52 protein-coding genes, 2 tRNA genes and 1 other RNA gene (1 of these 55 running past the window's edge) are annotated in these 56,513 nt (G+C 72.8%); 21 read left to right on the forward strand and 34 right to left on the reverse strand.

Features of this window, described 5'->3' with window-relative positions; translation table 11 throughout:
- Positions 1–344 precede the first annotated feature (344 nt).
- The 15 genes from tyrS to ACI3EY_RS09195 all read right to left on the reverse strand — a co-directional run bounded on the left by tyrS (position 345) and on the right by ACI3EY_RS09195 (position 18,253).
- Complete coding sequence (gene tyrS, locus ACI3EY_RS09125; protein ID WP_405040204.1) at positions 345–1,607, reverse strand: tyrosine--tRNA ligase; 1,263 nt, start codon at positions 1,605–1,607, stop codon at positions 345–347.
- A complete protein-coding gene (locus tag ACI3EY_RS09130) occupies positions 1,604–2,272 on the reverse strand; it encodes a DNA-3-methyladenine glycosylase (RefSeq protein ID WP_405040205.1) in 669 nt (222 codons plus the stop codon). Before ACI3EY_RS09130 ends, tyrS begins: the two co-directional genes overlap by 4 nt.
- 4 nt (positions 2,273–2,276) lie before the next feature.
- On the reverse strand, positions 2,277–3,698 hold the full coding sequence (gene argH / locus ACI3EY_RS09135; RefSeq protein ID WP_405040206.1) for an argininosuccinate lyase: 1,422 nt from the start codon (positions 3,696–3,698) through the stop codon (positions 2,277–2,279).
- A complete protein-coding gene (locus ACI3EY_RS09140) occupies positions 3,695–4,213 on the reverse strand; it encodes an arginine repressor (RefSeq protein WP_405037681.1) in 519 nt (172 codons plus the stop codon). The genes argH and ACI3EY_RS09140 overlap by 4 nt, the downstream gene beginning before the upstream one ends.
- A gap of 66 nt (positions 4,214–4,279) precedes the next feature.
- On the reverse strand, positions 4,280–5,185 hold the full coding sequence (locus ACI3EY_RS09145; RefSeq protein ID WP_405040207.1) for a phosphotransferase family protein: 906 nt from the start codon (positions 5,183–5,185) through the stop codon (positions 4,280–4,282).
- 17 nt (positions 5,186–5,202) lie between these two features.
- A complete protein-coding gene (locus ACI3EY_RS09150) occupies positions 5,203–5,976 on the reverse strand; it encodes an SDR family oxidoreductase (protein WP_405040208.1) in 774 nt (257 codons plus the stop codon).
- Complete coding sequence (gene pheT / locus ACI3EY_RS09155) at positions 5,973–8,531, reverse strand: phenylalanine--tRNA ligase subunit beta (RefSeq protein ID WP_405040209.1); 2,559 nt, start codon at positions 8,529–8,531, stop codon at positions 5,973–5,975. The genes ACI3EY_RS09150 and pheT overlap by 4 nt, the downstream gene beginning before the upstream one ends.
- On the reverse strand, positions 8,531–9,637 hold the full coding sequence (pheS, locus tag ACI3EY_RS09160; RefSeq protein ID WP_405040210.1) for a phenylalanine--tRNA ligase subunit alpha: 1,107 nt from the start codon (positions 9,635–9,637) through the stop codon (positions 8,531–8,533). The genes pheT and pheS overlap by 1 nt, the downstream gene beginning before the upstream one ends.
- Before the next feature lie 130 nt (positions 9,638–9,767).
- Entirely contained in the window at positions 9,768–10,577 is an 810-nt protein-coding gene (locus ACI3EY_RS09165) for a TrmH family RNA methyltransferase (RefSeq protein ID WP_405040211.1), read from the reverse strand.
- A gap of 25 nt (positions 10,578–10,602) precedes the next feature.
- The gene (rplT, locus tag ACI3EY_RS09170; protein ID WP_405037671.1) at positions 10,603–10,980 is read right to left on the reverse strand and encodes a 50S ribosomal protein L20; all 378 of its coding nucleotides are present in this window, start codon (positions 10,978–10,980) and stop codon (positions 10,603–10,605) included.
- A gap of 59 nt (positions 10,981–11,039) precedes the next feature.
- Positions 11,040–11,234 carry a 50S ribosomal protein L35 gene (rpmI, locus tag ACI3EY_RS09175; protein ID WP_405037670.1) on the reverse strand — a complete coding sequence of 65 codons (195 nt, stop codon included), beginning with the start codon at positions 11,232–11,234 and terminating at the stop codon, positions 11,040–11,042.
- 84 nt (positions 11,235–11,318) lie between these two features.
- On the reverse strand, positions 11,319–11,942 hold the full coding sequence (infC, locus tag ACI3EY_RS09180; protein ID WP_405037680.1) for a translation initiation factor IF-3: 624 nt from the start codon (positions 11,940–11,942) through the stop codon (positions 11,319–11,321).
- Positions 11,943–12,334: 392 nt separating this feature from the next.
- Positions 12,335–16,714, reverse strand: coding sequence for a S8 family serine peptidase (locus ACI3EY_RS09185; RefSeq protein WP_405040212.1), 4,380 nt, complete (start codon positions 16,712–16,714; stop codon positions 12,335–12,337).
- A 190-nt stretch (positions 16,715–16,904) separates the two neighbouring features.
- Positions 16,905–17,450, reverse strand: coding sequence for a winged helix-turn-helix domain-containing protein (locus ACI3EY_RS09190; RefSeq protein WP_405040213.1), 546 nt, complete (start codon positions 17,448–17,450; stop codon positions 16,905–16,907).
- A 230-nt stretch (positions 17,451–17,680) separates the two neighbouring features.
- Entirely contained in the window at positions 17,681–18,253 is a 573-nt protein-coding gene (locus ACI3EY_RS09195) for a winged helix-turn-helix domain-containing protein (protein WP_405040214.1), read from the reverse strand.
- A 104-nt stretch (positions 18,254–18,357) separates the two neighbouring features.
- Between ACI3EY_RS09195 and ACI3EY_RS09200 the strand changes: the two genes are divergently transcribed.
- Together ACI3EY_RS09200 and ACI3EY_RS09205 are read left to right on the forward strand one after the other, a co-directional pair.
- A complete protein-coding gene (locus ACI3EY_RS09200; RefSeq protein WP_405037666.1) occupies positions 18,358–18,825 on the forward strand; it encodes a Fur family transcriptional regulator in 468 nt (155 codons plus the stop codon).
- Complete coding sequence (locus ACI3EY_RS09205; protein WP_405040215.1) at positions 18,822–20,315, forward strand: catalase; 1,494 nt, start codon at positions 18,822–18,824, stop codon at positions 20,313–20,315. Before ACI3EY_RS09200 ends, ACI3EY_RS09205 begins: the two co-directional genes overlap by 4 nt.
- A gap of 79 nt (positions 20,316–20,394) precedes the next feature.
- On the opposite strand, the gene ACI3EY_RS09210 is transcribed toward ACI3EY_RS09205, so the two are convergent.
- From ACI3EY_RS09210 to ACI3EY_RS09235, 6 genes are read right to left on the reverse strand one after another with little or no spacing between them, the layout of a single operon-like run.
- Entirely contained in the window at positions 20,395–21,153 is a 759-nt protein-coding gene (locus ACI3EY_RS09210) for an SseB family protein (RefSeq protein ID WP_405040216.1), read from the reverse strand.
- Positions 21,150–21,866, reverse strand: a complete 717-nt coding sequence (locus ACI3EY_RS09215) for a HisA/HisF-related TIM barrel protein (protein WP_405040217.1) — start codon at positions 21,864–21,866, stop codon at positions 21,150–21,152. The genes ACI3EY_RS09210 and ACI3EY_RS09215 overlap by 4 nt, the downstream gene beginning before the upstream one ends.
- Complete coding sequence (locus ACI3EY_RS09220; RefSeq protein WP_405037662.1) at positions 21,866–22,504, reverse strand: hypothetical protein; 639 nt, start codon at positions 22,502–22,504, stop codon at positions 21,866–21,868. The genes ACI3EY_RS09215 and ACI3EY_RS09220 overlap by 1 nt, the downstream gene beginning before the upstream one ends.
- 9 nt (positions 22,505–22,513) lie before the next feature.
- A complete protein-coding gene (locus ACI3EY_RS09225; RefSeq protein ID WP_405040218.1) occupies positions 22,514–25,804 on the reverse strand; it encodes a bifunctional [glutamine synthetase] adenylyltransferase/[glutamine synthetase]-adenylyl-L-tyrosine phosphorylase in 3,291 nt (1,096 codons plus the stop codon).
- A 15-nt stretch (positions 25,805–25,819) separates the two neighbouring features.
- Positions 25,820–27,148 (reverse strand): glutamine synthetase family protein, encoded by a 1,329-nt coding sequence (locus tag ACI3EY_RS09230; RefSeq protein WP_405040219.1) that lies wholly within the window; start codon positions 27,146–27,148, stop codon positions 25,820–25,822.
- Between the two features lie 4 nt (positions 27,149–27,152).
- Complete coding sequence (locus tag ACI3EY_RS09235) at positions 27,153–27,500, reverse strand: MGMT family protein (protein ID WP_405040220.1); 348 nt, start codon at positions 27,498–27,500, stop codon at positions 27,153–27,155.
- A 64-nt stretch (positions 27,501–27,564) separates the two neighbouring features.
- Here ACI3EY_RS09235 and ACI3EY_RS09240 point away from each other — a divergent pair, with 64 nt between their 5' ends.
- Positions 27,565–28,566 (forward strand): TIGR03557 family F420-dependent LLM class oxidoreductase, encoded by a 1,002-nt coding sequence (locus ACI3EY_RS09240; RefSeq protein WP_405040221.1) that lies wholly within the window; start codon positions 27,565–27,567, stop codon positions 28,564–28,566.
- Between the two features lie 13 nt (positions 28,567–28,579).
- Here the strand turns inward: ACI3EY_RS09240 and ACI3EY_RS09245 are convergent, their stop codons facing one another.
- Complete coding sequence (locus ACI3EY_RS09245; RefSeq protein ID WP_405040222.1) at positions 28,580–28,813, reverse strand: methionine aminopeptidase; 234 nt, start codon at positions 28,811–28,813, stop codon at positions 28,580–28,582.
- A 61-nt stretch (positions 28,814–28,874) separates the two neighbouring features.
- Here ACI3EY_RS09245 and map point away from each other — a divergent pair, with 61 nt between their 5' ends.
- From map to ACI3EY_RS09260, 3 genes are all read left to right on the forward strand, one after another.
- Positions 28,875–29,735: a type I methionyl aminopeptidase gene (gene map / locus ACI3EY_RS09250; protein WP_405040223.1), complete on the forward strand. Its 861-nt coding sequence runs from the start codon at positions 28,875–28,877 to the stop codon at positions 29,733–29,735.
- A gap of 12 nt (positions 29,736–29,747) precedes the next feature.
- Positions 29,748–30,506, forward strand: a complete 759-nt coding sequence (gene ppgK / locus ACI3EY_RS09255) for a polyphosphate--glucose phosphotransferase (protein WP_405040224.1) — start codon at positions 29,748–29,750, stop codon at positions 30,504–30,506.
- Between the two features lie 264 nt (positions 30,507–30,770).
- A complete protein-coding gene (locus tag ACI3EY_RS09260; protein ID WP_405040225.1) occupies positions 30,771–31,730 on the forward strand; it encodes a type IV toxin-antitoxin system AbiEi family antitoxin domain-containing protein in 960 nt (319 codons plus the stop codon).
- A 150-nt stretch (positions 31,731–31,880) separates the two neighbouring features.
- On the opposite strand, the gene ACI3EY_RS09265 is transcribed toward ACI3EY_RS09260, so the two are convergent.
- The gene (locus tag ACI3EY_RS09265; protein ID WP_405040226.1) at positions 31,881–33,338 is read right to left on the reverse strand and encodes a GuaB1 family IMP dehydrogenase-related protein; all 1,458 of its coding nucleotides are present in this window, start codon (positions 33,336–33,338) and stop codon (positions 31,881–31,883) included.
- A gap of 70 nt (positions 33,339–33,408) precedes the next feature.
- Between ACI3EY_RS09265 and ACI3EY_RS09270 the strand changes: the two genes are divergently transcribed.
- A complete protein-coding gene (locus ACI3EY_RS09270) occupies positions 33,409–34,074 on the forward strand; it encodes an MBL fold metallo-hydrolase (RefSeq protein WP_405040227.1) in 666 nt (221 codons plus the stop codon).
- 11 nt (positions 34,075–34,085) lie between these two features.
- Here ACI3EY_RS09270 and ACI3EY_RS09275 read toward each other — a convergent pair whose 3' ends face one another.
- On the reverse strand, positions 34,086–35,186 hold the full coding sequence (locus ACI3EY_RS09275; RefSeq protein WP_405037651.1) for a VIT1/CCC1 transporter family protein: 1,101 nt from the start codon (positions 35,184–35,186) through the stop codon (positions 34,086–34,088).
- Positions 35,187–35,255: 69 nt separating this feature from the next.
- Here ACI3EY_RS09275 and rnpB point away from each other — a divergent pair.
- Positions 35,256–35,640, forward strand: an RNA gene (gene rnpB, locus ACI3EY_RS09280) — RNase P RNA component class A.
- A gap of 43 nt (positions 35,641–35,683) precedes the next feature.
- On the opposite strand, the gene ACI3EY_RS09285 is transcribed toward rnpB, so the two are convergent.
- Positions 35,684–36,508, reverse strand: a complete 825-nt coding sequence (locus ACI3EY_RS09285) for an HAD family hydrolase (protein ID WP_405037650.1) — start codon at positions 36,506–36,508, stop codon at positions 35,684–35,686.
- Positions 36,505–37,971, reverse strand: a complete 1,467-nt coding sequence (locus tag ACI3EY_RS09290) for an RNB domain-containing ribonuclease (RefSeq protein ID WP_405040228.1) — start codon at positions 37,969–37,971, stop codon at positions 36,505–36,507. Before ACI3EY_RS09290 ends, ACI3EY_RS09285 begins: the two co-directional genes overlap by 4 nt.
- Before the next feature lie 48 nt (positions 37,972–38,019).
- On the opposite strand from ACI3EY_RS09290, the gene ACI3EY_RS09295 reads away from it, so the two are divergent.
- Positions 38,020–38,766, forward strand: a complete 747-nt coding sequence (locus tag ACI3EY_RS09295; protein WP_405040229.1) for a YaaA family protein — start codon at positions 38,020–38,022, stop codon at positions 38,764–38,766.
- Between the two features lie 13 nt (positions 38,767–38,779).
- Here the strand turns inward: ACI3EY_RS09295 and ACI3EY_RS09300 are convergent, their stop codons facing one another.
- From ACI3EY_RS09300 to ACI3EY_RS09325, 6 genes are all read right to left on the reverse strand, one after another.
- Positions 38,780–40,048 carry a bifunctional RNase H/acid phosphatase gene (locus ACI3EY_RS09300; RefSeq protein WP_405040230.1) on the reverse strand — a complete coding sequence of 423 codons (1,269 nt, stop codon included), beginning with the start codon at positions 40,046–40,048 and terminating at the stop codon, positions 38,780–38,782.
- On the reverse strand, positions 40,045–40,782 hold the full coding sequence (locus ACI3EY_RS09305; protein ID WP_405037646.1) for a zinc ribbon domain-containing protein: 738 nt from the start codon (positions 40,780–40,782) through the stop codon (positions 40,045–40,047). Before ACI3EY_RS09305 ends, ACI3EY_RS09300 begins: the two co-directional genes overlap by 4 nt.
- Position 40,783: 1 nt before the next feature.
- On the reverse strand, positions 40,784–41,671 hold the full coding sequence (locus ACI3EY_RS09310; RefSeq protein ID WP_405040231.1) for a Nif3-like dinuclear metal center hexameric protein: 888 nt from the start codon (positions 41,669–41,671) through the stop codon (positions 40,784–40,786).
- 1 nt (position 41,672) lies between these two features.
- A tRNA-Val gene (locus ACI3EY_RS09315) sits at positions 41,673–41,745 on the reverse strand.
- A 15-nt stretch (positions 41,746–41,760) separates the two neighbouring features.
- Complete coding sequence (locus ACI3EY_RS09320; RefSeq protein WP_405037638.1) at positions 41,761–42,240, reverse strand: peroxiredoxin; 480 nt, start codon at positions 42,238–42,240, stop codon at positions 41,761–41,763.
- Complete coding sequence (locus ACI3EY_RS09325; protein WP_405037637.1) at positions 42,237–42,680, reverse strand: DUF3052 domain-containing protein; 444 nt, start codon at positions 42,678–42,680, stop codon at positions 42,237–42,239. Before ACI3EY_RS09325 ends, ACI3EY_RS09320 begins: the two co-directional genes overlap by 4 nt.
- A 133-nt stretch (positions 42,681–42,813) precedes the next feature.
- Between ACI3EY_RS09325 and aceE the strand changes: the two genes are divergently transcribed.
- Positions 42,814–45,570 carry a pyruvate dehydrogenase (acetyl-transferring), homodimeric type gene (aceE, locus tag ACI3EY_RS09330; protein WP_405037636.1) on the forward strand — a complete coding sequence of 919 codons (2,757 nt, stop codon included), beginning with the start codon at positions 42,814–42,816 and terminating at the stop codon, positions 45,568–45,570.
- A gap of 3 nt (positions 45,571–45,573) precedes the next feature.
- On the opposite strand, the gene ACI3EY_RS09335 is transcribed toward aceE, so the two are convergent.
- Positions 45,574–46,596, reverse strand: a complete 1,023-nt coding sequence (locus tag ACI3EY_RS09335) for a glycerophosphodiester phosphodiesterase family protein (RefSeq protein WP_405040232.1) — start codon at positions 46,594–46,596, stop codon at positions 45,574–45,576.
- 50 nt (positions 46,597–46,646) lie between these two features.
- Between ACI3EY_RS09335 and ACI3EY_RS09340 the strand changes: the two genes are divergently transcribed.
- From ACI3EY_RS09340 to ACI3EY_RS09365, 6 genes are all read left to right on the forward strand, one after another.
- Positions 46,647–47,825: a PucR family transcriptional regulator gene (locus tag ACI3EY_RS09340; protein ID WP_405040233.1), complete on the forward strand. Its 1,179-nt coding sequence runs from the start codon at positions 46,647–46,649 to the stop codon at positions 47,823–47,825.
- Between the two features lie 92 nt (positions 47,826–47,917).
- Positions 47,918–48,847 (forward strand): ACP S-malonyltransferase, encoded by a 930-nt coding sequence (locus ACI3EY_RS09345; RefSeq protein WP_405040234.1) that lies wholly within the window; start codon positions 47,918–47,920, stop codon positions 48,845–48,847.
- 49 nt (positions 48,848–48,896) lie between these two features.
- Positions 48,897–49,928: a beta-ketoacyl-ACP synthase III gene (locus ACI3EY_RS09350; RefSeq protein ID WP_405040235.1), complete on the forward strand. Its 1,032-nt coding sequence runs from the start codon at positions 48,897–48,899 to the stop codon at positions 49,926–49,928.
- An 83-nt stretch (positions 49,929–50,011) separates the two neighbouring features.
- A complete protein-coding gene (locus ACI3EY_RS09355; RefSeq protein WP_405037631.1) occupies positions 50,012–50,260 on the forward strand; it encodes an acyl carrier protein in 249 nt (82 codons plus the stop codon).
- Positions 50,261–50,357: 97 nt separating this feature from the next.
- Positions 50,358–51,620: a beta-ketoacyl-ACP synthase II gene (gene fabF / locus ACI3EY_RS09360; protein WP_405040236.1), complete on the forward strand. Its 1,263-nt coding sequence runs from the start codon at positions 50,358–50,360 to the stop codon at positions 51,618–51,620.
- Between the two features lie 19 nt (positions 51,621–51,639).
- Positions 51,640–52,749: a glycosyltransferase gene (locus tag ACI3EY_RS09365; RefSeq protein WP_405040237.1), complete on the forward strand. Its 1,110-nt coding sequence runs from the start codon at positions 51,640–51,642 to the stop codon at positions 52,747–52,749.
- Here ACI3EY_RS09365 and ACI3EY_RS09370 read toward each other — a convergent pair.
- Positions 52,746–53,249, reverse strand: a complete 504-nt coding sequence (locus ACI3EY_RS09370; protein WP_405037628.1) for a DUF3145 domain-containing protein — start codon at positions 53,247–53,249, stop codon at positions 52,746–52,748. The genes ACI3EY_RS09365 and ACI3EY_RS09370 overlap by 4 nt on opposite strands.
- A 358-nt stretch (positions 53,250–53,607) precedes the next feature.
- Here ACI3EY_RS09370 and ACI3EY_RS09375 point away from each other — a divergent pair, with 358 nt between their 5' ends.
- From ACI3EY_RS09375 to ACI3EY_RS09395, 5 genes are all read left to right on the forward strand, one after another.
- Positions 53,608–54,519, forward strand: a complete 912-nt coding sequence (locus ACI3EY_RS09375) for a C40 family peptidase (RefSeq protein WP_405040238.1) — start codon at positions 53,608–53,610, stop codon at positions 54,517–54,519.
- A 113-nt stretch (positions 54,520–54,632) separates the two neighbouring features.
- Positions 54,633–55,052: a CBS domain-containing protein gene (locus ACI3EY_RS09380; RefSeq protein WP_405040239.1), complete on the forward strand. Its 420-nt coding sequence runs from the start codon at positions 54,633–54,635 to the stop codon at positions 55,050–55,052.
- A 32-nt stretch (positions 55,053–55,084) separates the two neighbouring features.
- Positions 55,085–55,158 (forward strand) — tRNA-Ile (locus ACI3EY_RS09385).
- A gap of 82 nt (positions 55,159–55,240) precedes the next feature.
- Positions 55,241–56,017 (forward strand): amino acid ABC transporter ATP-binding protein, encoded by a 777-nt coding sequence (locus ACI3EY_RS09390; protein WP_405040240.1) that lies wholly within the window; start codon positions 55,241–55,243, stop codon positions 56,015–56,017.
- A gap of 35 nt (positions 56,018–56,052) precedes the next feature.
- A protein-coding gene (locus tag ACI3EY_RS09395; RefSeq protein ID WP_405040241.1) for a glutamate ABC transporter substrate-binding protein crosses the window boundary here: on the forward strand, positions 56,053–56,513 show its 5' portion. 382 nt of this gene lie beyond the right edge of the window; the window shows 461 of its 843 coding nt (coding positions 1–461); it begins with the start codon at positions 56,053–56,055; its stop codon lies off the right edge, out of view.

The raw sequence follows: 56,513 nt of genomic DNA on the forward strand, positions 1-56,513 counted from the left end.
CCAGAGCCAGATCACTAGCAAAAAAACAACCACAACACCCACCGACAACCGGCAGACGCCATGGCAACAAACAAATGGCATCAAAAAACAAACACGCTGTTGAGTTCTCAAGAATCGGACGCACACCACGATCCCGGGCGCTTGTGGCGCCGTGACCTGTGGGGCTTTTCTTCAGGTTACGCATCCCGACTCTGCGGAGTCAAATCTCCATCCGGGCGAAACCGGTGGTCGAGATGAGTTGTGCCGGACCCGGGACCGGCCACCGTGTCGGTGTCCGTGCCTCCCTGTCGGTGCGGCGAGATGTAACTCTAGGGCACGTTCTCCCTGAGGGACAAATCTGCAGGTCAGCCCGGGTTTCGGGCTGCCGCGAGGCTCTTGCGCCCGCGCCGCAGCAGGGCCACCTGACCGTGCAGGTAGGCCGCCGGTGCCAGCTCCGCCTCGACGTCGACGACCTTGGCGTTGTTCACGCTGATCCCCCCGTCCGCGACGAGACGTCGGGCGGCGCCCTTGCTCTCGGCGAGACCGGTGGCCACCAGCGCCTCGATCACCGAGCTGCCGGGCGGTACGTCCGCCCCGGGCAGCTCCGCGGTCGCGTCCCGCAGGGTCCGTGCCTCCAACGCCGTCGGGTCCCCCTTGCCGAAGAGGACGCTGCTGGCGGTCTCCACCTGTGCGGTCGCCTCCGGCCCGTGCACCAGGGTGGTGACGTCGGCGGCCAGTGCCCGCTGACCCTCCCGGAGGTGCGGCCGCTCCCGCGCACTGGTCTCCAGCTCGGACACCTGCTCCGGTGTCCGGTCGGTGAAGACGCGCAGCAGCTTGGCGACCTCGCCGTCGGCGACGTTGATCCAGTACTGGTAGAAGGCGTAGGGGCTGGTCATCTCCGGCGAGAGCCAGACGGCGTTGCCCTCCGACTTGCCGTACTTCTGACCCGCCTCGTCGGTGATCAGGGGGGTGGTCAGCAGGTGCACGGACGCCCCCTCCGCGCGGTGGACCAGGTCCACGCCGGCCGTGAGGTTGCCCCACTGGTCGGCCCCGCCGGTCTGCAGCGTGCATCCGTGCTCGCGGTACAGGTGCAGGTAGTCCAGCGCCTGCAGCAGCTGGTAGCTGAACTCCGTGTAGGAGATGCCGTCCTGGCTCTCGAGCCGTGCCGCGATCGCGTCCTTGCGGATCATCTGGTTCACCCGGAAGTGGCGCCCCACGTCACGCAGGAAGTCCAGCGCGCTCATCGACGCGGTCCAGTCCAGGTTGTTGACCAGCACCGCCGGGTTGTCCCCGTCGAAGTCCAGGAAGGGACGCACCAGATCCTGGATCCGGCTCACGTTCGAGGCTGCCTCTTCCGGGGTCTTCAGCACCCGCTCGGCGGTCGGCTTGGGATCCCCGATGAGACCGGTCGAGCCGCCCACCAGGGCGATCACCCGGTGGCCCGCCCGCTGCAGGTGGCGGAGCAGGATGAGCTGGACCAGGTTGCCGAAGTGCAGGGACGGGGCGGTCGGGTCGAACCCGCAGTAGGCGGTCACCGGTCCCTCGTCGAAGGCCTGGCGCAGGGCGTCCTCATCGGTGGTCTGCGCCACCAGCCCCCGCCACTGCAGCTCGTCGAGGATGTTGCTCACCGGTCCTGGTCCTTTCGCGCGGGTGGGTGCTGCTCGGCCCGGTCCACCTTACGTGTCCCGGCGCGGTAGGCCGAGACCGTCGGCTCCCCTGCCAGCCAGAACCGCCACGGGTACCTCTCCCCCGACCCGCCCGGCCCACTGACGCCGACCCTGGGGCCGGTACGGACGGCACCGGCCACCTGCTCGGGCGGGCCCTCGACCCAGACCTGTGCGTGCGGGCCGCACAGGTCGGCGCCGTCGTGGGTGGCCCCCAGTCCCACGGCCCGGGCGAGGTTCCCCGGTCCACGCGCCAGCTGCACGGGCGACGGTGGACGGGCACCCGGGCGGAGGCGACGCTGCTCGGCCCGGTCCAGCCCCTGGCATACCTCACCGGCCCGGAGCAGCACCGCCGCACCCTCCCCCGGCGCGCCGGTGACCACGTTCACGCATCGGTGGATGCCGTAGGAGAGGTAGACGTAGAGGTGACCGGGCGGCCCGAACATCGGCCGCGTCCGCGGGGTGGGCCCGCGGTAGGCGTGCGAGCCGGGGTCCTCGGCGCCCCCGTAGGCCTCGACCTCGGTGATCCGCAGCGACACCCCGTCATGGTGCAGGACCGCGCCGAGCAACCTCGGCGCCATCTCGAGCACCGGGCCGGCGAACGCGCTGCGCCCCAGAGCCGTGCCCATACCCTCAGTCCCGGATCGCCGGCATCTCCTGCACCCAGTGGCGCACCCGCGCCACCTTCTTGATCAGGTATGCCCGCTGCTCCGTCACCCGGACCGGCGCCGTGCCGCCCACAGCGTTGCGGGAGGCGAGCGAACCGGGCACGGTGAGGACCGCGCGCACCCCGGGGTGCAGGTGCTCGCTGACCGCCGCGAGGTCGTCGTCGCTCATGTCCTCCAGGCCGATGCCGCGCTCCTCGCAGTAGCGCACGCTGGCCCCGGCCACCTCGTGCGCCACCCGGAACGGCACGCCCTCACGGACCAGCCACTCGGCCACGTCGGTCGCCAGCGAGAAGCCCTGGGGCGCGAGCTCCTCCATCCGCTCCGGGTGGAAGGTGAGCGTCGCGACCATGCCGGACACCGCGGGCAGCAGGACCTCGAGGGTGTCGACGGCGTCGAAGACCGGCTCCTTGTCCTCCTGGAGGTCCCGGTTGTAGGCCAGTGGCAGCCCCTTCAGGGTGGCGAGCAGCCCGGTGAGGTCACCGATCAGCCGACCGGACTTGCCCCGCGCGAGCTCGGCCACGTCCGGGTTCTTCTTCTGCGGCATGATGCTCGAGCCGGTGGAGAAGGCGTCGTCCAGGGTGACGAACCCGAACTCCGCCGTGGCCCACAGGATGACCTCCTCGGCCAGCCGGGAGAGGTCCACCCCGGTCATCGCCATCACGAAGGAGAACTCGGCGGCGAAGTCGCGGGCCGCGGTGCCGTCGATGGAGTTCTCGACCGCATGCGGCATCCCCAGGTCGTGGGCCACCGACTCCGGGTCCAGGCCCAGGGAGGATCCGGCCAGCGCCCCCGAGCCGTAGGGCGAGGCGGCGGCCCGCCGGTCCCAGTCGACGAGCCGGTCGACGTCCCGCAGCAGCGCCCAGGCGTGGGCCTGCAGGTGGTGCGCCAGCAGCACCGGTTGGGCGTGCTGCAGGTGCGTACGGCCGGGCATCGCCACCTCCGGGTGGGCGCCCGCCTGATCGATCAGCGACTGCACCACGTCCAGGATCCGTGCGGAGAGCAGCCGGGCCTGGTCGCGCAGGTACATCCGGAACTGCGCGGCGACCTGGTCGTTGCGGGAGCGTCCCGCGCGCAGCCGGCCCCCCACCTCGGGGCCGGCGCGCTCGATCAGCCCGCGCTCGAGGGCCGTGTGCACGTCCTCGTCACCCTCGCCGGGGACGAACGCCCCGCTCTCGACGTCGGCGCGCAGCCGGCCGAGCCCGGCCAGCATCGCCTCCAGGTCGTCGTCCGAGAGGAGACCGGCGCGGTGCAGCACCCGGGCGTGGGCCCGGGAGCCCGCCAGGTCGTACGGCGCCAGCCGCCAGTCGAAGTGCGTGCTCTTGCTCAACGCGGCCAGGGCGTCGCTGGGGCCGCCGCTGAACCGTCCTCCCCACAGGCTCATGCTCATGAGGACAGTGTCCCTGATCCGTTCCCGTGCTCGAACTCGGCCGCCAGCAGGAGCAGCCGCTGCGCCGTGTCCGGCCCACCCACCGGGTCGGTGGTGATCACCAGGATGGTGTCGTCCCCGGCGATCGTGCCCAGGATGTCCGGGGCGTCGCTCCGGTCGATCGCGGAGGCCAGGAACTGCGCCGCCCCCGGCGGGGTGCGCAGCACCACCTGGTTGCCGACCGAGCGGGCGCTGACCAGCAGTTCCTGGCACAGCCGGGCCAGCCGGGCGCTCACCTCGCCGGCGTCCTGGGCGGGACGGGGGGTGGGGTCCCCGCCCTGGCCGGGCACGGCATACACCAGCTGTCGTCCCTGCCGGACCTTGACCGCCTCGAGGTCGACCAGGTCCCGGGACAACGTCGCCTGGGTGACGCTGATCCCGTCCTCGGCGAGCAGGTCGAGCAGCTGGCCCTGCGAACCGACCGCGTGCCGTTCCAGCAGGTCGCTGATCCGCTGGTGCCGCGCGGCGCGGGTCATCGGGATCGTCGTCACCTGCAGGACTATACCGTCGAGCGTATGAGTATGCGGTCGGACCCGCCGTCCTCAGGCGGGCCAGAGCTCGCGCAGGAGCTGGGTCCCGGCCTGCGCCTGTTCCCGCTGGAAGGCCCGCAGGGTGGGCAGTCCCGGGGACGCCGGACGGGTGCACGACCAGGTGAAGAAGCCTGTCAGCCCGGCCAGGATGCCGAGCACGTCCTCCGGTTCCGCGCCCAGGGCGTGCACCGTCCCGAGGTGGTCGCGGACGTCCAGCGACCCGGCCCAGCGCACGTTGAGCAGCAGCATCGCGGCGTCGCACCAGGGCGCTCCGCGGGTCGCCCACGGCCAGTCCACGAGGCGCACGGTGCCGTCCGCCTCCACCAGCAGGTTGTCGGCGCGGACGTCGGTATGGGTGACCCGCTCACCCGCCATCCGGGGCAGGGTGGAGACCGCCAGCTCCCGCAGCTCGGGGCCGTGGGACAGCAACCAGGGGTCGAGGTCCGGCGGTGGCGTCTGCAGCAGCGTGTCCCAGCACCGCATCTCGGCGTCCAGCTCCTCGTGCAGGGCGGGCCAGGAGGTGGGGGCCGGTCGGGCCGCGACCTCGCCGAGCGTGGCCAGGGCGCCCGCCAGCCGGGCGTGGGTCCACGGCAGCGGGTGCTCCCCCTCGACGTCCTCGATCAGCAGCGCCACCCACTGGCCGTCGTCGTACGAGGCGAGCAGACGAGGCACGCCGCCCACCCCGGCGAGGGAGCCCAGCACCGTCGCCTCGCGTCGGTGCAGGGCCGGGGTGTCCGGGTTCTGGGCCGGGCTCACAGCCTTGACGAAGGCGCGCCGTCCCTGGGCCGTGGTGACGCGGTCGGCCGTGCCCGGGGAGAAGCCCCCGGGCTGGGAGCGCGCGCGCACGACCGGCCCTCCGAGCTCCTGGGCCACCCAGCTGGTGACACGCTCGGGTAGGTCGCCCCACGTCAGCCGCACGCCGTGCACGGGACGGCTCAGCCCGAGAGCGGGTCGTCGTCGCCCCAGGGCCGCAGCCGCAGCATCCGGGCGCCGTCCGGCAATCCCTCGGCGGCGTGCCGGCGCAGGGTGTCCAGGTCGTCGGCCCCGGCCCGCACCATCCGGCCGGAGAAGGCGTCCAGCTCGCCCTCGGCGAGGGCGAGGAACAGCTCGGTGACCTGCTGCGGCGACGTCCACTCGGTGCGGTCCTGGTGCATCCGCATGGAGTGCGTCATGTCCGTCTCCACCACCCCGGGGGCCAGGTCGAAGGCGTGCACCCCGTGCTCCGCCCCGGCCTGCGCCACTCCCCCGGTGATCCTGGCCAGCGCGGACTTCGAGGCGCAGTAGGCCGTCAGGTCGGACCGTTCCCGGGTGCCGGAGCCGGAGTTGATGTTCACGACCCGTCCGCCGCCCGCGGAGATCATCTGCGGCACCACGGCACGGGTGAGCAGGTAGGGACCACGGACGTTGGTCACCATCACCTGCCACCAGGTGTCAACCTCGGACTCCCACAGCGGCACCTCGGGCTCGATCAGCCCGGCGTTGTTCACCAGCAGGTCGACCCGTCCGTGCCGGTCCACGACCTGCTCCACCACCGAGGCCACCGCATCGGCGTCGGTGACGTCGCACGGCATACCCTCGGCGCCCGCGGCGACCTCACCGGAGCGGGACAGACCGACGACCGCCCACCCCCTGCCCAGCAGCGCTCGGACCAGGTGGTCCCCGATGCCGCGGGAGGCACCGGTGACCAGGGCCACCCGCTGCCCGCTCACCGCTGCACCGCCCCGTGGTCGGCGGCGGCACGCGCCACCGCGCCGTCCCGGGCGGCGTTGACCTCGTCCGTGGTCAGCGTCCGGTCCGGGGCCCGGAAGTGCATCCGGAAGGCCAGCGACTGGCGGTCCTGTGCCACCTGGTCCCCGGCGTAGACGTCGAACAGCTCGATCCGCTCCAGCAGCGGACCGGCGCCCTGGCGCAGCGCGGACTCCACCTCGCCGAAGGGGGCGGCACGGGGCACCTCGAGCGCCACGTCGGAGGTGGCCACCGGCTGCGTGGACAGCGGCGCGGCCTGCGTCCGGTGGTCGCTGGCCCGGACCAGCACCTCCAGGTCGAGCTCCGCGGCGCAGGTGCGCGGCGGGAGCCCCAGCCGTTGGGTGGCCTTCGGGTGCAGCTCGCCGGCCCAGCCGACGCCCGTCCCGTCGGCGAGCGTCAGCTGCACGCACCGCCCCGGGTGGAAGGGCGCCCGGGCGGTCTGCGAGCGCCGCAGGGGGACGCCGAGCGTGTCCGCGACCGAGTGCGCCCACCCGACCATGTCGGTGACGTCCACACCGCGACCGGCGCCCCACCAGCCGTCCCGGTCCACCTGGCCGGCCGCGACCAGCGCGACGTGCCACGGCTGGGCGGGGACGGCCTCCCGGATCCGGTCCAGCTCGTCGTCGGCCGGTCGGGCGCCGACCCCGGGCACCGGGGCACCTGGGCCGTCGCCGGGACGGGTGACGGTGTCGATCTCGAAGAGTGCCAGGTCCCGCGACCCGCGGGAGTTGTTGCGCCGCAGGGCGTCCGGGAGCGTCTGCAGCAGCTCGGTGCGCATCAGCGGTGCCTCCTCGGACAGCGGGTTCGCCAGCCGCACCGCCCGCCGCCGCTCGTCCTGCGCGCCGAGGCCGAGCTCGTCGAACCTGGCGGCGCCCACGAACGGGTAGGTGAGCACCTCCTGCAGGCCCTCCCCGGCCAGGGCGGCGGCCACCGCGCGGCGGCTGCGCTGGGCGTGGGTGAGCCCTCGGCCCCCCACGGCGCGGGGCACCACGGAGGGGATCTTGTCGTACCCGTCGATCCTGGCCACCTCCTCGACCAGGGTCGCGGCGTCGGTGAGGTCGGGGCGCCAGCTGGGCGGCAGCACGCTGAGCCGCTCGTCCCCCGAGCCGGCGCCGTCGGTGACGTCGCACCCGATCGTGGTGAGGATCTCCCGGACCCGCCCGGGTCCGTAGTCGACGCCCACGTAGCGGCTGGGCAGGCCGGGGTCCAGGGCGATCGGCGCGCGGCCGGGACGGTGGTCGACGTCGGTGACCGCGGGGTCGGCGGTGCCACCCCCGTGCTCGACCAGCAGGTCGACGGCCAGCTGCGCGGCCGCGGCGGTGACGTCCGGGTCGACGCCACGCTCGAAGCGCTTCGCGGCCTCGCTGGAGAGCCGGTGCCGACGTGCGGTCCGACCGACGGTGCGGGCGTCGAAGTGCGCGGACTCGAGCAGGATGTCCGTGGTCTGGCCAGGGGCCACCTCGCCGTCCTCGCCGCCCATCACGCCGGCCAGCGCGAGGATGCGGGTCCCGGAGTCCGTGATGAGCAGGTCCTCGGGGTGCAGCGCGCGGTCGACGTCGTCCAGCGTCGTCAGCCGTTCACCGGCCGCGGCACGGCGCACGACGACCGGCCCGGTGAGGGTGGCCAGGTCGAAGGCGTGCAGCGGCTGGCCGAGCGCCAGCATCACGTAGTTGGTGACGTCGACGGCCAGGCTGATCGGGCGCATCCCGGCCTCGGTGAGACGCTGCGCCATCCAGCCCGGGGTGCGCCGGGTCAGGTCGATGCCCCGCACCACCCGGGCCAGGTACCGGTCGCAGCCGGGCACCCCGCCGAGCGGGGCGTCGTCGGCCAGCTCCACGGCATACCCGCCGGTGGTGCCGGGGTCGACGTCGAGGTGCGCCGGGTCCCGGTATGCCGCCCCGGTCGCGTGCGAGTACTCCCGCGCGATGCCGCGGATCGAGAAGCAGTAGCCGCGGTCCGGGGTGACGTTGACCTCGACCGTCTCGCGGTCCAGCCCGAGGACCCCGATGAGGTCGTCGCCGGGCTGCAGCCCGAGCTCGTCGACGCGCTCCTGGCCGAGCAGCCGGGGCAGCACCAGGATGCCGTCGTGGTCCTCGCCGATGCCGAGCTCGCGGACCGAGCAGATCATCCCGGCAGAGACGTGGCCGTAGGTCTTGCGGGCGCTGATCGTGAGCGGGCCGCCCGGGGTGGGCAGCGTCCCGCCCGGCAGGATCACCGCGACCAGGTCGCCGACGGCGAAGTTGTGCGCGCCGCAGACGATGCCCTGCGGGGTGCCGTCGGTGAGGCGCTGGCCGTGGTCGCCGACGTCCACCTGGCACCAGTTCACGGTCTTGCCGTTCTTCTGCGGCTCCGGGGTCATCTCCAGCACCCGGCCCACCACCAGGGGCCCACCGACACCGCTGGTGTGCAGGGCCTCCTCCTCCAGCCCCACCGACACCAGGTCGGCCGCGATCCGGGCGCCGGTGACGCCCTCGGGGAGGGCGACGTACTCGCCGAGCCAGTCGACCGGAACCCGCATCAGATCTCCATCCCGAACTGCGCGTTGAAGCGCACGTCACCCTCGATCATCTCCCGCATGTCCGAGATCCCGTGGCGGAACATCGCGGTCCGCTCCACCCCCATGCCGAAGGCGAAACCCTGGTAGCGCTCGGGGTCCACCCCGCAGGCGCGCAGCACGTTGTGGTTCACCATCCCGCAGCCGCCCCACTCGATCCAGCCGGTGCCGCCACAGGTCCGGCACGGGGAGGCGGTCGGCTCACCCCGGCAGACGAAGCAGCGGAAGTCCATCTCCGCGCTGGGCTCGGTGAACGGGAAGTAGTTCGGGCGCAGGCGGCTCACGATGCCCGGGCCGAACATCCCCTCGGCCAACCGGTCCAGGGTCCCCCGCAGGTGCGCCATCGTCAGGCCCTCGTCGATGGCGATGCCCTCCATCTGGTGGAAGACCGGGGTATGCGTGGCGTCAAGCTCGTCGGTGCGGTACGTCTTGCCGGGGCACGCGACGTAGAGCGGCACACCCCGCTCCAGCAGCGCCCGCGCCTGCACCGGAGAGGTGTGCGTGCGCAGCACCAGGCCGGCCTCCGGGGGGTCCACGAAGAAGGTGTCCTGCATCTGCCGGGCCGGGTGGTCCTTGTCGAAGTTGAGCGCGTCGAAGTTGAACCACTCGGCCTCGACCCCGGGGCCGTCCGCGATCTCCCAGCCGAGGCCGACCATCACGTCGGCCATCCGCTCCGCGGTGACGGTGAGCACGTGCCGCCGGCCCAGCGACCGGCGCCCCGGGGCCAGCGTCAGGTCCCTTGCCTCGTCGACCAGGATCCGCTCGTCGCGCTCGGCCTCGAGCTCCGTCTGGCGGGCGGACAGCGCCTGGTTGACCCGTCCGCGGGCCTGACCGACGAGCTTGCCCGCGGCCGCCTTGTCCTGCGGGGCGAGTCCGCCGATCGCACGGTTGGCGAGGGCCAGCGGGGACCGCTCGCCGGCGTGCGCGAGCCGGGCGTCCTTCAGCCCCTCGAGGTCGGCGGCGGACCCGATCGCGGTCAGCGCGTCGGTCACCTGCTGCTCGATCGTCTCCGGGACCGGCGCTCCGGGCTCCGGGGCGTCATGGTCGTCGGTGCGCTGAGGTTCGGACACGAGCGCCAGTGTAGGTGGGCGGGCCCGACCGGATCGACCGGGTTATCGGGGGCATACCGGAGGGAGCACAGCGCTCGCCCGGTCGGTGCACAACGCTCGCCCGGTCGGTGCAGAACGCTCGCCCGGTCGGTCAGGGGCGGGCGGCGGAGGCGTGCAGGCACACGGTGGCGGCCATCGCGAGGTTGAGCGACTCGGCCCGGCTGATCGGGATCGACACGACGTCGTCGCAGCCCTGCAGCACCTCGGGCGGCAGCCCCCAGGCCTCGTTCCCCATCACCCAGGCGTGCGGACCGCCCAGGTCCGCGTCCGGCAACGGCGTGCCGCCGGAGGCGTCGGCCGCCAGCAGCCGGATGCCGCGCGCCCGGCACGCGGCGAGCAGCTCGGCGGCGGGTGTCCCCACGCTCACCGGCAGGTGGAAGAGGGCGCCCACGGTGGAGCGCACCACCTTCGGGTTGTGCACGTCCACGGAGGCCTCGCTCACCAGCACCGCCGCGGCACCGAAGGCGCTGGCCCCGCGCAGCACCGTGCCCGCGTTCCCGGGGTCGCGCACGTGCGTCAGCACGACGGCGAAGCCCGCGGGACCCACCGCGTCCAGGGCGACGTCCAGGGGCACGTCCACCCTGTCCGCCACCGCGACCATGCCCTGGGGCGCACCGGTGTCCCCCATCGCCGCGAGCACCTCGTCGGTGCACCGCCAGGTGGGGACCCCCGCCGCCTCGACCGCCTCGACGATGTCGGGGTGGCGCTGCAGCGCGGCATCGGTGAGGTAGCACGCCCGGGCGGAGCCGGCGGCGTGCGTCAGCAGCTCACGCACCGCCTGCGGGCCCTCCACCAGGAAGGTGCCGGAACGGTCCCGGACAGCACGACGCCCCAACGCGGCCACCTGCCGGACGCGCTCGCTACGGGGGGTGACCAGCAGCGGTGCGTCGGCGGCGCTCATGCGTCGGGGCGTCGCGGAAAAGCGGTCAGGCGGCGGACTCGGCACCGGTCGGCACGTTGGCCCGGGACAGCTCGACGAGCGCGGCGAAGGCCGCCTCGTCGTGCACCGCCAGCTCGGCCAGCATGCGCCGGTCGACCTCGACACCGGCGGCCTTCAGGCCCTGGATGAACCGGTTGTAGGTCATCCCGTTGGCGCGGGCGCCGGCGTTGATGCGCTGGATCCACAGGCGACGGAAGTCACCCTTGCGGGCCTTGCGGTCGTTGTAGCTGTAGACCAGCGAGTGGGTGACCTGCTCCTTGGCCTTGCGGTAGAGCCGGCTCCGCTGTCCGCGGTAGCCGCTCGCGCGCTCCAGGACGACCCGGCGCTTCTTGTGGGCGTTGACCGCCCGCTTCACGCGTGCCACGTGAGTACTCCTTGACTAGTTCGGGGGGTGGGGAAGAACAGAGGGGTGCAGGTGCACGGTCAGAGACCGAGCATCCTCTTCACCCGGCGGACGTCGGCCTCGGCGACCGGCTTGTCGTTCACGAGACGACGGGCGGCGGAGCTCGTGCGCTCCTGGAACTTGTGCACGTGGCGCGCACGCTGGTGCATGAGCTTGCCGCTCCCGGTCACGCGGAAACGCTTCTTCGCCCCGCTGTGGGTCTTCATCTTCGGCATGGGCCGATCTCCTTCATCTCGTCGCGCCCGGGCGTCCGGGCGTGGTCTGGTCTGCGTCGCGACGGGCGCCCTGCGCCCGTCGCCTCACGGCGCGTCGGTGGTGGTGACGGACTCGTCCGTGGCGGCGTCCTGCGTCTCACCGGAGGCGGAGGAGCGCTCCTCCTCCTCCTCGCGGCGCTTGGCCTGCCGCACGGACGCCTTCTTCTTGGCCGGCCCGATGACCATGACCATGTTGCGCCCGTCCTGCTTGGGGGCGCTCTCCACGAAGCCCAGCTCGGCGATGTCCTCGGCCAGGCGCTGCAGCAGGCGGAACCCGAGCTCGGGTCGCGACTGCTCGCGGCCGCGGAACATGATGGTCACCTTGACCTTGTCGCCGCCCTTGAGGAACCGCTCGACGTGGCCCTTCTTGGTGCCGTAGTCGTGGTCGTCGATCTTGGGACGGAGCTTGATCTCCTTGATGACCGTGTTGATCTGGTTCTTCCGGGCTTCACGGGCCTTCATGGCGGCTTCGTACTTGAACTTGCCGTAGTCCATGAGCTTGGCGACCGGCGGACGCGCCATCGGGGCGACCTCGACGAGATCGAGGTCGGCCTCGGCCGCCAGTCGCAACGCGTCCTCGACGCGCACGATGCCGACCTGTTCCCCGTTGGGACCCACCAACCGCACTTCCGGGACCCGGATGCGGTCGTTGATGCGAGGCTCGCTGATGTGCCTGCTCCTTCGTCGTCGTATGTCCAGACGACCCCGGACACCAGAAAGGCCTCCTGGCACCTGGTGCGCAAGAGGCCTGTCCCTCGGTCCGGCCGCACGGTCCCTCGCGGTTCACGCGTGGGCCGGTCGTCCGTCGGCGTCCCGTGGGACACCGGACCGTTGGACCCGGCGGCCGGGGGCCGTCGCGGGTGGGGGCATGGCCCCTCTTGCACGTCCATACCCTGACGCGCTCACCTCGCTCGAGGCGGTCGCGCAGGATCCGGACTGGTCGTACATCCATGGTAGCAGAACGGCGACGGTGGCCCGCCCCGACCACGAGGGTCAGGACGGGCCACCGCCGGTGTCTGCGTCGTCGTCCCGGGTCACCGGGACGTGACGTACGACCTGCCTCAGCAGCCGATCTCGCGGAGGGCGAAGTCCTCCGTCACGATCCGGCCGCGCGGCACCCGGACGTCGTCGACGGTCGGACGGTAGCCGTCCTTCGCCACGATCGTCTGGTACCGACCGGTGAGGATCCAGTACGCGTAGGACCCCTCGGTGTCGGTGATCAGGCTGTAGCCCGGGTGGTCCTGGTTGCCGTTGGTCTTCGTCATGTCGACGACGGCCCCCGGCAGACCGGTCTCGGAGCCGTCGCACGCGACGCCCTCCACCATGCCCTGGATCTTGCCCCAGTTGTTCGGGGGCGTGACGTGCATGGTGACCGGGATCGTGTCGAACGACTGCGGGGTGTTGGCCCGCACGTCGATCCCGGCGGTGTAGTCGCCCGGCTGGGCGACGTTGGCGTCGGTGGTGACGGTGACCCGCACCCGCTCACCCGGCTCGAGGGTGAACTCCATCGGGTCGACCGTCAGCCAGTCCACGTCCGCGGCGCTGGACCCGCAGTCGTCGTAGCCGGGCAGGTGCTCGGCGACGTCGATCGGGGTGAAGCCCCCGGTGGAGCCGCCGACCTTGGCGATGCCGCAGGCCATGCCACCGCGGTAGACCGCGGCGCTGCTGGCGGGCATCTCCACCCAGTCACCGGAGGCGCCGTCGAACGCGAAGCTCGCGTTGGTGACGGCACCACCCTGGACCCCGCCGTTGACGACCAGCTGGCCGTTCGCGGCGGAGGCCTGGGCGGCCCAGTGGTCGGCCGGGGCGTCCGGCAGCTCGCTCCAGCTGTCGGCGTCCGGGTCGTAGGCGTAGGAGTCGGTGATCCCGGCGCTGCCCGGGTTGCCACCCGAGCACACGACCTGGCCGTCGACTCCGCCGCAGACGACGAAGGCCGCCGCGACCGGGTAGTCGGCCAGCTGCTGCCAGCTGTCGCCGGCGGCGTCGTAGGCCATCACGGTGTCGCTCATCGGGGTGCAGTCCGCAGTGGTGCAGCCGCCCACCGAGTACAGCATCCCGTCGAGCACCGCGGTCCCGGCGGCCGAGCGGGCCTCCGGGGCGTCCGCGACCTGCGCCCAGGCGTCGGCCGCCGGGTCGTAGGTGTAGGTGGCGTCCGAGACGCCGCCGTCCACCCAGCCACCGGTGACCACGATCTGACCGTTCACCGCGCCGGCGGTGATGGCCGAGGCAGCCTCCGGCAGCGGAGCCGCCGCGACCCACTCCATACCGGCCGCGTCGTAGCGGTTGACGTCGGCGAAGGCCGCCGAGCCGGTGGTACCGCCCAGCGTGTACCAGTCACCGTCCAGGTTCACCACGCGGTTGTCCATGGTGACCCGGGGGTAGTTGCCCAACGGGGTCCACGGGTCGGCCGCGACGCGGACCGGGTCGGCAGCTCCGGTGCTGCCGAACATGCCGCTCTGGCCGGCGGACAGCGAGGTCTCCACGTCGAGCGTGATGACCTCACCCCCGTCGCCCTCGTAGCTGGCGCCCATCTGCTCGGTGGAGCCGTCGGCCCGCAGGATGGTGAAGTCACCGGCCTGCTCGGACAGCTCTACCTCGGCCGAGCCGGAGCCCGTGTTGTTCACCCAGAACCGGTGGTCCCGGGTGGAGCCGAGGGGCTGGTAGACCTCGATCTCGGTCTCGTCGACGACGACGAAGCCCGAGCCCAGGGTGAAGTCCGCCCGGACCGTGTCCGATGCGGCGACGGTGACGTCCTGCGTGACCGAGGAGAACCCGCGGGCCGAGGCCTCGAACGGGTGCGTGCCCGGGCTCTGCGAGAACAGCCAGTAGAAGCCGTCGTCCAGGTTCTCGTCGGACGGGGTCGCGGTCGTGGTGCCGGACTCCTCCGGGGCGTCGACGTTGGTGACCGTCGCGCCGACGACACCCTCGCCGTCCTCTTCGCCGTAGACGTTGCCGACCACGTAGCCGCCGTCACCGGTGGGGGCACAGGCGCGGTTGCCGACGAAGACGTCGTCCACCTGCCACCACCAGTCGTAGTCACCCTGCAGGTAGTGGAAGGCGACCTTCACGTCGCCCTCCCCGGCAGCCTCCTCGAGGGGGACGGTGACCTCGTTCGGCCCACGCACGGAGGCGTCCTGGGTCAGGACGGTGCTCCAGGTCTCGCCGCCGTCGACGCTGAGCTCGACGTTGGCCTGGTCGTCGCCGAGGTGCCAGTAGTCCTGGCTGAAGCCGACGACCGGGTTGCTCAGCTCCGACATGTCCACGCTGGGCGTGACGAGGCTGGTGTCCTGCGCGCCGGCGGACCCGTAGAAGTCGGAGTCCACGGTGGCGAAGCCGCCCTCACCACCGGTCAGGTTGCCGTTCGCGCCGGGGTCGTCGAAGGCCCAGACCTCACCGGTCTCGGCGTGGTCGACGACCTCCCAGCCCTCGGGCAGCGAGCCGGAGTCGAAGGACTCGGTCACGCCGTCCACGTCGTAGGCATACCCCGGGGCGACGCAGGTGTTGGCGTCGACCGGGACGGCCACGTCACCGGTGCCACCCGCGCTGACCTCGACGGTCGGGGCGGTGTAGCCCGGGTACTGGACCTGGACCTCCAGCTCGAAGGTCTCACCCTCGGGCAGGTCCAGGCTGTACTCCCCGGTCTCCGGGTCGGTGTAGGTGGCCACCGGGGTGCCCTCCGCGGACACCCGGGCGTACAGCGGGAAGCCGTACCCGGAGCCGTCGGTGACGGTGCCGGTCACGGTGCCGCTCTCGACGGTCTCCAGCGCGGCGTTGACCGTGGCGGTCTCACCGGGGCTGATCGTGACGTCCGCCGTCTGGGTGGCGTAGCCGAACCGGCTCATGGTGAGCTCGTAGTCGCCCGCCGAGAGCACCGCGTTGTAGGCGCCCTCGTCGTTGGTGACCGCGGTCCGCTCGATCGGGCCGATGATGTCGACCGTGACGTCGGCCAGCGGGTCACCGGTGGAGGCGTCGGTGACGACACCCTCCAGCTCGCCGCTGTCACCGATCGGGGCTGCGTTCATCAGCTCGAGCGCGTCCAGGCGCCCCTCGCCGAAGACGTTGTTGTTCTCCACGGTGCCGCCGCACTGCAGGTCCTCGGTGTCGATGGCGGTGCCGTTGAGCAGGTTGCGGGTGCCCTCCACGTCACCGGCCAGGGCCGGCGCGCCGGACCAGGCCAGCGCCACGGCGCCCGCGACGTGCGGAGAGGCCATCGAGGTCCCGCTGTAGTTGGCGTACCCGTTGCCCGGGACGGAGGACCGGACGTTGCTGCCCGGCGCCGAGATGTTCGGCTTGATCGTCCCGTCCTGGCCGGCGCCCCGGCTCGAGGTGCCGGAGATCGTGTGGCCGCTGTTGTAGTTGCCGACCGAGTAGCTGATGATCCGGCTACCGGGCGAGCCGGAGGTCTCGCAGCCCGACCCGCTGTTGCCGTTGGCGAACACGCCGAACTGGCCGCTGGCGGCCCAGGCCTCGATGATGTCCTCCATGAAGGGGGCGTTCGAGGGCGCGGTGGTACCCCAGCTGTTGTTGATGACGTGCGGACGCTTGCTCACGTCCGGGTTCTCCCCCTCCAGGTCGCGCGGCTCCAGCATCCACTCGCCGGAGTTGATCAGCGCGGCGTCCGAGGGGCAGCAGCCGTTGGCCGCGATCCAGGTGGCACCGGGGGCCACCCCGATCTGGTTGTCCCCACCGTCGTCGCCGATCATCGTGCCGGTGACGTGGCTGCCGTGCCCGTCGGTGTCCGCGGGCTCGTCGGGGGAGGTCCCGGCGGCGTCGAACCAGTTGTAGTCGTGGTCGAAGGTGCCATCCCCGTTGTTGCCGCGGTACTGGTTGACCAGGGCGGGGTGGTCGAACTGGGCACCGGTGTCGATGGAGGCCACGACGATGCCCTCGCCCCGGATCCCCAGCTCGTCCCAGACCTGCGGGGCGTTGATGTCGTCGATGCCCCACTCCGTCGCGAGAGGAGCCATCTCGGGCTCGGCGGGCTCCAGGTCGGGGACCTCGATCTCCACCGTGGGATAGATCCCTTCCACCCCGCTGCTGGCGGCGAACGAGGTGACCATCTCGGCGTCGGCCGCGTCCACGCGGACGGAGTTGGTCGCCCAGAAGGCCTCGTAGTCCACGCCGTCGGCGTCGAGCTGCTCGCGCAGCCCCGCCTGGCTGGACTCGGCCGATGCCTTCAGGGCGTCCACCACGGCTTGACCGCGCTTGTCCCAGTCGGCGATGGTGTCGAACTGGCTCATGTCCGGCCGGTCGGCGAAGCGGACCCAGACCGCGGCTCGTCCATCACTCTCCAGCTGGCTCGTCACCTCCGCGTCAACGGTCGCTCCGAGCTCGGGGTCGTCCGGGGCTGCGGTGGCCGGCGCCGTGGCGGCCAGCCCCGAGGCCACGAGCGAGCCGGCGGCCATGATGGCCCACCAGCGTCGTCGAGGGTTCGGTTCCATGAAGTTGTCCTCTCCATTCAGGATTGGCGGGCGGCAGGACGCCACCCACGCCCTCGACGCTAGGGAGAGGTGACCTGGGAGGACAACGACAGGACGTGGACAAATCCTCGACGAACGGGGCAGTTGGCCGACAACCACCGGCGTCCGGGCAGCGGGCAACGCCGTCGCGTCCTCGGACCCGACGGCGCGCTCAGATGCTGGCCAGCGCACCCCCCAGTCGCGGCTCGGCCCGGATCGGGCGGGGTGCCAGACGGAAGCCGACGCCCCGCACCGCCGACAGCTGCACCGGTGCGCGCACCAGCTCCAGCTTGCCGCGCAGGCGCTTGACCACGGCGTGCAGCGGGGAGCAGTCGCCCGTGTAGGTGACCCCCCAGACCGACCGGGTCAGCTCGGCGAAGCGCTGCACCCTCCCCGGCTGGCGGAGCAGGGCCTCGAGGACGCCGAACTCCAGGGGCGTCAACGACTCGGCCAGTGGTGCGTTGACGACCCGGCGCTGGTCCACGTCGAGGCGCAGCCGACCCAGGTCCACGACGGTGGTGACGGCGGCTGCACCAGCCGCAGGTCCACCTGCTCCCTGCCGGGGTGTGGTGGTGGGGGACGCGGTCGCGCGCGCAGGTGCCACCTCACCCTGCAGCGCCTCGCGGGCCTCGGCCACCGAGCCGACGATCAGCACCGGGCCGTGCCAGCCCGAGTCGACGAGACCGGTCAGGTGCTCGGCCGTGGCGCTGGAGAGCACGACGACGAGCGGTTCGTGGTGGTCCTGAGGACCCCCTGTCGGATCTGCAGTCGTCTCGCCGGTCGGCACCACGACGCCCCTCACCTCCCCGAGGGCCACTCTGATGACAGTGCTCCGGCCCTCTGCGGTGCCACGCTAGGAGGGTGCCCGGAGCACCACAAGCACCTTGACCAAGCCCTTACGGAGACTTGACCGCGGCTTGAACGTCAGGTGCACGGACCGCGACGACCTCAGCTGGTGGCCGCGACCAGGGGGTCGACCCCGGGGGCCAGGACCAGCCGCAGGCCGACACCACGCACCGTGCGCACCTCACCGGGTGCCCCCATCGTCCGCAGCTTGCCGCGCAGCCGCCGCAGCACCGGCGGCACCGGGGAGGTGTCCCCCAGGTGCTCGGTGCCCCAGACCTCCCGCCCCAGGGTCCGGTAGTCCACCACCGCGTCCGGTCGACGCAGCAGGGCCGCCAGCAGGCCGGCCTCCAGCTCGGTCAGCACGCTCTCCGTGCCGGCGTAGCGGGCACACCTGCTCACCCGGTCCAGCGCCAGCAGGGTACGACCCGGTGGCGCGTCCGGCCCCGGCACCGACGCCGTCCCGACCCTGGTCTCCCGCGACACCACGGCGCGCAGCTCGAGCGCCTCCCGCAGCGACCCGACGACGACCACCGGCCCGGTCCATCCCAGCGCCACGGCCCGGTCCAGCCGGGCCTGCAGGTCCGCACCCGCCACCAGCACCAGGGGGTCCTGCGCCCCCGGACGGCGCAGCGCGACCAGCGCCCGGCGCTCCCCGTCGTCGTCGGAACGGACCATCGACGCTCTCCTCCCACCTGCCGGACGTCCTGACCGCAGCGTAGGGCGCGCCCGGGCGGACGCGCATACTTGAATCATTCAAGAAGACGTGGTCGGATAGGGGTATGTCGCACGCACCTGACCTGAGCGCCGCCCTGGGCGGTGCCGGTCTGCGTGTCACCGGCCCCCGGGTCGCCGTGCTGCGGACGTTGCACGACCATCCGCACGCCGACGCCGCGGACCTGGTGCGGCTCACCCGGCAGCACGACCGGGGGATCTCCGTCCAGGGCGTCTACGACGTCCTGGGACGACTCACCGAGTCCGGCCTGGTGCGCCGGATCCAGCCCGCCCACTCGGTCGCGCGCTACGAGCTCGACCAGGGTGACAACCACCACCACGTCGTGTGCCGTGGCTGCGGGACCCTGGTCGACGTGCCCTGCAGCACCGGGGCCCGACCCTGCCTGGACCCCGGCCCGGACCTGCCCTCGGGCTTCCAGCTCGACGAGGCCGAGGTCATCTACTGGGGCCGCTGCCCCGGGTGCCGGGCCACCACCGCTTCACCGTCCATCCCCACCCCGAAGGAGAAGGCATGACCCACAGCCACCCCGGCTACGTGAACGCCGAGCATTCCGGATCCGGACCGGTCCCCACCGGTTCGACCACCAGCAACGGCGCCCCGAACGACTCCGACCGCAACAGCCTGTCGGTGGGGGCCGACGGCCCGCTGCTGCTGCACGACGTCGCCCTCATCGAGAGCCTGGCCTCCTTCGACCGGGAGAAGGTCCCGGAGCGTCTGCCGCACGCCAAGGGCTCCGGCGCCTTCGGCGTCTTCGAGGCCACCGAGGACGTGTCCGCGTGGACCAAGGCGGCCGCCTTCCAGCAGGGCGCCTCCAGCGAGGTGCTGACCCGCTTCTCGACGGTGGCCGGCGAGCAGGGCTCCCCCGACACCTGGCGTGACGTCCGCGGCTTCGCGGTGCGCCTCTACACCGACGAGGGCAACCTCGACGTCGTCGGCAACAACACACCCGTCTTCTTCGTGCGTGACCCGATGAAGTTCCCGAACTTCATCCGGAGCCAGCGGCGCACGCCGGACAGCGGTCTGCGCGACCCCAACATGCAGTGGGACTTCTGGACCGCCAACCCCGAGTCCTCGCACCAGGTGAGCTACCTGATGGGTGATCGTGGCCTGCCGCTCAACTGGCGCCACATGAACGGATACTCCTCGCACACCTACATGTGGGTGAACGCCGAGGGTGAGCGCTTCTTCGTGAAGTACCACTGGCACAGCGACCAGGGTGTCGAGAACATCGGCAACGACCAGGCCGCCGAGCTGGCCGGTGCCGACGCGGACTACCACCGTCGTGACCTCTTCGAGGCCATCGACCGTGGCGAGCACCCCAGCTGGACGCTGTCCGTGCAGGTCATGCCGTACGAGGAGGCGAAGACCTACCGGTACAACCCGTTCGACCTGACCAAGGTGTGGCCGCACTCCGACTACCCGCTGCACAAGGTGGGCAGGATGACCCTGAACCGCAACCCGGAGAACTGGTTCGCCCAGATCGAGCAGGTCGCCTTCAGCCCGTCCAACCAGGTCCCGGGCACCGGCGTCTCCCCCGACAAGATGCTGCTGGCGCGGGTGTTCTCCTACCCCGACGCGCAGCGCCACCGGATCGGCGCCAACTTCACCCACCTGCCGGTGAACCAGCCCAAGGTGCAGGTGAACGCCTACCAGTTCGACGGGCCGATGGCCTACCTGCACTCGGGCAGCCAGCCGACGTACGTGACCAACTCCTACGGTCGCCCCTGGTCGGACCGGACCGGTCCGGTGGAGAACGGCTGGGAGGCCGACGGCGCCCTGGTGCGACAGGCCTACGACCTGCGCGCGGACGACGACGACTTCGGTCAGGCCGGCAGCCTGGTCCGGGACGTCTTCGACGACGCGGCGCGGGAGCGCCTGGCGCAGACGGTCGCCGGGATGATGGGCCAGTGCGACCCGCAGATCCGCACCCGGGTCTACGAGTACTGGACCAACGTCGACGCGGGCGTCGGCGCGCGCATCGAGGAGATCGCCACCTCCGCCTGAGCGGACGAGCACCAGCAGCGGGCGTCCGGCCGTCGGCCGGACGCCCGCTCTCGTATGCCCGGCGTCCGCCGGCACTCGGTCAGCCGGCCAGTAGCCGGAACGCCAGGCTGTCCATCCGGGACCGGGCGTCGGTGTCCGCGGAGAGCGCCTGGCCGATCCGGGCCACCAACGCCTGAACCTGCGCCTGGGACAGCCCTGGGGCCAGCTGCAGGGCGAGCTCCAGGGCACCGTCGGACCCGCCCAGGCGGTGGCCGGTGACCTGCCCCTCGTCCCGCAGCAGCGTCGCCACCGTGGCCGCCAGCTCTGCGTCCTGGTGGGCGGGCAGCCACACCCGACCGGTGGCCAGGGCCCAGACCATCGAGGGACGCAGGGTGTATGCCGCCGCCCCCCGGTCGGCGCCCAGGTCGACCGGGATCACCTCGCACCCCTCCTCGACGGCGGCCAGGGCCGCGCGACGCGCCGTCACGGGCACCGGGCGCGCCTGCGGGTCCCAGCGGGTCAGTGCGCCGGTGCTGGTGAAGGCCGGCAGGGCCCGCTGCCCGTCGGGGGCCACCAGGGTCACCGAGGCCATGTCGCTGGAGACGTCCGCCGCCAGCCCGGAGGAGGTGTCGACCTCGCCCGGCACCGCGACGACGGGGACGATGAGCCGGGCCGCGGCGACGGCGGCGACGAGCTCGACCGCCGGGGTGCCCGGGTCGGAGAGCAGCGCGGCCAGGTGCGCGTCGGCTGCCCCGGTGTCACCGTCGAAACCGGTGCCGGTCAGCGTGCGCCCGGCCCAGGGGACCCCCGCGGTGTCGGCACCGTGCTGCGGGTCGTGCCCGGAGAAGCGTCCGCTCATCGGGTCACCTCCAGGGCCTGGGGCAGGGTGAAGGACCCGTGGTAGAGGGCCGCCCCCAGGACGGTGTGGGTGACACCCCGGTCGGTGAGCCCGCGCAACGACGCGAGGTCCTCCAGCGAGGCGACCCCGCCGGAGGCCGTCACCTGGCCGGAGACCCGGGTCGCGACGTCGGCGAAGAGGGCCAGGTCGGCACCGGTGCGGCGGCCGTCCCGGCCGGCGTCCGCGACCAGCACGTGCGCGACCTCCCCGGTGAGCACCGGGTTACGGGCCAGCACCTGCGCGAGGGGGCCCAGGTCAAGGCCGGTCCCACGGGCGACCACCCTCCCGTCGCGCAGGTCCAGGGCCACCACCAGCCGCTCCCCCAGCAGCCGGTGCGCGTGCTCGACCAGGGTGGGGTCCGCCAGCGCAGAGCTGGCCAGCACCACGCGCGCGGCGCCGGTCCCGGCGGCGCGTTCCAGCGAGGCATGGTCGCCCACCCCGCCGGAGAGCTGCACCGGCACGGGCAGGTCGCGGACCAACCCTGCCAGCAGCTCCCCGTTCTGGCCTCGGCCGAAGGCCAGGTCGAGGTCGACCAGGTGGATCCATCGGGCGCCCTGGTCCACCCAGCCGCGGGCCACGTCCCCGGGGTCGTCGGGACCGCCGTCGACCACCTGGGCCGCCCGTCCCCCGGCCACGTCCACGGCCGGGAGCAGGGTCAGGCTCGGGGAGGGCATCACGGCAGGGCGCCCAGCTCGCGGCGCAGGCGCACCGAGTCGTGGACCGCGGAGTCGAACCAGCCCACCTGACGGGGGTCGGGCAGGTGCTGGCGCGCGCCCTCCAGGGTGTCGGCACGACCGGGCTCCAGGACCAGGCGGGTGCCCGGCAGCTCGAGGGTCGCCATCACCGCCTGCAGCATCCGGGCCGGCTGCACCCGGGTCTCGTGCAGCAGCTCCACCAGCTCGTCCCGCACCCCCGCGGGAGCACCCGCGAGACCGACCAGCTCGGACGGCCCGGCCAGGGCCAGGCCCGGGGGCCGCAGCAGCCCGGACCCGGGTTCCCACACCACCCAGCGCACCGCGCGGGCACGCGGGGTGTGCGCGGTCATCACCGCCCTGCCGTCGATCTCGAAGAAGCCCAGCCCTGGTCCCGCCTTGGGGCTCAGGACCCGGGAGGCGAGCACCAGCGCGCCGTCGTCGTAGGGGGCGCTCGCCCGGGAGGCGCCGGTGCCGACCACCACGGTCCAGGACCCGAGGGGGGCCGACGTCACCGGCACCACGCTGCCGGCCACCCAGCCGTCCACCTCGACGCGGGGTCCCGCCGCCAGGACCACGCCCCCCGGGCGTGCGGGGGCAGGAACGTCGGCGGATGTCACCGGGACATCCTACGGACGCGAGCCCGTCCCGCCGTCCTCGCCACGTCGGGGACCGCGTGGTCGGTCACGGCCGAACGGGTCCTGCCTGGGCCGCGGGAAGCTGGCCGGAGAGCGTGGGGCGTCGGTGAGCCGGGGCCTGCCGAAGGCGTCGGTGTGAGGGTCCCGGTCCCCGGCCTGGCGCGGGGGGCGGACCGGCCCGGCACCCGGCAAGGACCCGCCCGGACGCGGCTCGGCCCGCTTCCCGGCGGCCCCGGGATGCTCCGGCGGTCGGTCGCCGTAGAGGACCCGTTCGACCACCGAGCGCGCATGCCGCGCGCTGCGCCGCCAGTCCTGGGCCAGGGTCGCGCCCCGGCCCGGCTCGCGCCGCATCACCAGCGACATCCCCTCGGCGTCCCGGATGTCGCTGGGCACGCTGTCGACCGCCCGGCCGCGCCAGACGATCCCGGCGTCCCGCAGCTGGGAGGCGAGGGCCCAGGTCTGCTCCAGCGTCGCGGCGTCCGTCGCGTCCAGCAGGTCCGCGGCGACCGCCGCCCGCAGCGCCTCCAGGGTGCTCATGACCCGCAGCCCGGGGTGCTCGTAGGCGTGCTGCAGCTGCAGCAGCTGGGCCACCCACTCGACGTCGCTCAGCCCGCCCAGCCCCAGCTTGAGGTGGGTCCGGGGGTCGGCACCGCGCGGCAGGCGTTCCGCCTCCATCCGCGCCTTGAGCTTGCGGATCTCCCGGACCGCCGCGGGCTCGATGCCCCCCTCGGGCCAGCGCAGCGGTCGGATGAGCTCGGTGAAGGCCTCCCCCAGCTCCCGGTCACCGGCGACCGGTCGGGCGCGCAGCAGCGCCTGGGACTCCCACCCGGCCGACCACCGCTCGTAGTAGGTGCGGTACCCCTCCAGGCTGCGCACCAGCGGACCGCCCTTGCCCTCCGGCCGGAGGGCCGCGTCCAGCTCGAGCACCGGGTCGGGACCCGGACCGGACAGGCCGCGGCGCAGCTCGGCCACGATGTCGACGGCCTGGGCCGAGGCCGTCTCCGGGTCCGCCCCGGGAAGCGGGGTGTACACGTACATCACGTCGGCGTCGCTGGCGTAGCCCACCTCCTGGCCGCCGAGGCGACCCATGCCGACGAGGAGCACCGCCGCGGACGGCTCCTCCTGGCGGCGGGCCGGCACCCGCCGGGAGGCCACCCCCAGGGCACCCTCGAGGTAGGCGTCGGTGAGGTCGCTGAGGGACTGGCGCACGTCGGGTCCCTCCCAGCCGGCCGCGAGGTCGCCGAGCACGATCCGGACCAGCTCGCGGGCGCGCACCGCGCGGACGGCGGCGAAGGCCTCCTCGGTGCTGCCCTTGCGCCGGGCCGCCGCGGTCATCCTGGCCACCAGCGCGTCCTTGTCCGCCGGCACCAGCTCGCCCTCGTCACCCAGCAAGGAGACGCTTTCTGGGCTGCGGATGAGCAGGTCGACGGCATACCGGCTGGAGGAGAGCACCTTGGCCAGCCGCTGCGCCGCGCTGCCCTCGTCCCGCAGCATGCCCAGGTACCAGTGCGTGGTGCCCAGGGTGTCGCTGATCCGGCGGAAGGCCAGCAGCCCGGTGTCCGGATCGGCGCCGTCCGCGAACCAGGACAGCATCACCGGCAGCAGGTGACGCTGGATGGTGGCGCGCCGGCTCAGCCCTTCGGTGAGCGCCTCCAGGTGGCGCATGGCGCCGGCCGGGTCGCGGTAGCCGAGCGCGGCCAGCCGGGCGCGCGCCGCCTCCGGCGACAGCCGGGCCTCGTCGGTGGACAGCCGGGCCACCGCCGACAGCAGGGGGCGGTAGAAGAGCCGTTCGTGCAGGCGCCGGACGTCACGCCGGACGCTGCGCCAGCGCTGCGTCACCGCCTGGTGGGCCTCGCCCCGCTCGCCGAGGGAACGGCCGAGGCGGCGCAGCTCGGCCTGGGTGGTGGGCATCAGGTGGGTGCGCCGCATCCGGTGCAGCTGGACCCGGTGCTCCAGGCTCCGCAGCAACCGGTATGCCTCGTCCAGCAGCCGCGCGTCCGAGCGACCGACGTAGCCGCCGTCCCGCAGCGCCGCCAGGGCCTCCAGCGTGGTGCGCGACCGCAGCGCCTCGTCGTTGCGCCCGTGCACGAGCTGGAGCAGCTGCACGCTGAACTCGATGTCCCGCAGCCCGCCCGGGCCGAGCTTGATCTGGCGGTCCACCTCGTCCCGGGGCACGTGCTGCTCCACCCGACGACGCATCGCCTGCACGTCAACGACGAAGTTCTCCCGTGCGGCGACCTCCCAGACCATGGGCTCGACGATGTCGAGCCAGCGACGCCCGAGGTCCCCGTCGCCGGCGACCACGCGGGCCTTGAGCAGGGCCTGGAACTCCCAGGTGCTGGCCCAGCGCTGGTAGTACTCGCGGTGCGAGCCGAGGGAGCGCACCAGCGGTCCGCTCTTGCCTTCCGGGCGCAGCGCCGCGTCGACCTGCCACAGCGAGCCCTCCGCGGTGGCATCGCCGCAGATCCGCATCAGCGCGCTGGCCAGCCGCCCGCCCACCCGCAGGGCCTGCTCCTCGGTGGCGTCCCCGCGCGGCGCGGCCAGGAAGATGACGTCCACGTCGGAGATGTAGTTGAGCTCCCGTCCCCCGGTCTTGCCCATCCCGACCACGGTGAAGGCGCAGTCCTGCTCGTCCTCCACCTCGGCCCGGGCCAGCTCGAGCGCCGCCTCCAGGGCGGCCGAGGCCAGGTCGGCCAGCGCCCCGCCGACGGCCGGCATCAGCGCGACCGGGTCGGTGGCGGTGAGGTCGGCCGCGGCGATCCGGGTGAGCTGGCGCCGGTATGCCACCCGCAGCGCGTCGGCGCCCTCCCGGCCGGTCAGGCCGTGGACGGCCTCGAGGATCTGCCAGGCCTCCGGCGAGCGCTGCCCGGCGACGTCCTCGATGTGCCGGGGGTGGCGTAGCAGGGACTCACCGAGGGCGACCGAGCCCCCGAGCAGCGCCAGCAGCCGCCGCCTCGGGAGTCCTGGCTCCCGCACCACCGGAGCGGTATGCACGTCCGTCCGCCCCTGGTCGGCCCCGGTGCTGCGCGGGTCCAGCAGGCGCACCAGCAGCAGCAGCGCGGCGTCCGGGTCCGCGGTGGCGCCGAGGTCGGCGACCAGCGCCGCCACGTCCAGCTCCTCGGCGTCCGCGCCCTCACGGAGCCGCCCCAGCACCTCCTCCAGCAGCTGGGCGGCCCTGCCCACGTCCTGGAAGCCTGCCCGGGCCAGGCCCCCGGCGCCCAGGGGCTGCTGCGGGGCCCGTCCCCCGGGGCGGGGGCCGGTGCTGGGCGTGGCGGGCGGCACGGGCATAGCTCCGGCTCAGAGGTGCAGCAGGTAACGGTCCAGCTCGAACTGCGTCACCTGCGACCGGTAGTCGCCCCACTCCTGCCACTTGTTGCGCAGATAGAAGTCGAAGACCTGCTCCCCGAGCACCCCGGCGACCAGCTCCGAGCCCTCCATCACGGCGACCGCCTCGCCCAGGCTCTGCGGCAGCGGGTCGATGCCCATCGCGCGGCGCTCGGCGTCGGTCAGCGCCCAGACGTCGTCCTCGGCCTCGACCGGCAGGTCGTAGCCCTCCTTGATGCCGCGCAGCCCGGAGGCCAGGATCAGGGCATACGTCAGGTAGGGGTTGCAGGCCGAGTCGATGCTGCGTACCTCGATCCGGCGGGAGTGGCCCTTGCCGATCGAGTACATCGGCACCCGGGCCAGGGCGGAACGGTTGTTGTGCCCCCAGCAGACGTGCGCGGGAGCCTCGCCGCCGCCCCAGAGACGCTTGTAGGAGTTCACCCACTGGTTCGTCACCGCGCAGATCTCCCGGCTGTGGGCCAGCACCCCGGCCATGAACTGGCGCCCGGTCTGGGACAGCTCGTAGCTCGCGCCCGGTTCGTAGAAGGCGTTGGTGTCCCCCTCGAAGAGCGAGACGTGGGTGTGCATGCCGGACCCGGGCTGCATGGCCAGCGGCTTGGGCATGAAGGTGGCGAAGGCCTTCTCGTGCAGCGCCACCTCCCGGACCACGGACCGGAAGGTCATGATGTTGTCCGCCATCGACAGGGCGTCCGCGTAGCGCAGGTCGATCTCCTGCTGGCCCGGACCACCCTCGTGGTGGCTGAACTCCACCGAGATGCCCATCTGCTCGAGCATCTCGATCGCGGCCCGCCGGAAGTCGTGGCCGTCGCCGCGGGCGACGTGGTCGAAGTACCCCGCCTGGTCCACCGGGACCGGTCCGACCTTGGCGTCGTAGGGCTCCTTGAACAGGTAGAACTCGATCTCGGGGTGGGTGTAGAAGGTGAAGCCCTCCTGGCCGGCGGCGTCCAGCGCCCGGCGCAGGATGTGCCGCGAGTCGGTCGCCGCGGGGCTGCCGTCGGGCATGTTGATGTCGCAGAACATGCGGGCCGTGCGGTCGCGCCAGGGCAGCACCTGGAAGGTGTCGGCGTCCGGCTGCACGATCATGTCGGCCTCGTAGACCCGGGTGAAGCCCTCGATGACGCTGCCGTCGAGCCCGATGCCCTCGGTGAACGCCTGCTCCAGCTCGGCCGGGGCGACGGCCACCGACTTGAGGGTGCCGATGAGGTCGGTGAACCAGAGCCGGACGAACCGGATGTCCCTCTCCTCGATGGTGCGGAGGACATACTCCTGCTGGCGGTTCATGACCTCATCCTGCCGCATCGTCCAGGTCGTCGGTCGCCCGGGAGTAGGCGCGGCGCAGCAGTTCCAGGTCGACCCGGTGGGTATCGATGCGGCAGCCGCGGCCGTCCGGCTTCTCCGGGATCCCCTCCTGCTGCCATCGGGGCCGGGCCCGGGCCAGCAGCTCGGGCGGCAGCTCGCCGTCCCGGTTGGTCACCCGCCACCAGGTGACGTTGTCCCCCCAGTGCCGCAGCACCAGGCCCAAATGCCGCGGGTTGATCCCCACCAGCGCCCCCAGGTCGCCGTAGCTGACCACCCGCCCCGGGGGCACCTCCTCGATCGCCCGGAGCACCTTCTCCACGACCACCTCGTCCATCCGGCGACCCTAGCGAGCGACCAGGGACGGGCGGACGTCGGCGGGGGCGCATACGCTGCGTTCCATGAGCGAGCTGACGATCGGGTATGCGGCGATGCTGGAGCAGTTCCACCCCTCCGAGGCGGTGGCGCTGACCGAGACGGCGGAACGGCTGGGCTTCTCCGGGTGCATGGCGGCGGACCATTTCGCGCCGTGGGTGCCCTCGCAGGGGCAGTCCGCCTTCGTCTGGAACGTGCTGACCGCGGTGGGTGAGCGCACCACCGGGGACCTGGGGCCCGGGGTGGTCTGCCCGAGCTTCCGCTGGCACCCGGCTGTGGTGGCCCAGGCCGCGGCCACCCTGGAGGCGATGTACCCGGGCCGGACCTGGCTGGGGGTGGGGGCCGGGGAGGCGCTCAACGAGCACGTGCTCGGCGGCTACTGGCCCGAGGCGGGCGAGCGGTCCCGGCGGATGTTCGAGGCCGTCGACCTAATCAACCAGCTGTTCCAGAAGTCCCTGGAGGGCAAGGACAGCAAGTTCGCCGGGGAGTTCTTCACCATGGAGACGACCCGGCTGTGGACGATGCCGGAGACCGCGCCGGAGATCCTGGTGGCCACCGCCGGGCCGATCAACGCGAAGAAGACCGGTCGCTCTGCCGACGGCATCATCACCGTGGGGGCACCCGCGGAAAAGATCGAGATGCTGCTGGGCAGGTTCGCCGAGGGCGCCAGGGAGGTGGGCAAGGACCCGGAGACGATGCCGAAGGTGCTCCAGCTGCACCTGTCCTGGGCGGAGACCGACGAAGAGGCCCTGGCCAACGCGATGACGGAGTGGCCCAACGGCGGGATGAAGTTCGGCAAGGCCGACATCCGCTCACCGCACGACTTCGCGGCGATGGCCCAGCTGGTGCGCCCTGAGGACTTCGAGGGGCGGATGGTCATCTCCTCGGATCCCGACGTGCACCTGCGGCACATCCAGGGCCTGGTCGACCTCGGCTTCGACCGCGTCTACCTGCACAACGTCGGGCGCAACCAGGAGCGCTGGCTCGAGGTCTTCGGCGAGCAGGTTCTCCCCCGCCTGCACCGCTGAGCCGGCGCGTCCCTCAGCCGTCGAGCGGGCTGGTGTCCCGGCGGCTCGACTCGGGGCCCCCGGTCCGCCACTCGTCCTCGGCCTTCTCCGCCTCGTCCCAGGCGGCGGTCCGTGCCGCGGCGGTCTCCAGCGCCTGTGCGGCCTCCTGCTGACTGCCGTACGGGCCGAGCAGGTCCGCGCTACGCGCCCGTGCAGGGTCGTCGTGCGCCTCGACCTGCTGGGTGCGCGTGTTGAACCAGTACTGCATGACGCTCCTCGGGCTACGCGTGCCTGCCGGGCCCGGTGGACCGGCACCTAGACTTCACCTTATGCCCGTCCGCACCCCGCTCGCCCCCGGGCGCGTCAGCCCACGCCTGGCCGTCCCCGCCTCGATCACCCGCCCGGAGTATGTGGACCGGCCGGCTCCCGCACCGTTCCGCGGCTCGGAGGTCAAGGACGCCGCGACGATCGAGGCGATGCGGGTCGCGGGGCGGGTGGCCGCCCAGGCACTGCAGATCTGCGGTGAGCTGGTCCGTCCCGGGGTGACGACCGACGCCATCGACCGGGCCGGGCACGAGTTCCTGCTGGACCACGGCGCCTACCCCTCGACGCTGGGCTACCGCGGCTTCCCCAAGTCGCTGTGCACGTCGGTGAACGAGGTCGTCTGCCACGGCATCCCGGACGACCGTGAGCTGCGCGAGGGCGACATCTGCAACATCGACATCACGGCATACCTGGGGGGTGTGCACGGCGACAACAACGCGACGTTCCTGTGCGGGGAGGTGGCCGAGGACACACGGCTGCTCGTCGAGCGGACGCAGGAGGCGCTGGCGCGGGCGATCCGTGCGGCCCGTCCCGGGCGTGAGGTCAACGTCATCGGTCGGGTGATCGAGAGCTACGCGGGGCGCTTCGGCTACGGGGTGGTCCGCGACTACACCGGGCACGGGGTCGGTGAGGCCTTCCACTCCGGGTTGGTAATCCCGCACTACGACGCGGCGCCGGAGTACGCGACCGTGATCGAGCCCGGGATGACGTTCACCATCGAGCCGATGCTCAACCTGGGCACTCCCGAGTGGCACGAGTGGGAGGACGGGTGGACCGTGGTGACCGCGGACGGTGCGCCCTCCGCCCAGTTCGAGCACACCATCCTCATCACCGAGGACGGTCCCGAGATCCTCACCCTCCCCTGAAAGGACGTCCTCATGGCGAAGAAGCACACCCTCGGCATCGACATCGGCGGCAGCGGCATCAAGGGTGCACCCGTCGACGTGCACAAGGGGGAGTTCGCGGCCGACCGGCGCCGGGTGGACACGCCCGAGGAGTCGACGCCGGACGCCGTCGCCGCGCTGGTCGAGCAGATGGTCGACGACTTCGCCGACGAGATCGGTGCGGACACCCCGATCGGGCTCACCGTACCGGCGGTGGTGCACCACGGCGTCGTCCGGACGGCCGCGAACATCGACCCGTCGTGGATCGGCACGGACGCCGACGACCTGTTCTCGCAGCGGCTGGGCCGCACCGTGCACGTCGTCAACGACGCTGACGCGGCCGGGGTGGCGGAGGTGCACTTCGGCGCCGGGCGCGGCAACACCGGCGTGGTGCTGCTCACCACCCTGGGCACCGGCATCGGCAGCGCCCTCTTCCTCGGCGGTGTGCTGGTGCCGAACACCGAGCTGGGGCACCTGGAGATCGACGGCCACGACGCCGAGACCCGGGCGGCGACCAGCGCGCGGGAGCGGGAGGACCTCTCCTGGGAGGCGTGGGCCGAGCGTCTGCAGCGCTACTACTCGCACGTCGAGGACCTGCTCTGGCCGGACCTGATCATCGTCGGCGGCGGGGTCTCGAAGAAGGCGGAGAAGTTCCTGCCGCTGCTGCACACCCGTGCCCCGATCGTCCCGGCCCAGCTGAAGAACGACGCCGGCATCATCGGCGCCGCCTGGCACACCCAGCACCTGGGCTGAGCCCGCCCGGCCGGTTGGTCATCCCTCAGCCGGTTGGTCATCCCTCCGCCGGCTGGTCATCCCTCAGCCGGTTGGTCATCCCTCCGCCGGCTGGTCATCCCTCAGCCGGTTGGTCATCCTTCGGCCTGCACGAACGCGACGAGGGATGACTTCGGGGCTGTCAGTCGACCCCTGACGGGGCTGTCGGCGTTGCCGGCGCCCGTTGTCCACAGGCAGCACCCCGACGGCAGGCACGGGACCGGCGCAGCGGGCACGGTGGAGCGTATGCACCCCGCCCTCGACACCTTCCTCCGCACCCACCACCACGCCATCACCACGGCTGAGGCGGCGTCGATCGGCCTGAACCGTGAGGTGCTCCGGGGGCTGGTGCAGCGTGGGGTGCTGACCCGGGTGGCGCGCGGCGCCTACGTGCAGACCAGCGTGCTCACCGGGGCGGAGCACGACGACGCCAAGCATCGGCTGCGGGCGCGGGCCCTGCTCCGCAGCCGGCCGGAGGCGTGGGCCGCCAGCCACCAGACCGCCGTGCTGCTGTGGGGACTTCCGCTGCCGCAGGCCCCGCTGGCCAGGCTGCACGTGTGCCACACCCGCCCCACGGGCACCAGTCGCAGGCGCGAGACCTACAGCGTCCACCTGTGTCCTCGACCGGCGGAGTTCCGGCAGGTCGACAGCCTGCTCGTGCAGCCGCCGGCGGCCGCGCTGGTGGGGGCGGCGCTGCATACCCCGAGGGCGTCCGCCGTCGCTGCCATCGACGCCGCCCTGCACCTCGAGCTGGTGACCACCACCGAGCTCGACCGCGCCCTGGCCGACGCGGCCCGCGTCCCCCGGGTGGAGGGTGCCCGGCTGGCGGTGGCGCTGGCCGACGGGCGCAGCGAGTCACCCGGGGAGTCGCTGCTCCGGCTGGTCCTGGCCGACCTGGGGTTCACCGCCGTCCCGCAGTACCTCGTCCGGGACGGCGAGGTGGTCATCGCCCGGGTCGACTTCTACCTGCCCGCGCTCGGCGTGGTGCTCGAGTTCGACGGCCGCCTGAAGTATGCCGGTGGCCAGGGTGCGCGGGCGCTCACGTCGGAGAAGACGCGGGAGGACCGCATCCGCGCCCTGGGGTATGGCGTCGGCCGGGTGACCTGGGGCGACCTCCGGCAACCGGAGGCGGTGCGTCGGTGCGTGCTCAGCGCCGCGAGATTGGCCCGCCCTGAGCTGCTGGGGCACCGGCCCACAGCGGGCTGACCTTCGTCCGGTTCGTCATCCTTCAGCCTGCACGACCAGGACGAGGGATGACGAGCCGGCTGAGGGATGACGTCGGGGACGAAGGACGGCAGCAGGAGAGGGCAGCGCCCGGGTATGCCGGCCTCCCCCACCCCGAAGGTATGCCGCTCCTCACCAGGAGGTGTGCCGCGGCCGCCCCTCCTCGTAGCCGGCCGACCCCTGGACGCCGACCACGGCGCCGGTGTGGAACTCGCCGATCGTGCGGGCACCGGCATACGTGAAGGCGGAGCGCACCCCCGAGACGATCTGGTCGATGAGGTCCTCCACCCCGGGGCGGGCCGGGTCGACGAACATCCGTCCCGAGGAGATGCCCTCCTCGAAGAGCGCCGACCGCGCCCGGTCGAAGGCGCTCAGCTCGCGGGTGCGGTGGCGCACCGCCCGGGCCGAGGCCATCCCGAACGACTCCTTGTACTGCCGGCCGTCGGCGTCCTTGATGAGGTCGCCCGGCGACTCCAGCGTCCCCGCGAACCAGGACCCCACCATCACCGAGGCGGCCCCGGCGGCGAGCGCCAGCGCCACGTCGCGGGGGTACTTGACGCCGCCGTCGGCCCAGACGTGGGCCCCGAGCCCGCGCGCCGCCTCGGCGCACTCCAGCACCGCCGAGAACTGCGGGCGACCCACCCCGGTCATCATCCGGGTGGTGCACATCGCCCCGGGTCCCACCCCCACCTTGACGATGTCCGCCCCGGCCTCGACCAGGTCCTGCACGCCGGCGCGCGAGACGACGTTGCCGGCGGCGACGGGCACCCGCACCCCGGTCTCCCGCTCGTGGGCGTCCCGGGCCGCGACCACGGCGGGCAGCACCTCGACCATCTTGTCCTGGTGGCCGTGCGCGGTGTCGACCACCAGCACGTCGGCACCGGCGGCGAGCAGCTCCGCCGCCCGGGCCGCCACGTCCCCGTTGATCCCGACCGCGGCACCCACGCAGAGCCGGCCCTGGGCGTCCAGCGCGGGGGTGTAGATGCCGGAGCGCACGATGCCGGTGCGGGTGAGCACCCCGGCGAGCCGCCCGTCCACGACCACCGGTGCCATCCCGGCTCGGGTCTGCTCCAGCTGGTCGAAGGCGGTCCGCGGCTCGATGCCCTCCTCCAGCACCACCCGCGGCGGCTGCATGACGTCACGCACGGACGCGAAGCGGTCGACCTCCTCGCAGTCCGCCTCGGTGACGATCCCGACCGGCGCCCCCTCCTCGACCACCACCGCGGCGTGGTGGGCGCGCTTGGACATGACCGAGAGCAGCTGCGCGACCGGGGCCGCGGGCTCGATGGTGATCGGGGTCTCGTAGAGCGGGTGGCTGGCCTTCACCTGGGCGATCGTCTGCCGCACCTGGGCCAGCGGGATGTCCTGCGGCAGCACCGCGACCGCGCCACGCCGGGCCACCGTCTCGGCCATCCGCCGCCCGGCGACCGCGGTCATGTTCGCCACCACCAGGGGCAGCGTGGTGCCGACCCCGTCCTGGGTGCGCAGGTCGACGTCCAGGCGTGAGCTCACCGACGAGCGGGAGGGCACCATGAAGACGTCGTTGTAGGTCAGGTCGTGCACCGGCTCGGTGCCGTTGAGGAACTCCACGGGAAGCAGGCTACGTCCTGCGCCCGGCCGGCGCCGCCGCCCGGCACCCTCGTCTGCCTACAGTGGCGGTATGCAGATCACCCATCTCGGCCACGCCTGCCTGCTCATCGAGCTCGCCGGCCAGCGCGTCCTCGTCGACCCCGGTGCCTTCTCGAGCTTCGAGGACGTCACCGACCTGGACGCCGTCGTCGTCACCCACCAGCACCCGGACCACCTGCACCCAGAGAAGGCGGCCGCCCTGCTCGCCGCCAACCCGCGGGCACGGGTGCTGATGGAGGCCCAGACGGCGACCACGGTCACCGACGCCGGGTATGCCGACCGCGTCGAGGTCCTCTCCCCCGGCTCCACGCTCGGGCTGGGGGACGGCGGGCTGCAGCTCACCGCGGTGGGCGAGCAGCACGCGACGATCCACCCCTACGTCGAGCGCGTCGGCAACACCGGCGTGGTGCTGCGCGTCGAGGGCGGGCCGAGCCTCTACCACCCCGGCGACGCCCTGGACGGTGAGCCCGGCGAGGTGGACCTGCTCTGCGTCCCGGTCAGCGCGCCCTGGGGCAAGGTCGCCGAGGCCATCGCCTTCGTGCGCCGCATCGCACCGCGCCGCGGGATCATCCCCATCCACGACGGGCTGCTGAACGACACAGGCCGCGGGATGTACGTCCAGCACATCGGCACCTTCGGGGCCGAGGGCGGGGTCGAGGTGCACGACCTGCGCGACGCCGGGGCGACCAGCTTCTAGCCGAACGCGGGTCAGCCGGCCAGGCCCGCAGTGCCGAAGACCAGGCCGAGCAGGTAGGTGGCGGCGGCGGCGCCATACCCGATGAGCAGCTGACGCACCCCGCGGCCCAGCGGGGAGGCGCCGGAGAGCACGCCGACGACGGCACCGGTGACGAGCAGCGCCATCCCCACGAGGACCAGGGCCACGACCAGCGCGACGCCGCCGCCGAGCCCCAGCAGGTAGGGCAGCACCGGGATGAGCGCCCCCGAGGCGAAGAACGCGAAGCTGGCCAGGGCCGCACCCCACGGGTTGAGCACGGCGTCCTGCTCGTCGGCCTCGGTGGGTGCCGCGGGGACCGCGTCCGCGGGGGCGTTGCCTCCCCGCTGCACCTGGGCCAGCACCTCGGCCGCCCGCGTCCGGGCTGCGTCCAGGTCCATCCCGCGGGCACGGTAGACCAGCTCCAGCTCGTTGGCGTGCAGGTCGAGGCGGCCCAGGGCCTCCCGGGTCCCCCGCCCGGGCTGGGAGGCGGAGAGCAGCTCCCGCGCCGAGCGCACCGAGATGTACTCCCCCGCGGCCATCGACAGCGCCCCGGCGAGCAGGCCCGCCAGCCCGGCAGCCAGCACGATGCTGCTGCCCACCCCGGTGGCAGCCATCCCCATGATCAGCGCCAGGTTGGAGACCAGACCGTCGTTGGCCCCGAAGACCGCGGCGCGGAAGTTGCCCGACAGGTGCAGCCGGCCGCGGGCCGCGAGCCCGCGCAGCACCTCCTCGTGGACCTTCTCGTCGGCCGCCATCGCGGTGGAGGCGTCCACCTCGTCCAGGTAGGGGTTGCTCGACTTGGAGCGCTGCAGCAACGACAGCACGAAGAGCATCCCGAAGCGGCGGGCCAGCCAGCCCTGCAGCCGCTGCCCGGGGGTGGCCCTCGGGGTGGGCTCGGCGCGGTCGCCCAGCAGCCGCACCCAGTGCTGCGCGTGCCGCTCCTCCGCCTCGGCCAACGAGCTCAGGATCTGCCGCTCCTCGCCGGAGCGGCGGGCGGCCAGGTCCCGGAAGACCCGGGCGTTGGCGTGCTCGTCTGCCAGGTGGGAGCGCCACCGTCGGACGTCGGCGGGGGTGCTGCTGCGGGAGGCGATCACGTGGCGCAAGCCTACCGGACCTGGCGTGGCCGGCACCGTCCCCGCGGGCCGTTATGCTGCCGGGGTGGATGAGTCGGCCAGGCGGCCGCGTCGGGCACCCTCCGGGGTGACCCGTCGAGGAACGTCCGGGCTCCACAGGGCAAGGTGATGGCTAACGGCCACCCGGGGTGACCCGCGGGACAGTGCCACAGAAAACAGACCGCCCACCGTTCGCGGTGGGTCAGGGTGAAACGGTGGTGTAAGAGACCACCAGCACGCCAGGTGACTGGCGTGGCTCGGCAAACCCCACCTGGAGCAAGACCAGACAGTGCGCGTCCGAGGGCTGCCCGCCCGAGCGTACGGGTAGGTCGCTGGAGGCCTGCGGCAACGCAGGCCCGAGATGGATGGCCGCCGCCCCCGCAGTGCCGGTGACGGCGCGGGGGGACAGAACCCGGCGTACCGGCCGACTCATCCACCCACGCCAGAGCAGCACGGCACCGTCGGCAGCGCCGGGCGTCTCATGCCGGCCGGTGCCCCAGCAGCCGGTCCACGGTCCGTGCGACGCCGTCGTCGTCGTTGCTGGCGACCACTTCGTCAGCCACCGCCAGCACCTGCGCGTGGGCGTTCGCGACGGCGTGCGCCCGACCCGCCCAGCCCAGCATCGGCAGGTCGTTGGGCATGTCGCCGAAGGCCCACACCTCGCCGGCGGCCACCGGCCGGTCCTGCTGCTCGCACCAGTGCGCGAGCGCGACCGCCTTGGTCACCCCCTTGGCGGTGACCTCCCCCAGCTGCACCGCCCCCGAGTGCGAGGTCTCCGCCCGGTCGCCGACGACGGCCGCCAGCCGGGCACTGATCTCCTCGGTCCCCCAGTCCGTGTGCCGGACCAGGATCTTCCCGGCCGGCTCAGCGGCGAGCTCCTCGACCGGTCCCACCAGCCACTCCCCGTCGCTGCGTCCCGAGGCCCGCTCGAAGCCGGGCTCGCGGGAGAAGCCGCGCAGCGACTCGGTCGCCAGCGTGACCCCGGGCAGCTCGCGGCGCAGGTCGGCCAGCAGCTCGGCGACCAGCTCGCGGGCCATCAGCCGGTGCGCCACCACCTCGCGCCGGTCCAGGTCGTAGGTGAACGCACCGTTCCCGCAGAGCGCCAGACCGCTCACCCCCAGGTCCGCGAGCTCGTCCATCCAACGGGGCGGCCGGGCGGTGACCAGCACCACGGGCAGGCCTTGGTCCGCGCACCGGGCCAGCACGTCCCGGGTGTATGCCGAGATCGTCCCGTCGGTGCGTAGCAGGGTCCCGTCGCAGTCGGTGGCGACCACCCGCACCCCGTCGACCGCGGCGCCGGTCATGACTCCTCCGCAGGTCCGACCACCCGCAGGTCGACCTCGGCGGCGCCCACGTCGACCCGCTCCACCCGGACCAGCACCACCGACCCCGGCTCGGCTTCGCCCTCGGCGACGTCGCTGACCGGTGGCTCACGCAGCTGCACGGCGACCCGGCCCCCGGAGACCGCCTCCACCACGACCGCCTCCAGGTCCTCCCCCACCCGGTCGGCCAGCACCGCGGCCTCGACCGCGGCGATGCAGGCCCGGTCGACGGCACGGGCCCGGCGGTCCGTGCCGGCCATCACCTCGGGCAGGCCGGCCAGCGCCTCACGTGCCCAGGACGGCACCTCCCGACCGGCCGTCAGCGCCTCGCACACCGCCAGTCCGAAGCGGTCCACCAGCCGGCGCAGCGGGGCCGTGACGTGCGCGTACGGGGCTGCGATCGCGGCCTGCAGCCGGTCCTGCGGGGCGGGCAGCTCGCCGTCGAAGGCGGTGTAGCCGGCGCCGCGGAAGAGGGCGGTGGCCGCGCTGACGACGGCCAGGTGGGACGGGTCCGAGCGGTCCAGCGTGCGCAGGAACTCGCCGTAGGGCATACCCGCCGGCCACTCCGAACCCAGCGCGCGCACCTCGCGTCGGAACCGGTGCACGGCCCCGTCGTCGGGCTCGGGCATGGTGCGCAGGATCCCCAGCCCTCCGTCCAGCATGATCTGTCCGGCCACCATCCCGGCCAGCAGGGACACCTGCGCGTTCCAGTCCTCGGCCGCCAGCTGCGGGCGTAGCGACAACCGGTACTCCCCGCCCTCGTCGTCACGGCCCACCTCCTGCTCGGGCATCGGCAGGCTCGCGCCCCCGCGCTCGACCTCGCGTCGGATGCGGAGCTCACCGACCTCCCGGAGCAGCATCAGCGTCTCCTCGGCGGTGCCGGCGTCGACCGCGTCCTGCACCTCCTGGTAGTCGTAGCGACGGCGCGACCGCACCATCGCGCGGTAGAGGTCGGCGGTGTCCCGTTTCCCGGTGGCGGTGAGCCGGATGTCCCAGACGTAGGCCGGGCGCACCTGGTCGGGCAGCAGGCTGGCCGCCTCCTCGCTGAGCCGCGGCGGGTGCAGCGGGACCCTGGTGTCGGGGCAGTAGATGGTCTGCCCGCGCAGCCGGGTCTCGGCGTCCAGGGCGCCCCCTTCGAGCAGGAAGGCGGGGACGTCGGCGATGGCGTAGCGGACCCGGAAACCTTCGCCGTCGCGCTCGATGTGCATCGCCTGGTCCAGGTCCATCGACCCGGGCGGGTCGATGGTGACGAGCTCGACGGCCGTCTCGTCCCGCTCGGGCAGGTCCGGCCGGCGCAGCTGCTCATCGACCTCGGCGAGCACCGCGTCCGGGAAGACCTCCCGCACCTCGTTCTCGGTCCGGATCCGGGCGAAGGCCTCGGTCAGCAGCTGACCGGTCCTGGACGCCGAGGGGTCGCTGGCCAGGATCGTCGCACGCTGCACCATGGCTGACACCCTACGGTGCGGCCCCGACGGGTGGCCTACCCTGGCGCGGTGCTGATCCTGCTCCCACCCTCCGAGGCCAAGGCGGTCCGCCACCGCGGGAGCGCGCTGCGGTGGGACACGCTGTCCGCCCCCGAGCTCACCGACGCCCGGGCACGGGTGGCGCAGGCCCTGGTGGAGGTCGGCACCGACGAGCAGGCGTTCCGGACCCTGGGGGTCAGCCCCGGCCTCGTCGAGGAGGTGGCGCGCAACACCCGGCTGATGAGCGCGCCCACGCTCACCGCCCGCGAGCTCTACACCGGGGTGCTCTACGACGCCCTCGACCTGGCCAGTCTGGACGCCGGCTCCTCCCGGCGTGCGAGCGCCCGGCTGCGGGTGGTCTCCGCCCTCTACGGCGCGGTGCGGATGAGCGACCGGCTCGCCCCCTACCGGCTGTCGATGGCGGTCAACCTGCCCGGCACCGGGCCGCTCGCCGCCTTCTGGCGACCGCACCTGGAGCCGGTGCTCAGCGCGGCCGCCGGCCGCGGCCTGGTGGTCGACTGCCGCTCCAGCACGTATGCCGCCGCCTGGACCCCGTCCGGCAGCCTGGCGCAGCGCTGGGTCCAGGTCCGGGTCCCGGGCGCGACCCACATGGCCAAGCACACCCGGGGCCTGGTGGCCCGCGAGCTGTGCCGACGGACGGAGGACCCGCGGCGTCCGGAGGGGCTGCCGGAGCTGCTCGCGGGGCGCTTCTCGGTGGACCTGCACCCACCGGGACGCCCCGGACGTCCCTGGGTGCTGGACGTGCAGCCGGCCTGAGCCGCCCGGTGCCTCAGCCGGTGCCCGGCACCAGGTGGTGGGTGTCGTTGACGAAGGCCAGCTGCGCGCCACCGTCCGGCCAGATCTCCACCGCGGTCAGGGACGCGGGTGCCGTCGCGATGCTCCAGGCCCGGTCGTGCGGGATGTCCAGCAACCGCGCCAGCACCGACATCAACGGGATCCGGTGGGTGGCCACGACGACGGTGCCGCCGCGCGCCACGGCGCGCGCCAGCGCCTCGCCCACTCGCGCGTCGAGCGCGTTCCGGGACTCCCCGCCCGGGCGCGCGTAGTCCGCGTCGGACCGGAGCAGTGCGAGGTCGGCCGCATACCGCGCGGCGAGCACCGGCACCGCGCGCCCGTCCCAGTCGCCGAACCCCTGCTCGTCCCAGTCCGGGTCCTCCTCGAGGTCCACCCCGAGGGCGTCGGCGATGAGCCGTCCGGTCTGCCGGGCCCGCTGCAGCGAGGAGGACAGCACGCTCACCGGGCCGGGGTCCGAGCGTCCCAGCAGCTCGCGCACGGCGGTGGCCGCGGCGCGGGCCTGCTCGGTCCCGGTCGCGGTCAGCTCGGGGTCGGCGCCGCCGCGACCGTCCATCCGGTGCTGCTCGGTGAACGCGGTGACCCCGTGCCGGACGAGCACCAGCCGGGTCTGCCCGTGCAGGGTCGGGACGGTCTCGTCCGAGACCAGCACGTCGGCCAGCGGGGCCCGTCCGTCGCCGAACAGGGTGCCGGGCGCATCGTCAGCGACCGGGGCCGGGGCCGGGGCCGCTGCGGTGGGCCCGGTGCCGCTGGTGATGGCGGTGGCGTTGCCGTCGTCGGCCCCGGCCCGGTCGGTGCTCAGGTGGTCGCGCCGGACGGTATGCCCGTCCATCCCGTCGTTGGACAGCGCGTCCGCGTCCGCGTTCTGTGCCCGGGGGATCCAGGTGAAGCCCACCGCCCCACCGGCCGCGCGGATGTCGTCGACCAGGTGGCGGGCCTGCAGCGCGAGCCGCCGCATGTCCTCGTGCTTGATCTTCCACCGGCCGGCCATCTGCTCGACGACCAGCTTGGAGTCGAGGCGCACGTCGACCTGGGCACCCTCGGCGAGGTCGAGGTCGAGCACCGCCCGTAACCCCTCGATCAGCCCGGTGTACTCGGCGACGTTGTTGGAGGCCTTGCCCAGCGGCGCCGCCCGCTCGGCCAGCAACCGCCCGTCGGCGTCACGGACCAGGGCGCCGTAGCCGGCGACGCCGGGGTTGCCGCGCGACCCGCCGTCGGCCTCCACGACCAGACGACGGGCGGTCACAGACCGGACTCCTCCGTGCGCACCAGGATCCGGCCGCACTCCTCGCAGCGCAGCACCTCGTCCTCGGGCGCCTTGCGCAGGCGGGACAGGTCCACCGCGTTGAGGTCGAGGCGGCAGCCCCCGCAGCGGCGCTGCTGCAGCGGCGCGGCGCCGGCCCCGGTCTGGGCGCGCAGGCGCTCGTAGAGCGCCAGCAGCTCCTCGGAGACGTCTGCGACGATCGCCTCGCGGCCGGCCGCCACCTGGTCGCGCTCGGCGGTGACGGACGCCGCCTTCTCGTCCCGCGCGGCGCGCAGCTGCGCCAGCGTCGCGGCGTGCTCGTCGCGGGCCGCGGCGGCCTCGGCCAGTCGCCGCTGCGCCTCCTCGGAGCGCTCCATCACCTCCAGCTCCTCGTCCTCGAGCACGCCCTGGCGGCGGGCCAACGACGCCAGCTCGTGCTGCAGCCCCTGCAGCGACTTGGAGGTGCCGACCCCGGCGTCCAGGCGTTCCTGGTCACGTGCGGCGCGGTCCCGGACCTGCTGCACGGCGGCCTCGGCCCGGGCCACCTCGCGCTCCAGGTCGCTCACCTCGGTGCTGGCCCGGACGTGCGCGGCCTCCAGGTCGGGCTGCTGCGCCTCCATCCGGGTGATGTCGGTGTGCTCGGGCAGGGTGGTCAGGCGGTGCTGCAGCTGGGCCAGGAGGGTGTCCAGCTCCTGCAGCTCCAGCAGGCGTGCCTGCATCTCGGGCGAGGCCTTCACATCAGTCTCCTTCGACGGGATCGGGGTGGGGCTCGCTGCGATCCTCGCACCCCACGACGAAGTCCCAGGGGTCGGTGCGCACGGTGGAGAGCTCGACGGTGACGTCGAGGCGCGCGAGCAGCAGCTCGCGCAGCCCCGGCAGCCAGAGCCACTCGCTGGCCCAGTGCCCGGCATCGATCAGGTAGGGCGTGCCGTCACCCCCCGAGCGCAGGCCCGCCCGGGCCTCCTCCCGGGCCTCCAGCGCCGGGTGGTGGCGCAGGTCGGCGGTGACGTAGACGTCGGCCCGGCTCCGGCGGACGGCCGCGAAGGCCCCGTCACCGGCGCCGCCGAGCACGGCCACCCGCCGCACCGCCGCGTCGGGGTCACCGCTGACCCGCACCCCGCCGGCGGAGGGGGGCAGCGCTTCGGCGAGGCGCTGGGCGAGCCGGTGCAGCGGGACGGGTTCGGTCAGCTCTCCGACCCTGCCCAGCTCCTGGTCCTCGCTGATCGACAGCGCCGCCGTCGCGGTCAGCCCGCAGGCGGCGGCGAGCGCCTGGCCGACCCCGGGGTCCGCCACGTCGGCATTGGTGTGCGCGCAGTAGAGCGCCACGTCGTTGACCAGCAGGTCGGTGATGGTGGCGCCCTTGGCGCTGGTGGTCGCCACCGAGTGGATCCCGCGCAGCAGCAGCGGGTGGTGGGTGACGACGAGGTCGGCACCCACTCGCACCGCCTCCGCCACCACGTCCAGGGTGGGGTCGACGGCGAGCAGGACGTGCCGGACGGTCTGCTCGGGGTCACCGGCGGCGAGCCCGACCCGGTCCCAGGACTGCGCGGTCGAGGTCGGGTAGAGGTCCTCGAGGACGGCCACCACGTCCGCGAGACGGACACCGGGACTTCTGCTCTCGCTCACGTGGGCCCGGCCGGGCTCGAACCGACGACCTACGCGGTGTAAACGCGGCGCTCTACCAACTGAGCTACAGGCCCCAACGGCGGACATTCTTACAGGTCGCGGACCGCCTCGTGCAGCGCACCGATCTCCCGCGCCTCGCCCGGTCCGTTCACCAGGCTCCAGCGCACGGTCATGTCCGGGGCCACCAGGAAGGTGCCGCGGACCGACATACCGGAGTCCTCGTCGAAGACCCCGTAGGAGCGGGCCACCTCGCCGTGCGGCCAGAAGTCGGACAGCAGCGGGAAGCGGTAGCCCTCCCCCGCGGCCCAGGCGCGCAGCGCGTGCGTGGGGTCGCAGGAGATGCCGTAGACCTGCACCCGGTCGTTGACGAACTCGTCCACGTTCAGCTGGATCTCGAGCAGCTCGCCGGTGCAGATCGACGAGAACGCGAACGGGTAGAAGACGAGCAGCGCGTGCCGGTCCGCGACCGCCGAGGACAGCGTCGTCCGGCGCCCGCTCTGGTCCGGCAGGCTGAAGTCGGGGGCCGACGTCCCGACCTCGGGGTATGCCCCCGCGCGGGTCGCGCTCACTTGCGCCCCACCAGGCGCTGACCGATCCAGGCCCCCATCGCGACCGCGCCGGAGGCGGTCATCGAGCAGGTGGTGCAGGCGTCCTGCACGTCTGCCGCGGGCACCCGGTCGTCGCGCCCGGCCCCCGGGGTCATCAGCACGATGCAGCCCCCCTCCTCCAGCGTGGTGAGGGCGTCCATCAGCTCGTCGGTGAGGTCCCCCTCGCCGTCGCGCCACCAGAGGAGCACCACGTCGACGACACCGTCGTAGGCCTCGTCCTCGAGGGGGCTGCCGACGACGTGCGCGGCGACACCGCGCACGCTCTCCTCGACGTCCTCGTCGTAGCCGTACTCGACCACGATCTGGCCCTCGCGGAGGCCGAGCTTGCGCACCAACCCGATCGCGGCCTCGTCAGGGTCGGCGTCCGCCGTCGTCGTCATGTGCTCCGTCCTGCTGTTCAACGCGTCCATGGTGGGTCAAGACAAGCAGAAAGCGACCGGTGACGTAAAGGCACCCCCGCTGCGGACCAGGGGGGACCCCACGTCAGGGACGTGACAGACTGAGTGAGTCAGTCTCGAAGGAAGGACATACCCGATGGCCCAGGAGCGCCCCACCGGCCCCATCCTGAACGGTCTCCCCACCCAGGTCCCGGACACGGACCCGGAGGAGACGCAGGAGTGGTTGGACTCCCTCGACTCGGCGATCGAGAGCGGGGGACGCGACCGTGCTCGCTACCTGATGCTCCGGATGCTGGAGCGGGCCCGGGACTCGCAGGTGGGCATCCCCTCGCTCACCACGACCGACTACCTGAACACCATCACCCCGGAGCAGGAGGCGTGGTTCCCCGGCGACGAGGACATGGAGCGTCGCTACCGCGCCTGGATCCGCTGGAACGCGGCTGTGATGGTGCACCGGGCCCAGCACCCGGACATCTCGGTCGGCGGACACATCTCGACGTATGCCTCGCAGGCCACCCTCACCGAGGTCGGCTTCAACCACTTCTGGCGCGGCCGCGACCACGAGGGTGGTGGCGACCAGGTCTTCTTCCAGGGCCACGCCTCCCCCGGCATCTACGCCCGCGCCTACCTCGAGGGCCGCCTGAACGAGGCGGACCTGGACGGCTTCCGGCAGGAGAAGAGCAAGGGCCTGCGCGACGACGTGCAGACCGTGCCCTCTTACCCGCACCCCCGGTCGATGCCCGAGTTCTGGCAGTTCCCGACCGTGTCGATGGGTCTGGGTCCGATGAACGCCATCTACCAGGCCACCTTCAACAAGTACCTGCACAACCGTGGCCTGAAGGACACCAGCCAGCAGCACGTCTGGGCCTTCCTCGGGGACGGCGAGATGGACGAGCCGGAGTCCCGCGGACTGCTCCAGGTCGCCGCCAACGACGAGCTCGACAACCTGACCTTCGTCGTCAACTGCAACCTGCAGCGCCTGGACGGCCCGGTACGCGGCAACGGCAAGATCGTCCAGGAGCTGGAGAGCTTCTTCCGCGGCGCCGGCTGGAACGTCATCAAGGTGCTGTGGGGCCGCGGCTGGGACGACCTCATCGCCCAGGACGCCTCGGGTGCCCTGGTCAACCTCTTCAACACCACCCCGGACGGCGACTTCCAGACCTTCCGCGCCAACGACGGGGCCTGGATCCGCGACCACTTCTTCGGGCGCGACCCGCGCACCAAGGAGCTCGTCAAGGACTGGTCCGACGAGGACATCTGGTGGCGGCTCAAGCGCGGCGGGCACGACTACCGCAAGGTCTACGCCGCCTACCAGGCCGCGATGAACCACACCGGTCAGCCGACGGTCATCCTGGCGCACACGATCAAGGGCTACTCCCTGGGCACCGGCTTCGCCGGCCGCAACGCGACGCACCAGATGAAGAAGCTCAGCCTGGACGACCTCAAGGCGTTCCGGGACAGCCTGAAGATCCCGGTCACCGACGAGCAGCTCGAGGCCGACCCGTACCGTCCGCCGTACTACCACCCGGGCGCCGACGACGAGGCGATCCGCTACCTGCGGGACCGGCGCACGACGCTGGGCGGCTACCTGCCCAAGCGTGAGCCGTCCACGACGACGTTGAAGCTGCCCGAGGAGAAGATCTACGACGTCGCCAAGAAGGGCTCCGGCAAGCAGATGGTGGCGACCACCATGGCGCTGGTCCGGATCTTCAAGGAGTGGATGCGGGACAAGGAGTTCGGCAAGCACCTGGTGCCGATCATCCCCGACGAAGCCCGCACCTTCGGGATGGACAGCTTCTTCCCGACGGCGAAGATCTACAACGTCCACGGTCAGAACTACACCTCCGTCGACGCCGATCTCATGCTGGCCTACAAGGAGTCCGAGCAGGGCCAGATCCTGCACGTCGGGATCAACGAGGCCGGGTCGGTGGCGGCGTTCACCGCGGCAGGCACGTCCTACGACACGCACGACGTGCCGATGGTGCCGTTCTACATCTTCTACTCGATGTTCGGCTTCCAGCGCACCGGCGACGGCATCTGGGCGGCGGCGGACCAGCTGGCGCGCGGCTTCATGATCGGTGCCACTGCGGGCCGCACCACGCTGACCGGCGAGGGCCTGCAGCACGCGGACGGACACTCGCCGCTGCTGGCGTCCACCAACCCGGCGGTCGTCTCCTACGACCCGGCCTACGCCTACGAGCTCGCGCACATCCTGCCGACCGGCCTGGACCGGATGTACGGCGAGAACCCCGAAGACGTCATCTACTACGTCACGGTCTACAACGAGCCGATGCAGCAGCCGGCCGAGCCGGAGGACGTGGACGTCGAGGGGATCCTCGCCGGGATGCACCGCATCTCGACCGATGAGGCGCAGCAGGAGGGCAAGCACGTGCGGCTGCTCGCGTCCGGCGTGGGTGTGCCGTGGGCCCTGGAGGCCCAGCAGCTGCTGCGTGACGACTGGGGGGTCAGCGCCGACGTGTGGTCGGTGACCTCCTGGTCCGAGCTGCGCCGCGAGGCGATGGCCTGCGACGAGGACGCCTTCCTGCACCCCGAGCAGGAGCGGCGGGTCCCCTACGTGACCCGGCGCCTGTCCGAGGGCCAGGGTCCGATCGTGGCGACCAGCGACTACATGCGCGCCGTCCAGGACCAGATCGCCCCCTGGGTCCCGGAGGACTACCACGCGCTCGGAGCGGACGGTTTCGGTTTCGCCGACACCCGCGCGGCCGCCCGACGGTTCTTCCACATCGACGGACCGTCGATGGCGGTCAAGGCCCTGCAGATGCTGGCCGACCGCGGCGAGCTGGACCCGCAGGTGGCGCGCGACGCCGCCGAGAAGTACAGCCTGCTCGACGTCAACGCCGGTCGCTCGGGCGTCGCCGGCGGCGACGCCTGAGGGCTAGCTGCCCGCAGCCGCCCAGCGGTCGCGGGCGCTGACCCCGAGGTCGGGGTGGTCGGTGAAGAAGCCGTCCACCCCGGCCTCGAGGTATGCCGTGGCCTCCGCGGCCAGGTCCCCGTGCGCGGACTCGCCGCCGGGGCCGTGCAGGGCCGGCGGCAGGAAGTGGTTCTCCGCCCGCAGCGTCCACGGGTGCACCACCAGGCCGGCCCGGTGCGCTCGCTCGACGAGCCTCGTCGGCCGGCCCAGCGCCCCCTCGGGGGTGCGTGGAACCACCATCTCCCGGGCCGGGCCGATGCCGTCCACGTCCCCGGCCAGCCTGGCCATCCCCTCGTCACCGAGCAGCTCCCGGTAGCTGGTGGGGGTGCCGGCCACGACCAGGTCGTAGGGCACCCGGTCCGGCGCCGAGGCCAGGAACACCTGACGTAGCCCCGAGCCCAGCCGGTGCCGCATCCGGCGCAGGTTGGTCAGCTCGAAGCACTGCAGGAAGACCGGGGCCCCGGGTCCCTCGAGCCCGGCCCGGTCCAGCTCGGCGAGCAGCGGCTCCTCCAGCGCCAGCCCGAGGCCTGCGAAGTAGGTCGGGTGCTTGGTCTCGATGTAGAGACCGATCTCGCGTCCCAGCTCCGCGGACAGCCGCCCGCGCAGGTCGACGATCTCGGCGAGGGTCGCCACCGGGTGCTCGCCGTCCCGGTCGGTGCCGCGCAGGTGCGGCAGCCGCTCCCGGGCCCGCAGCGTGCGCAGCTCCTCCAGCGTGAGGTCCTCGGTGAACCACCCGGTGACCTCGCGGCCGTCGACCACCTTGGTGGTGCGCCGGTCGGCGAACCGGGGACGGTCGGCGATGTCGGTGGTGCCGGAGATCTCGTTCTCGTGCCGGGCGACCAGCACCCCGTCCCGGGTGGCGACCACGTCCGGCTCCAGGTAGTCGGCCCCCTGCCGGGCCGCGAGCTCGTAGGCGGCCAGCGTGTGCTCCGGCAGGTAGCCGCTGGCGCCGCGGTGGGCGATGACGAGGGGGCGGGGGTCGGGCATACCCCTCATCCTGGCCACCGTGCCGAAGGGGTCCCAGTAGGCTCGCGGGCGTGTCCCCGACCCAGCCCGTGCCCGGTCGGCACGAGGGGCTGACCCGGCGTGCCGGCGGGTTGGCGACGACGGCGACCCGTCGGATGGCGCGCGAGCACGACTGGTTCCGCGCGCTCAGCGCGGCCGACCGCTCCTGGGTGTCGCTGGTGGCCCAGGCGGGCATCACCGCCCTGCTGACCTGGTATGCCGACGGTGCCCCACCCGGTCCCCCGCCGGGGAGGATGTTCGCGGCCGCGCCGCGCAGCCTGGCCGCCACCATCACCCTCCGGCAGACCCTGGACCTGACCCGGACGGCGATCGCGACCGTCGAGGACGCGGTCCCTGAGCTGGTGCCGGAGGCGGAGGTGGTGGCGCTGCGGGAGGCGGTGCTGCGCTACTCCCGGGACATCGCCTTCGCGGCGGCCGACGTGTATGCCCGGGCGGCGGAGCAGCGGGGCGGCTGGGACGCGCGGCTGGAGTCCCTGGTGGTGCACGCGGTGGTGCGCGGGGAGGCCAACGACACCCTCGCGTCCCGGGCCGCTGAGCTGGGCTGGGAGGACGTCAACGGGGTGGCCGTGGTGGCCGGGACGGTGCCGGAAGGCAACCCCGGCCGCGCACCCGGGGCGCTGCGCGAGGCGGCCCGCCGGGGCGGCCACCCGTCACTCGTCGCCGCCCAGGGTCCCCGTCTGGTCTGCGTGCTGGGCGGCACCACCGACCCGTTGACCGACGCCGCGTCCCTGGTGCCGGCCTTCGGTCCCGGCCCGGTGGTCGTGGGCCCCCGGGTGCCCCACCTCTTCGCCGCCGGGCGCAGCGCCCGCGCCGCGCTCTCCGGGGTGGACGCCGCCCTCGCCTGGACCGGGGCCCCGCGTCCGGTCGCCGCCGACGAGCTGCTGGCCGAGCGGGCGCTGCTGGGTGAGGCCCCCGCCCGACGGGCGCTCGTGGACCGGGTCTACACCCCGCTGCACGAGCAGCATCCCGCGCTGCTGGAGACGGCGCAGGCCTACCTGGACCACGGCAGGGTGCTGGAGGCCACCGCGCGGCTGCTCTTCCTGCACCCGAACACGGTGCGCTACCGCCTGCGCCGGGTCGGCGAGACGGTGGGGCTGGACCCGCACACGGCCAGGGACGCGTGGGTGCTGCAGGTCGCCCTGGCGCTGGGTCGGATGAGCGGGAGCCGGACCTGGCGCGGGACCCGCTGACCGTTCTTTGGAGGAACCCTCCAAAAAATGCCCTCGGATGTCGTGCGGAACGCTGACGGCTCGGGACGCCCCTCAGAGGCAGAGTGGACGTCGTGCTTGCCATCGTCGCGCCCGGACAGGGCTCCCAGACCCCCGGTTTCCTCTCCCCCTGGCTGGAGGAACCGGACACCCGCCGCCGGCTCGAAGTGCTCTCGGAGGCCGCCGAGCTGGACCTGGTGGCGCACGGGACCACCTCCGACGCCGCGACCATCACCGACACCGCCGTCGCGCAGCCGCTCATCGTGGGAGCCGGTCTGGCGATCCTGCCGACGCTGCTGGACGGGGCCGCGGTCACCGACCACGTGGGCGCCACCACCGGCCACTCGGTCGGTGAGGTGACCGCCGCCGCGATCGCCGGCGTGCTCACCCCCGAGCAGGCGGTGGTCTTCGTGCGCGAGCGTGGCCGCGGCATGGCTCAGGCGTCCGCCGCCGCCCCCACCGGGATGTCCGCCGTCCTCGGCGGCGACCCCGACGACGTCGCGACCGCCCTGGAGCGCCACGGGCTCACCGCGGCCAACATCAACGGCGGCGGCCAGGTGGTCGCCGCCGGCACCCTGGAGCAGCTGGAGTCGCTGGCGCAGGACCCGCCGGCCCGGGCCCGGGTCGTCGCGCTGGCCGTGGCCGGCGCCTTCCACACCCACCACATGGCCCCGGCCGTGGACCTGCTCGCCGCGCACGTCGCCGACCTCACCCCCGGGGAGCCCGCGCTGCCGCTGCTCTCCAACGCCGACGGCCGTGCGGTCCCCCGGGGGACCGAGGTGCTGCGCCGCCTGGTGGCCCAGGTCTCGGGGCCGGTCCGGTGGGACCTGGTGATGCAGCAGCTGGCCGACCTGGGGGTGACCGGGCTGATCGAGATCCCCCCGGCCGGTACGCTGGTCGGTCTGGCCCGGCGAGGCCTGCGCGGGGTCGAGACGCTGGCCCTGAAGACCCCGGACGACCTCGAGGCCGCGCGCCGGATGATCGCCGAGCACGGCACCCCGTGACCGGGCACGCACCGCGTCCCCACCCGCACCCCCTCCAGGAGGACCTGCTGTGAGCACCAGCCCCACCCTCGCGGCCCCGACCACGCTGCGCCACGCCAGGATCCTGGGCCTGGGCGGCTACCGCCCCGAGCGGGTGGTCACCAACGAGGAGATCTGCCGCTACATCGACTCCAGCGACGAGTGGATCCAGCAGCGGTCCGGGATCGTCACCCGGCGGTTCGCCCGCGAGGACGAGTCCGTCATCGACATGGCCGAGGCCGCCTCCCGGCAGGCCCTGGACCGGGCGGGCCTGGAGGCCGGGCAGATCGACGCGATCCTCGTCGCGACGGTCAGCCACCCCTACCAGACGCCCGCCGCGGCGCCCTCCCTCGCGGTCCGGCTGGGCATCACCGACCCGGCGGCCATCGACATCTCGGCCGCCTGCGCCGGCTACTGCTACGCGATCAGCCTGGCCAACGACATGGTCCGGGCCGGCACCGCCGACCACGTGCTGGTCGTCGGCGTCGAGAAGCTCTCGGACTTCACCGACAAGCACGACCGGGGGTCGGCGTTCATCTTCGGTGACGGGGCGGGAGCAGCGGTGGTGGGGGTGTCCGACACCCCGGGCATCGGCCCGACCGTCTGGGGCAGCCTCGGTGACAAGTACGACGCGATCACCCAGCGGGAGGCCTGGACCGACCTGCGCCCCGCGATGGAGGAGCCGGGCCGCACCGAGGCCATCTCCTGGCCGTCCTTCGTGATGCAGGGCCAGACCGTGTTCCGGTGGGCCGTCTTCTCGATGGCCCCCGTCGCCAAGCGGGCGATGGAGGCTGCGGGCATCACATCGGCGGACCTCGGGGCCTTCGTGCCGCACCAGGCCAACATGCGCATCACCGATGCCATGGTCAAGGCGCTGGACCTGCCGGAGCACGTGCCGGTCGCCCGGGACATCGCCGAGACCGGCAACACCTCGGCCGCCAGCGTCCCGCTGGCGATGAGCCGGATGCTCGACGAGGGCGAGGCCCCGCACGGCGGCCTGGCGCTGCAGATCGGCTTCGGCGCGGGCCTGGTCTACGCCGCCCAGGTCGTCGTCATGCCCTGACAGGGCACACACCCAGCTCCCGCGGCCCGGCGGGCAGGTAGATTCCGGGTCACGCCCAACCGCATACCGAAGGAGAGCACGAGATGGCACTGAGCGAGCAGGAGATCCTCACGGGTCTGGCAGAGATCGTCAACGAGGAGACCGGCCTGGAGGCCTCCGAGGTCGAGATGGACAAGTCCTTCACCGAGGACCTGGACATCGACTCGCTGTCGATGATGACGATCGTCGTGAACGCCGAGGACAAGTTCGGCGTCCGGATCCCCGACGACGAGGTGAAGAACCTCACCCACGTCCGGGACGCGGTGTCCTACATCGCCAGCAACCAGGGCTGACCCGATCCGGTCCGGCGCGCGCCGCGAGGCCGCGCCGGTCCGGGGGCCCGTCCCCGGGCATACCCGAACCCCACCCCTGCGCCAGGAGGCCGCGAACATGACCGCCAGCACCGCCCAGACCCCGCGCCGCGTCGTCGTCACCGGGCTGGGTGCCACCACCCCCGTCGGTGGCACCGCCCCGCAGACCTGGGAGGCGATCCTCGCCGGCCGCTCCGGCGTGCGCACGCTGCCCCAGGACTGGGTGGCCGAGCACCAGCTCCCGGTGACCTTCGCCGGCCAGATCCACACCCACCCCGCCGAGGTGCTGAGCCGGGTGGAGGTCCGGCGCAACGACCCCTCGGGGCAGTACGCGCTGATCGCCGCCCGCGAGGCCTGGGCCGACGCCGGCTCCCCCGAGGTCGCCCCCGAGCGGCTCGGGGTGGCCATCGGCTCCGGCATCGGTGGCGTCTGGACCCTCCTGGACCAGTGGGAGAACCTCAAGGAGAAGGGCCCCCGCCGGGTCTTCCCGCTCACCGTCCCGATGCTGATGCCGAACGGCCCCGCCGCCGCCGTCTCGCTGGACCTGAGCGCCCGCGCCGGTGCGCACTGCCCGGTGAGCGCCTGCGCCTCCGGGGCCGAGGGGATGGGGATGGCGTTGTCGATGATCCGGTCCGGACGGGCCGACGTGATGGTGGCCGGCGGCACCGAGGCCGCCATCCACCCGGTCACCGTGGCCGCCTTCGCCGCGATGACCGCGCTGTCCACCCGCAACGACGACCCGCAGGGCGCCTCGCGCCCCTACGACGTGGACCGCAACGGCTTCGTCATGGGCGAGGGCGCGGCGGTCATGGTCCTGGAGTCCGAGGAGCACGCCCGGGCCCGGGGCGCCACCATCTACGCCGAGCTGTCCGGGGTCGGTATGTCCTCGGACGCCTACCACATCACCGCCGGCGAGCCCGGTGGTGCCGGGGCCGCCCGCGCGATGGAGGAGGCCGTCTCCGACGCCGGCCTGTCGATGCGCGACGTCGTGCACGTCAACGCGCACGCCACCTCCACGCCGGTCGGTGACGTGGCCGAGACCAAGGCCATCCACCGGGCCTTCGGCGAGCACACCGGCAACCTGGCGGTCACCGCGACGAAGTCGATGACCGGTCACCTGCTGGGGGCCGCCGGCGCGCTGGAGGCCGTGCTCACCGTGCTGTCGGTGCACCACCGTCAGGTGCCGGCCACCATCAACCTGTCGCACCAGGACCCGGAGATCGACCTGGACGTGGTGACCGGCGGCACCCGCAGCCTGCCCGAGGGCGACATCGCCGCGCTGAACAACGCGTTCGGCTTCGGCGGCGTCAACGTGGCCCTCACCTTCACCAGCGTCTCCTGAGCGGGCGCACCGCGCGTACATGCACATCCTCCGTGTCGCCAACTTCGTCAGCCCGACCTCCGGGGGCATCAAGACCGCACTGCGGCACTGGGGCCAGCACTACCAGGAGCAGGGGCACCGGGCCTCGCTGATCATCCCCGGCCCCGGCCAGGAGATCACCGAGGAGGAGCAGGGCCACGTCTACCGGGTGCCGGCGACCCCGATCCCGGGCAAGGGCTACTCGCTGATCTGGGGACGTGCCTCGATGTCGAGGCTGATGGACGCCATCGCGCCCGACGCCCTCGAGGTGTCCGACCGCGCCACCACCCGGTGGATGGGGAGGTGGGCCCGGCGCCGCGGGATCGGCTCGGTGATGATCAGCCACGAGAACATGACCGGCATCATGGTCCGTCGCACCCCCGTGCCGGACCGACCCGCGCACTGGGCCGCGGACGTGGTCAACCGGCTCAGCGCGCACGACTACGACGCGATCGTCTGCCCCAGCGAGTTCGCGGCCGAGGAGTTCCACCGCAACGGGCTGGCCGCCGAGGTGGTCCCGCTCGGCGTCGACCTCGAGGTCTTCTCCCCCGTCACGGACCCGTCCGCGCGCCGGCCGCCCGGTCCGGGTGAGCCGCTGCGGCTGGTGCACTGCAGCCGGTTGTCCCCCGAGAAGAACCCGGCGCTGTCGGTGGAGACGGTGCGCGAGCTGGTGCGTCGTGGAGTCGACGTGCAGCTCACCGTCTTCGGCACCGGACCGATGCTGGGCGAACTGGTCCGACGCGCCGAGAACCTGCCGGTCGTCTTCCACTCCTACATCACCGACCGCCGGGAGCTGGCGGCCGAGATGGGCACCGCGCACCTGGCGATCTCACCAGGGCCGCTGGAGACCTTCGGGCTGGCGGCGCTGGAGATCCTGGCCTGCGGAATACCCGTGGTGTGCTGCGACGAGGGGGCGCTGCACGAGGTCGTCGGGGACGGCGGGGTGATCAAGCCCTCCACGCCCGCGGCGTTCGGCGACGGCGTCCAGGAGCTGCTGGAGCGCCCGGGCGCGCACGAGCGGGCCAGACGCACCGCGGAGGACTTCAGCTGGCCGCGCTCGGCAGACCACATGCTCGCGGTGCACGAGCGGGTCCGGCAGGCGGTCGGCTAGCCGACCTTGTGCAGCCAGGTGACCGGAGCGCCCTCACCGGCGTGCCGGTAGACCTCGAGCTCGGAGTCCCAGGCGGTGCCCAGCGCGCGGTCCACCTCGGCGGCGATGGTCACGGCAGAACCCTCCGCGGACTCCACGATGTGCCGGATCCGGTCCTCGTTCACCACGACGTCGCCGTTTGCCGACAGCCGTGCGGTGTGCAGACCCAGCTCCGGGGTGTGCGTCCACCGTGCACCGTCGCTCCCGCGGCTGGCTTCCTCGACGACCTCGTACCGCAGGCCGTCCCAGCCGCGCATGGCGCTGGCGATGGTGGCGCCGGTCCCGGCCTCACCGGTCCAGGCGAACTCTGTACGCATGGCGCCGGTCTCGGCCGGCTGGCTGATCCAGTCGAGCGACACACGCGTGTCCAGGACCCCCTCCAGGGCCCAGGCGATGTGCGGGCACAACGCGGTAGGGGTGGAGTGGATGAACACCACCCCACGAGTCATGACTCGGGGCATGACAGCGGACATCCTGGCCTCCTGTGTGGTGAGGGACGTCTTCCCCAACGACCTCGACCACGCACAGTTCGGGTATGCCTGCTGGTGCTGCGTCACATTGTGCTCCCCCGCCACGCAATGAGCAAGTGCCACAGGAGATGATTCGTTTCTCAGGGGTCACTCTTGGCCCGCGCCACACCGAACCTTGACCTCGGCTTGGCTTTTTCGTGACCTTTTCGTTATCTTCGTACATGGCACTCACCACGTCCCCTGCCTTCCCGTGGCAGTGGTGAGCCCCTGACCGAGTCCCCAGGGTGCATCCGGCTCCGCCTCGCACTCCGCTCACAGACGCGAGCCGTCCCGGCCCCGGAGGTATTGCATGAAGCTTCACGCCAAGCACAACGCGACCGGCTCCACGAGTCGCCAGGGTGTCGCCGCACTGGTCGTCGGCGGCCTCGTCGCCGGCACCGTGGCCACTGCAGGAGCAGTCGCGTTCACCGGCCCGGAGGGCAGCTCCGCCGCCCGCTCGATGACCGGTGACGTCTCCGGCGCCCTGGCCGACGACGACCGCCCCGACAGCGCGAGCGACGGGGCCGCGGCCCTGGCCAGCCTGCGCAGCGGCTCGCTCGACGAGCTGCGCGAGCAGGGTGCCGCGAACCGCTCGCAGGCCCGCACCGCCCCCGAGGACGCCGAGCCGGTGCAGACCGTGCTCGCCGACGCCGGCTTCGCCGGGCACACGCCCGTGGTGGAGGAGCCGGTGGTGCAGGAGCCGGTCGCCGAGCCGGTGGAGCAGGAGCCGGTCGCCGAGGCCGAGGCCCCGGTGGAGGAGGTCGCGGCCGCGCCGGTGACCCAGGAGGTCTCCGCCCCGGCGCAGGCCGAGGTGCAGCAGGCAGCCGCCGAGCCCGCCCCGGAGCCGGCACCGGAGCCCGAGCCCGAGCAGGCCGCGGAGCCCGCCCCCTCCGGTGGCGGCGTCCTCGGTGTCGCCGCGTCCTACGTGGGTTCCCCCTACCAGCTCTACGGCACTCCCCCGAACAGCTTCGACTGCTCCGGCTTCACCTGGTGGGTCTACAACCAGGCCGGCATCTCGGTGCCGAAGTCGGTCGCCGGTCAGCGCGGTGCCGTCACCCCGGTGTCCAACCCGCAGCCGGGCGACCTGGTCATCTACAACGACTGGCACCACGTGGGCATCTACGCCGGCAACGGCATGACCTACGAGGCGCTGAACCCCAGCACGGGCGTGCGCTACGGCCCGATCCTGTCCTCCAACGTCTGGTACGGCCGCTTCGGCTGATCCGACGACCGACACCGACGTCGCGAACGCCCCCTCCGTCACCGGAGGGGGCGTTCGGCATACCGGGTGGTCGATCCCTGACGCGACGTCATGCCGCGTGCTAGTTTCGCGGCATGCGCGTCGCGGACCTGATCAAGAAGAAGGGCAGCTGCGTGCTGACCCTCCCGGCGACCGCCACGGTCACCGAGCTGCTGGAGACGCTCGACGACAACCGGATCGGGGCCGTGGTGGTGCTCGACGGCGACGCGGTCGTGGGGATCGCCTCCGAGCGTGACGTGGTGCACCACCTTCGCGGCGGACGTGACCACGAGGCCACCGTGGCGCAGATCATGACGACGGCGGTGCAGACCTGCTCGCCGGAGGACGACCTCACCCATCTGGCGACGACCATGACCCAGGGCCGCTTCCGCCACCTACCGGTGCTGCAGGACGGCGCCCTGGCCGGGATCATCTCGATCGGGGACGTCGTCAAGGCCCGCCTGGACGCGCTGGAGGCCGAGCGCGACCATCTCGAGTCCTACCTGCGCCAGTGAGCCGGCGGGGCGCGCACTAGACTGCCGCGTCGGGGCCAGTAGCTCAGCCGGTCAGAGCAGCGGACTCATAATCCGTCGGTCGTGGGTTCAAGCCCCACCTGGCCCACGCGTGGGACAAAGGTCACAATGCGGTGACAACACCCCAAAGATGCTGACCAGCGCGGTTGAACACGTCTACTGTGCCCCACATGACGGACACCCCCCTGCCGCCCGCGGACACCAGCCCGGGCGAACCCCTCGTCGTGCTCTCGGACGTGAACAAGCACTTCGGGGACCTGCACGTCCTCAAGGACATCAACCTCACCGTGCGCGAGCGCGAGGTGGTGGTGGTCATCGGCCCGTCGGGCTCGGGCAAGTCCACGCTGTGCCGGACGATCAACCGGCTCGAGGCCTACGAGTCCGGCACCATCACCATCCACGGCGACGAGCTCCCCAGCGAGGGCAAGGCCCTGGCGAAGCTGCGCGCCGACGTGGGCATGGTGTTCCAGAGCTTCAACCTCTTCAGCCACAAGACCATCCTCGAGAACGTGACCATGGGCCCGATCAAGGTGCGCAAGGTCAAGGCGGACGCCGCGAAGAAGCGGGCGATGGAGCTGCTCGAGCGGGTGGGTGTCGCCCACCAGGCCGAGAAGTACCCGGCCCAGCTCTCCGGTGGTCAGCAGCAGCGTGTCGCGATCGCCCGGTCGCTGGCGATGGACCCCACGGTGATGCTCTTCGACGAGCCCACCTCGGCGCTGGACCCCGAGATGATCAACGAGGTCCTCGACGTCATGACCAGCCTCGCCAAGAGCGGGATGACGATGATCGTGGTGACCCACGAGATGGGCTTCGCCCGCAAGGCCGCCGACCGCGTGGTCTTCATGTCCGAGGGCGCGATCGTCGAGGAGAACACCCCCGAGGAGTTCTTCACCAACCCCCAGTCCGCCCGTGCCCAGGACTTCCTCGGCAAGATCCTGACCCACTGAATCCCGTACCCCACCACCACCACAAGGAGCACCACATGCGTTCCACCACCTTCCGGATCGCCGCCCTCGCCTCCGCGGCGGCCTTCACCCTCGCCGCCTGTGGCGGCGACGACGACGGCGGCGGCGGTGAGGCCGGAAGCGGTGACGGTGAAGGCCTCACCGTCGGCATCAAGTACGACCAGCCGGGTCTCGGCCTGATGGAGGGCAGCGACCCGACCGGCTTCGACGTCGACGTCGCCAAGGCCGTCGCCGACAAGCTGGGTGTCAGCGAGGACGACATCACCTGGCAGGAGGCCCCCACCCCGCAACGGGAGGACCTCCTGGTCAACGAGAGCGTCGACATGATCTTCGCCACGTACTCGATCACCGACGAGCGCAAGGAGCGGGTCCAGTTCTCCGGTCCCTACTTCGTCGCCGGTCAGGACCTCCTGGTCGCCGCCGACGACACCGAGATCACCGGCCCCGACACCCTGGAGGGCAAGATCCTGTGCTCGGT

Origin of the sequence: Serinicoccus shuyuelongi (assembly GCF_045032955.1) — a bacterium.
GTDB lineage: Bacteria > Actinomycetota > Actinomycetes > Actinomycetales > Dermatophilaceae > Ornithinicoccus.

Excerpts from the sequence above, each read along its gene's own strand:
- aceE (WP_405037636.1), top strand. The coding sequence starts at position 42,814 with ATGGCCCAGGAGCGCCCCACCGGCCCCATCCTGAACGGTCTCCCCACC.
- pheT (WP_405040209.1), bottom strand. The coding sequence starts at position 8,531 with ATGCGGGTTCCGGTCGACTGGCTCGGCGAGTACGTCGCCCTCCCCGAG.
- ACI3EY_RS09390 (WP_405040240.1), top strand. The coding sequence starts at position 55,241 with ATGACGGACACCCCCCTGCCGCCCGCGGACACCAGCCCGGGCGAACCC.
- ACI3EY_RS09355 (WP_405037631.1), top strand. The coding sequence starts at position 50,012 with ATGGCACTGAGCGAGCAGGAGATCCTCACGGGTCTGGCAGAGATCGTC.
- ACI3EY_RS09140 (WP_405037681.1), bottom strand. The coding sequence starts at position 4,213 with ATGACCCGCGCCGCGCGGCACCAGCGGATCAGCGACCTGCTGGAACGG.
- ACI3EY_RS09165 (WP_405040211.1), bottom strand. The coding sequence starts at position 10,577 with ATGAGCGCCGCCGACGCACCGCTGCTGGTCACCCCCCGTAGCGAGCGC.
- ACI3EY_RS09200 (WP_405037666.1), top strand. The coding sequence starts at position 18,358 with ATGTCGCACGCACCTGACCTGAGCGCCGCCCTGGGCGGTGCCGGTCTG.
- fabF (WP_405040236.1), top strand. The coding sequence starts at position 50,358 with ATGACCGCCAGCACCGCCCAGACCCCGCGCCGCGTCGTCGTCACCGGG.
- ACI3EY_RS09230 (WP_405040219.1), bottom strand. The coding sequence starts at position 27,148 with ATGAACCGCCAGCAGGAGTATGTCCTCCGCACCATCGAGGAGAGGGAC.
- ACI3EY_RS09375 (WP_405040238.1), top strand. The coding sequence starts at position 53,608 with ATGAAGCTTCACGCCAAGCACAACGCGACCGGCTCCACGAGTCGCCAG.
- ACI3EY_RS09185 (WP_405040212.1), bottom strand. The coding sequence starts at position 16,714 with ATGGAACCGAACCCTCGACGACGCTGGTGGGCCATCATGGCCGCCGGC.
- ACI3EY_RS09260 (WP_405040225.1), top strand. The coding sequence starts at position 30,771 with ATGCACCCCGCCCTCGACACCTTCCTCCGCACCCACCACCACGCCATC.
- ACI3EY_RS09290 (WP_405040228.1), bottom strand. The coding sequence starts at position 37,971 with ATGGTGCAGCGTGCGACGATCCTGGCCAGCGACCCCTCGGCGTCCAGG.
- ACI3EY_RS09270 (WP_405040227.1), top strand. The coding sequence starts at position 33,409 with ATGCAGATCACCCATCTCGGCCACGCCTGCCTGCTCATCGAGCTCGCC.
- ACI3EY_RS09205 (WP_405040215.1), top strand. The coding sequence starts at position 18,822 with ATGACCCACAGCCACCCCGGCTACGTGAACGCCGAGCATTCCGGATCC.
- ACI3EY_RS09335 (WP_405040232.1), bottom strand. The coding sequence starts at position 46,596 with ATGCCCGACCCCCGCCCCCTCGTCATCGCCCACCGCGGCGCCAGCGGC.
- ACI3EY_RS09195 (WP_405040214.1), bottom strand. The coding sequence starts at position 18,253 with ATGGTCCGTTCCGACGACGACGGGGAGCGCCGGGCGCTGGTCGCGCTG.
- argH (WP_405040206.1), bottom strand. The coding sequence starts at position 3,698 with ATGAGCATGAGCCTGTGGGGAGGACGGTTCAGCGGCGGCCCCAGCGAC.
- ACI3EY_RS09130 (WP_405040205.1), bottom strand. The coding sequence starts at position 2,272 with ATGGGCACGGCTCTGGGGCGCAGCGCGTTCGCCGGCCCGGTGCTCGAG.
- map (WP_405040223.1), top strand. The coding sequence starts at position 28,875 with ATGCCCGTCCGCACCCCGCTCGCCCCCGGGCGCGTCAGCCCACGCCTG.
- ACI3EY_RS09210 (WP_405040216.1), bottom strand. The coding sequence starts at position 21,153 with ATGAGCGGACGCTTCTCCGGGCACGACCCGCAGCACGGTGCCGACACC.
- ACI3EY_RS09235 (WP_405040220.1), bottom strand. The coding sequence starts at position 27,500 with ATGGACGAGGTGGTCGTGGAGAAGGTGCTCCGGGCGATCGAGGAGGTG.
- ACI3EY_RS09245 (WP_405040222.1), bottom strand. The coding sequence starts at position 28,813 with ATGCAGTACTGGTTCAACACGCGCACCCAGCAGGTCGAGGCGCACGAC.
- ACI3EY_RS09240 (WP_405040221.1), top strand. The coding sequence starts at position 27,565 with ATGAGCGAGCTGACGATCGGGTATGCGGCGATGCTGGAGCAGTTCCAC.
- ppgK (WP_405040224.1), top strand. The coding sequence starts at position 29,748 with ATGGCGAAGAAGCACACCCTCGGCATCGACATCGGCGGCAGCGGCATC.
- ACI3EY_RS09370 (WP_405037628.1), bottom strand. The coding sequence starts at position 53,249 with ATGCCCCGAGTCATGACTCGTGGGGTGGTGTTCATCCACTCCACCCCT.
- rpmI (WP_405037670.1), bottom strand. The coding sequence starts at position 11,234 with ATGCCGAAGATGAAGACCCACAGCGGGGCGAAGAAGCGTTTCCGCGTG.
- ACI3EY_RS09365 (WP_405040237.1), top strand. The coding sequence starts at position 51,640 with ATGCACATCCTCCGTGTCGCCAACTTCGTCAGCCCGACCTCCGGGGGC.
- ACI3EY_RS09380 (WP_405040239.1), top strand. The coding sequence starts at position 54,633 with ATGCGCGTCGCGGACCTGATCAAGAAGAAGGGCAGCTGCGTGCTGACC.
- ACI3EY_RS09285 (WP_405037650.1), bottom strand. The coding sequence starts at position 36,508 with ATGACCGGCGCCGCGGTCGACGGGGTGCGGGTGGTCGCCACCGACTGC.
- ACI3EY_RS09215 (WP_405040217.1), bottom strand. The coding sequence starts at position 21,866 with ATGCCCTCCCCGAGCCTGACCCTGCTCCCGGCCGTGGACGTGGCCGGG.